Raw genomic sequence first — 42,071 nt, 5'->3', positions numbered from 1 at the left:
CCAGGGTTGACAGCAGTGCATCCGGCCTTTCTTTTATTATAACTTTTTTCACAAATTCCGGGGTAAGCGGCTCAATATAGGTTTTATCCGCAAATTCAGGATCAGTCATAATGGTGGCAGGATTGCTGTTTACAAGTATTACTTCATAGCCTTCGTCCTTTAATACCTTACAGCCCTGGGTACCCGAATAGTCAAACTCACAAGCCTGTCCAATTATTATGGGTCCCGAGCCTATTATTAAAATCTTTTTTAAGTCTTTCCTTTTAGGCATAAAATCTTCCTATTTAAAATTTTCAATTATATTAATAAATCTCTTAAAAATATAACGGGCATCATGGGGTCCGGGCCCGGCCTCCGGATGGTGCTGTACGCTGTAAGCAGAGAGATCATCGTACTCGATACCCTCCATGGTTTGATCATTTAAATTTATGTGAGTCACCCTGTAATTTATATCTCCAATCTGGTTTAAGCTTTCCATATCCAAAGAAAATCCATGATTCTGGGTGGTTATCTCAACTTCCCCGGTTAATAAATTCTTAACCGGATGATTGCCTCCGTGATGTCCAAATTTCAGCTTGTAGGTTTTAGCACCCAGAGCCAGGCCCAGCAGCTGGTGCCCCAGGCAGATACCAAAAATAGGGACCCTGGAAACCAGCTGCTTTATATTATTTATGGCATAACTTACAGCCGCCGGATCCCCGGGTCCATTGGACAACATTACTCCGTCCGGCTTATAGTCAAGAACCTGCTGAGGCGTGGTTCTGGCAGGTACTACCTGTATCCTGAAACCGGCATCTGCCAGACACCTGAGTATATTTAATTTGATTCCATAATCTATAGCCACCACTTTGTATCTGGCTCCCTTTTTCTCGGGGTTAAATACATAGGGCTGGCTGCAGCTGACATTGTCTACCAGGTCCCGTCCTATCATACCGGGATAACTGTCAAGCTTCTGTTTAAGCTGTTGCTGATGGTCAGTATTGGTAGATATTATACCCTTCATGGCTCCCTGCAGCCGTATATGTTTGGTGAGCTGACGGGTATCTATTTCCGATATTCCCACTATACTATTATTCTGCAGATAATCCTGCAGGCTTTTTTTGGCTCTCCAGTTGCTGTAGGTATCAATATATTCTCTTACTATAAATCCTTTTACCTGTACCTTGTTGGATTCTATATCCTTGTAATTTACTCCATAGTTGCCAATCTGGGGGTAAGTCATAGTTACTATCTGTTCACAGTAGGAAGGGTCAGTTAAAATTTCCTGGTAACCGGTCATGGATGTATTAAAAACCACTTCTCCCACAGCTTCACCGGGGCAGCCAAAACTCCTGCCTTCAAATACTTTTCCATCTTCCAGCATTAAAATTGCTTTTTTATTCAATTCCATCACTCTCTTTTATAACATAGCTTGCCGTTATTTATAGTATAAAGCACCTGTCCGGTAAGATTTTGTCCCATAAAGGGGCAATTGGAGCTTTTAGAAATAAATTCTGGCATTACTTTATTTTTAGATTTAATATCCAGGATTACTAAATTTGCAATCTGCTTTTCTTTTACTGTTGGGGGACTAATTTTCAATATTTGCGCGGGTCCCAGAGTAAAAAGTTTTAAAAGATCTACAAGGTTCATTTTTTCCTGTATGCACAGCTTGCTAAAGCTTGCCTTAAATGAGGTTTCCATACCGATAGCCCCAAAGGCCGCATCCCTTAGGGTGGTATTCTTTTCTTCCAGCAAATGGGGCGCATGATCGCTGGCTACGGCATCTATGGTGCCGTCTTTTATGCCCTCAATCAATGCTTTTTGGTCCTGTTCATCCCGGATAGGCGGTTTTACCTTTAAATTGGTATCCAGCTTATCCAGACAGCTGTGATTAAAATACAGGTGATGGGGAGTTACGTCACAGCTGATATTTATGCCATTTTTTTTGGCCTCCCTTATAAGCTGCACAGATTTAGCACTGCTTAAATGGGTAATGTGTATCCGGGCCCCGGTTTTTTCTGCCAGCATAATATCCCTGGCTATAATCAGCTCTTCGCCAAGTGGGCTTATGCCTTCCAGGCCGAATTTATTGGAATAGTATCCTTCATGAACCAGCCCCCCTTCTGAAAACTGGTTATCCTCTTCATGCAAAATAAGCAGGGAGTTTATCTGCCGGCTATAGCGCATTATTTCATACATGTTTCTGGAATCCTGAACACAATATCCATCATCGGAGAAAGCTACTGCTCCATGTTCTGCCAGCAGCCCCATTTCCGTAATCTGTTTTCCTTTTAAACCTTTAGTCATTGCAGCTACCGGAAGTAGGCTAAAATCATGGATTTTAGCCTTATCTTTTATATAATCTATAAGATAAGGGTTGTCTATGGGGGGCCTGGTGTTGGGCATACAGGCTATGGCGGTAAACCCGCCGGCAAGAGCTGCCTTTATGCCACTGGCAATATCCTCCTCCATTTCATCGCCTGGATCCCTTAAATGGACATGCATATCTATAAAGCCGGGACAAACTACTAATTGTTTTCCTTCTATGACCTCGGTATTATCCCTTTTTTCTATATGACCGGATATTTTTTCTATTTTTCCCCGGCTTATAAATAAATCGGATACCAAGTCCCTATCCAGATAAGGGTCTACAATCCTGGCCTGTTTTATGAGTATATTTTTTTTGTCTTCCAATTTAGTAGTTACCGCCTAACTTAAAATCAGATAAAGCAGCGCCATTCGTACTGCTACTCCGTGGGTTACCTGTTTCTGTATAAACACCTTGTTGGCCAACTGTTTATCTGTAGTTATTCTTTCCATTAATTCTTCACTTATTTCTATCCCCCTGTTTACCGGACCCGGGTGCATCACCATTGAATTCTTTTTCATGGCTGTCATTCTTTTTGAATTTAAGCTTAAAAAACGATTATATTCCCTGATAGAGGGATAAAATTTTCTGTCCTGCCTTTCCAGCTGCATCCTGAGCATGTACAGCACGTCCACCTTGTGGATAATATCATCAATACTGCCTGCCACCCTGGCTTTGGTAACCTTTATATCGCCGGGAAGAAACATGCTGGGGGCTACTACGGTGACCTCCATTCCCATTTTTTGAAACAAATCAACATTGGAACGGGCCACTCTGCTGTTTAAATAATCCCCCACTATGCCCACTTTTAATCCTTCAACCTGGCTAAACTTTTGCCTGATGGTATAAAGATCCAGCAGGGCCTGAGTGGGGTGCTGATTCTTTCCGTCCCCTGCATTGATTATGGGAAGATCTATCCGGTCAGATAAAAAATTTAAAACACCGCTGTGGCCGTGCCTTATGACCAGCAGGTTTACCTTCATGGCAATAATAGTGTTTATGGTATCGGTTATTGATTCTCCTTTTTTCAGGCTGCTGGTAGAAGAGGAAAAATTAATAGTATCGGCACTGAGCCTTTTTGCAGCGATTTCAAAAGAATTCTTGGTCCTGGTGCTGGGCTCAAAAAAAATATTGGCAACCGTCTTGCCCCTCAGGGCAGGCACCTTTTTAACTTTTCTTTCTAAAACTTCCACAAAGGAATCAGTATTATGCAGAATCTGTTCTACATCACCTGGCTCAAGGTCATCTATTCTTAATAAACTGCTTCCTGCTAACAACTAAATACTCCTCTATTTATTATCACATATGGTTACTTTATCTATACTGTCGGTCTCTTTTAGCCTGACTTCAATCAGCTCATTTATGGAAGTGGGAATGTTTTTTCCTACATAGTCGGCCCTGATAGGCAGTTCCCTGTGGCCTCTGTCTATTAAAACCACCAGCTGGACGGATCTGGGCCTTCCCAGATCAATAATTGCATCCATGGCTGCCCTGATAGTTCTACCGGTAAACAGAACATCATCAACTAAAATTATATCCTTATCCTTTATGTCAAAAGGTATGTCGGTAATGTTTACTTCCGGTTTTATGCTCTTACCTATATCATCCCGGTAAAATGTTATATCCAGTTTCCCCACCGGTATCTGTGACTGCTCAAAATTTTTTATGTTCTCTGCAATTCTGGCAGCCAAGGGTATTCCCCTTTTTTGTATACCTATAAACACCAGGTTGCCGCATCCCTTGTTTCTCTCAAGGATTTCATGTGAAATCCTTTTTAGCACTCTTTCTATATCCTGGGCTCCTAGTATTAATGCTTTTTCTCTCATAGGCTTAAATTGGGACATAAAAAAACCTTCCCACCCATGCAGCAAGAAGGCATAATATTTTTATTTATATATTTTTTATTCTTCACTTTTTCCCTTTTAGTCTCTCTGGACTATTTTAAAGGTTGATAAATAGCTTTTTATAATATATGAAATTTTATAACAAAATACAAGAAAAAATTTGGGATCATACTTTCCTGGTTATAAATTGTAAATCACTTAAAATAATAATTGAACTTTTAACTTTTAAATGACAACCCCTTAGCCTTTCTTGACAACCACGGACAAAATTATTAAAATTTTTGTTCGTATACAAAAATGTAACCGTGGCAATAAAGCAAAATTAAAACAGCCTAAAATATCATTAGATAGTAAAGGAGTCTAATAAGTGAAAAGCAGGAATAAAAAAATGAAGACATTAATTTTTAGCTTTTTAGCAATTTTTACTTTATCCATTATTTTATCCGTACCTTCAGTTGTTCTTGCCCAGGAGGAAGAAGCTGAAACAGAGACCCCTCAGGCAGAGGAAGTGGTACCAGAGGAGCTCAGCTTTGATATACAGTTTCCTGAATTGAGGGCGAAATCTGGCGGATCTTTTGAATTTAAGGCAGATCTTTCTTATTCGGGGCAAGAAGAAAGGACCTTTGATCTAAACTCTGAAGCACCTGAAGGATGGTATGTTTCCATACAGCCCTCATTTGAAAATACAGAGATATCTGCTATTAAGTTGGCCCCCAATGCAGCTTCCACAAGCTTAAAAGTAATAGCTACCCCTCTGGTTAAAATAGAGCCGGGCGAATATGCCATAACCATCATGGTTGAAGACGAAGATACAGGCTTAAGCGCTAATGCTGAGTTTACAGCCATTGTTACCGCTACTTATCAGCTAGACCTTTCTACCAAAACCGGAAGGCTCAGTACTGAAATTACCTCCGGTAAAGATAATAAATATATGCTGATGCTGGGAAACAGCGGTTCAGCCTCAATTGAAAATATCTCACTTACCACCACCGAGCCTGAAGGCTGGATGGTGGAATTTGATAATAAAGACATTGAAACCCTGGAAGCCGGTGAACAGGAAGAGATAGAGGTAACCATAAAACCGCCTGAGAAAACTATTGCCGGTGACTATATGGTTACTTTCAATGCCAATAGTGAAAACAGCACAGATTCTCTGGACCTCAGGGTAACTGTATTAACACCCACCGTGTGGGGCTGGGTCGGAATTGGCATCATTGTTATAGTTATAGTTGGTGTAGCCATAATATTTGCAAGGTTGGGAAGAAGATAGGATTATGGAAAAAATAATCATTGCAGAAAACCTTACTAAAAAATATGGCAGTACCATAGCAGTCAATAATCTAAACCTGACCATAAATAAAGGCGAGATTTATGGACTGCTGGGACCAAACGGTGCCGGTAAGTCTACCATTATTCTTATGCTACTGGGGTTAACAGAGCCTACCTCGGGAAGCATAAGTGTAGCCGGTTTTAATTCTACCAGGGAGCCTTTAAAAGTAAAAAGGATAACCGGGTATCTGCCGGAAAAAGTTGGGTTTTATGAGGATATGACCGCCAGAGATAACTTGACCTACACTGCAGAACTCAATAATATAAAGTACAGTGAGATCCCTGAAAAGACAGATCGTGTGCTGGAAACGGTAGGCCTTCTTAAAAATAAGAATCAGCCGGTAAAACAGTTTTCCAAAGGAATGAAACAAAGGCTGGGTATAGCCGATGTTTTAATAAAGGATCCCCAGCTGGTAATTTTTGATGAGCCTACAGAAGGTTTGGACGTAAAGGTTGCCAATAGTATACTGGAAACCATTATCAGGCTGAATCAGGAAAAGGGAATAACTTTCATGCTGTCATCTCACCAGTTAAACCTGGTTCAGAAAATATGCCACCGAGTGGGAGTGCTGTCCAAGGGAAATCTCATAGGTGAAGGCGAAATCGATAAACTGGGAAGAGATTTGTTTGGCGGCGGAAAATACAGGATAGAAATAGAAATCAATCCCTTTGACCAGGGCCTGATTGAAAAAATTAGAAACATGGACCAAGTAGTAGAAGTAAACCAGGAGGATGGCAAAATTCAGGTTATCTGTGATAAGGATTTGAGGTCTGAAATATCCAAAACCATCTCTGGCTCGGATTCATTTCTTACCAGCATGAATATAAAGAATTATGCTTTGGAAGAAATTTACCTAAAATATTTTAAAGAGGAGTAATATGAAAAGCATTCTTACTGTATATAGAAAAGAACTGACAGATTATTTCAGCAGTAAAAAATTTATAATACTGCTGGGGCTGGTATACGTTGCAGGATTGTCTTCTGTATATGTTGCCCTGCAAAATATCCGGGACGCAGCCAGCGGTGTAGATGCAAATATATTCTTAAAACTTTTTACCACCTCGGGAGACATACTCCCCTCATTTATAACTTTTATCAGCCTGTTTATACCCATAATAGGCATTGTTTTTGGTTTTGATGCTATAAACAGCGAAAGAAGAAGCGGTAATTTAAGCAGGCTTATGTCCCAGCCAATTTTCAGGGATAGCGTAATAAACGGAAAATTTTTAGCAGGAATTACCACCCTGGCCATAATCATGGGCAGCATAGTATTGCTGATAGCAGGAATAGGGCTTAGGACCATTGGCGTTCCCCCTTCATCCATGGAAATACTCCGGCTGTTTTTCTTTGTGTTTATATGTATATTCTATGGTACTTTCTGGATGGGACTGTCTATGCTGTTTTCAGTTATTATGGAAAAAACAGCCACCTCCATACTCACCTCTATTGCTATATGGCTGTTTCTGATAGTCTTTCTACCCATAATAGCCAATGCAGTGGCCAATGCAGTAGTTCCTCTGGATAATGCATCTACTGCTGACCAGGTAAAAAATTATATGATTGAGAGCAATATATCCAGGATATCTCCAGCCACCCTGTTTTCAGAAGCTATAACCACCCTGCTGATACCGGTAGGAGGACATATGTTTTTAAATGCTCAATCTCTGGTTTCTACTGATTTGAGCAGAATGCTGTTAAGTCCACTTTCTCTGGGGCAGAGTTTGGTTCAGGTTTGGCCACAGCTGATAGCGATTATATCCCTGGCAGTTATATGTTTCGCTCTATCTTATATAATATTTATGCGGCAGGAGATCAGGGCTACCTAATCCTGGGAAGTTAAAACTTCATCAACCATGCTGGCTCCCGCAGATATTTTGTCTATGCTGTGAACTGACCCGCCATTTTCAATTATGGCTTTTTCCAGTTGACCGTAGTCTATATCTTCGCCTTCGCAAGTTATCTTAACGTTTTCCACCTTCTGGTCCATCTCTTTTAGACTGATATCCACCCCCTCTATCCCCTTTATATCAGCCAATATATTGGCCAGATCTATTATACTGGGGGCATGGGGTTTTAACACATCTAGGACCACTCTTCTTATTTTTGACATATTGATACCTTCCTTAATGATATAAACTGCATTATTGCTTATTAAGGATAAGTCTATCCAGAACTGATTGCAATTCAGCGGGCAGACTGTCCTCTACCTTTATCCCGGTTTTTTTGATGGGGTGCACAAATTCTATTTTTATGGCATGCAGAAACTGCCTGGATAATCCAAGAGTCTGGGCAAGTCCTGCAGATTCCTTATTTCTATATGTATTATCCCCTATAACCGGATGGTCGATATAATTCATATGCACTCTAATCTGGTGAGTTCTGCCTGTTTTTAAATTTATGCTCAGCCAGCTGCACTGGTTGAATTGCTCCCTGATCTCAAATTCTGTGCTGGCCTGCCTTCCCCGGTCCGAACTAACTGCTATCTTTTTACGGTCTTTTGCAGACCGGGAAAGAGGCAGGCTTATCATTCCCTTCTTTTCGCTAAAATTGCCCCATACCAATGCCCAGTATATCTTTTTTACCTGCCTGGATTTAAACAAATCAGATAAAAGTTGATGGGTATGATTATCTTTTGCCACTACTACCAGGCCTGATGTATCCTTATCCAGCCGGTGCACAATCCCTGGACGATCCCCTTCCCCCCTATCCGACAGCTTCTGGCTATGATAGAGCAGGGCATTAACCAGGGTATGCCGGCTGTGGCCGGGCCCTGGATGGCATACCATTCCCGCAGGCTTGGATACCACCATCAGATATTTGTCCTCATACAGAATGTTTAAATTTAGGTTCTCCGGCTCCAGTTTAGGCGAATCATCCTTTACCAGATCCAGGACATAGATTCTGTCGCCTTCCTTGATTCTGTAACTTTTGGTTACTGATTGCTGATTGACCCTGACCTTGCCCTGTTCCATTAATATTGAAATCTGGCTTCGGGTTATCCGGTTAATATTTTCGGAAAGAAACCGGTCAATTCTTTTGCCCTGTTCCTGAGCGGTTACTACAAACTCCAGAGGTTTAGAGTTCACTGCTTAACTGCCCCATCTTTTTTAAAAAATTCCTTAAATAAAATTATAACCATAATAGCAAATCCTACTACCGCCGAGCTGTCCGCTATATTGAATATGGGCCAATAAACTATATATAAAAAATCAGTAACTTCGCCAATAAAATAACGGTCTACCAGATTGCCCAAAGCTCCCCCCATTATAAGGCCCAGGGCAATATTGAAAAAATAGGATTTAATCTTGAGTATAATCTTTATTACTATTATAAGAAGTATAGCTATTATGGAGATGATTATTAACACCTGGGTTCCATTGGGGAAAAGCCCAAAGGCGGCTCCCGTATTTTTTATATGGGTGATATAAAAAAAATTGGGTACCACTTCAATGGAACTGGAGGTGGGAAGGTTTATTTTTATCCAGTACTTGGTATACTGATCTGCGGCCAGTACAATAACTGCTACCAGAACAAAAACTGTGTTTAATAATTTATTATTATTGCTTATTTTCATACAATACTTCCCACCACTACTATAGCAATGGTCATACTGGATCCGTCAACTTCCGCCTCCCGGTTAAAGCACTCCTCTTTCTTACCAAAATTCAGTTTCTGGGTAAGTGTTTCTTTCTTTATATAATCATCATATTTTTTAATTATCTTTTTCTCTTCCGGTCCACAATCTATGTAAGTGTTTATGGTGTTTTCAATCTTAAAATCAGCTTCTTTTCTAAGGTTCTGGATCTGATGTACCAGTTCCCTGGCAAAACCCTCCTCAAGAAGTCCGGGTTCTATCTCTGAAGGAAGGCCGATGGTAAAGGTTCCGTCGCTCTCTATTCCCAGCCCCTCTTTGTTTACAATATCCACCAGAACCTCATCAGGTTCCAGATCTATGTGTTTTCCATCTACCATCATAGATATCTTCTTGCTGCTTTCTGATTTAAGGGCTACCATAGCCGGGTTCATCTCTTCCAGGCTTTGCTTTATTTTAGGTACCATGGCCCCGTATTTGGACCCCAAAAGCTTCAAGTTAGGTTTAATGTCATAACTTACCAGCTGCCCCCTGTCGTCCAGGATATTTACCTGTTTAACATTTAGCTCTTCTTTTATTATGGGCTCAAAATGACGTATGGCTTCAGTAACTTTTTTATCTACATCAAAATAGATTATAACCTCAGAAAGCGGCTGCCTGGTCTTTATATTCAGTTTGTTTCTTATGGTTCTACCCAGACCTACCACTTTTCTGGCTATCTCCATATTAAAACTTAATTGTTCATCTATGAGTTCCATATCATCTTCAGGATAATCCTGAAGATGAACACTGACCTTATCCTGGTCCATTCCCACTACCAGATTCTGATATATTTCTTCGCTTATAAATGGTACATAGGGTGCACACAGCAAGGCCACGGTAGTAAGGCATTCATAAAGGGTCTTATAGGCGCTGATTTTTTCTTTATCGGTGCCGCTTTTCCAGAATCTCCTCCTGCTTCTCCTTACATACCAGTTGGATAAATTGTCTACAAAATCCTGTATAAGCCTTCCGCTGTCAGTAACATTATAGTCATCCAACAATCTGTTTACCTCTTTTACAGTCTTATTTAATTCCGATATTATCCACCTATCAATCTCCTGCCTGTCTTCCACTTTAAGATGGTGTTTTGCCGGATCAAAATTATCTATATTGGCATAGATTACAAAGAACGAATAAGTGTTCCACAGGGTAAGGATAAACTTCCTGATTACTTCATCTACCGAACTGACTGAAAAATTTTTGGGCAGCCAGGGGGATACTGCCGTAAAAAAGTACCACCTGAGAGCATCTGCGCCCTGTTTGTTCAGTATTTTCCAGGGCTCCACTATATTGCCCCTGGACTTGCTCATTTTCTGTCCATTTTCATCATTTATCAGGCCCAGACACAATACATTCTTGTAACTTGATTGTTTAAACAGGAAAGTAGATATAGCCAGCATGGTATAAAACCAGCCTCTGGTTTGATCAATGGCCTCACATATAAAATCGGCAGGAAAACTTTCCTTAAACAACTCCTGGTTCTCAAAAGGATAATGAAACTGGGCAAAAGGCATTGAGCCCGAATCAAACCATACATCTATTACCTCGGTAACCCTGTGCATATGCTGCCCGCATTGAGGGCATTTGACTTTTACATTATCTACATAGGGCCGGTGGAGGTCCAGTTCATCAAATTCTTCCACTGCCATTTGTTTTAATTCCTGTATGCTGCCTATACATACCCGGTGACCATTTTCATCTTCCCATATGGGTAACGGGGTTCCCCAGTAACGTTCCCTGGTTAAGGCCCAGTCTATATTATTCTCCAGCCATTTACCGAATCTTCCATATTTTATATGTTCCGGGTACCAGTTAACTTTTTGGTTGGAGTCCAGCAGCTGCTGCTTTATTTTAGAAGTTCTTATGTACCAGCTTTTTTTAGCATAATAGATCAATCTGCTGTCACACCTCCAACAAAAAGGATAGGAGTGCTTGTGGTTTTCAAAGCTGAACAACAGATTTCTTTTCTTTAAATCATCAATTATGACCGGATTGGATTCCTCTATTCCCATTTTTGCAAACTGGTCTACCTCTGGCTTGAATTTCCCATCATAGTCAACCATCTGCACTACAGGAAGGTTGTTTTTTAACCCTACACTCATATCATCTTCACCAAAGGCAGGGGCTATATGTACAATCCCTGTACCCTCCCGGGTAGAGACAAAGTCGCCAGGCACCACCTTATAGGCCCGGGTGCTGTCCTCGGCATAATCATAAATGGGCTCATATTTTTTACCCACCAGTTCTTTACCGCTAAATTTACGGATAACCCTGTAGCTGTCTTCTTCCCCAAATACACTTTCCACCAGGTCCCCGGCCAGAACCAGGCACTGGTCCTCAAATTCAACCTCTGCATAAGTTGCTTTCGGGTTTATAGCGCAGCCTACATTGGACACCAGGGTCCAGGGGGTGGTAGTCCAAACCAGAAGATAACAATTCTTCTTTTCCTTCAGCTTAAACTTTACCACAATAGTTTTGTCAATAACCTCCTTGTATCCCAGGGCTATTTCATGTGAGGATAGAGCCGTACCGCATCGGGTACAATAAGGCACAATCTTGTGCCCCTGGTATAGAAGATCCTTGTCCCATACTGTTTTAAGTATCCACCATATAGTTTCAATATAATCATTGGTAAAAGTATAATAAGCATTATCCATATCAATCCAGAAGCCTATGCGCTCAGTCATTTTTTTCCATTCTTCTTCATAGCGCATTACGCTCTGTTTGCATAACCGGTTAAATTTCTCGATGCCTATTTCTTCAATTTCTTTCTTTGAATTTATATTTAATTTTTTTTCAATCTCCAGCTCAACCGGTAACCCGTGGGTATCCCAGCCTGCTTTTCTGGGGACATAATAGCCTTTCATGGTTTTATACCGGGGAAATATATCCTTAAACACCCTGGATAACACATGATGGACTCCCGGGGCACCATTTGCTGTAGGGGGACCTTCATAGAAGACAAATTTTTTATTATGTTTGTTCTTTTGAAGGCTCTTTTCAAAAACCCGGGCATCCTTCCAGAACTTCAGGATTCTTTCTTCCATCTCTACTAAATTTACTTTTGCCTCTACTCTCTTAAACATAAAACTAACTTTCTATAAGCTATTGCCAAAACTGCTTAATAGATTTTATATAATTAGGTTAATTTTGTGAAGTAATAATATGGCTTTCTTTAAGTAAACCTGCCAGAACTCTGGCTGATTTTACTGCTTTGGCCCGGTAATGGTTATTAAAATATATAAATATTTTTCCGGGTTTGGAAGCCATATGTTCAATCCTGGGTATCCATTCTGATAATTCCTTAAGGGTATAGGCATAATCATACCGCTGGTAAGCCTGTTCATGGTTCCACCAGTTTTTCCTGTTACGGCCATGGAACCTTATATAAGAAATATCGCCAACATTAATTTCTGTTGGCGGCAGTAATCCGGGCAAACCAGGCTCATCAACATTGCAAAAAGCAAGATTGCTTTTTGCCATCAAATTAAATACTTCTTCCCTTAACCATGAATTATGCCTGAACTCTATAACTGAGGGGTACTCGCCAAATTTTTCCCCTATTTCTTCTAAGTATTGGGCATTTTTTTTATTGAATTTAAAGGAATATGGAAATTGAAACAACAGACATCCCAGCATTGAGTTATCCTGCAAGGGCTTGAGTGATTGAAAAAACTGCTGTCGCTGCTGGTCGGTAAAATTTCTATGGTGAGTCATGGAACTATGGGCCTTAATGGAAAATAAAAAGCCGGGTTTTGCTTTTTTAACCATATTTAAAAATATGTAAGGATTGGGCAGGGAGTAATAAGTAAAATTTATCTCTACTGTATTAAAATCCCTTCCATAATAGAAAAGGTTTTCTTTACTATCCATGTCCTGTGGATAGTACTCCCCTATCCAATCCTTATATTTATACCCGGAGGTACCTAGAAAAATTTGTGCCATTAAAGGAAGGAAGATATTTCATTTAATATCTTATCTTTGGACATAGCACCAATAAGCTTCTTTGCGATTTTGCCATCTTTAAAAAACAGCAGGGTAGGAATACTGCTGATTCCATATTTTATTGCGGTGTCCCTGTTTTCATCCACATTTAACTTCCCTATCTTTAGAGCGTCTCCTTTTTCATCGGCTAATTTCTCCAGCTCGGGAGCGATCATCTTACAGGGCCCACACCATACTGCCCAAAAATCTACCAAAACCGGTAGATCCGAATTAACTACCTTGTCTTCAAAATCAGAATCAGTTAATTGTATCATCTCTGCCATTGATTTTCCTTTCTATTTATTGCCTTTACTATAGGTACTCTATCATTTCTATTTTTTCGGTATTTATAAATACCACTTCTCTTTTTTCCATACCTTCATTCAGCCTGTCATCAATAGGTACTACTTCTGCTTCGGTTACCGGAATAAACCTGTTTATGTGGCTGGTTATGTAATCACTAAGTCTTCCGCCAGGCATAGTATGGACATTCCCATTAACTATGTAGGATTCTGTTTTTATTTTTACTTTAACCTTTTCGGTTGAAGCTTTCACTATAGTTTCAGTAATCAATTTTTAATAATAATCAGATATTATCAAAGCGCTTTTTTTAAGTCAAATAGAATAAATTTTATAAAAATGATTTAATTATTGTTGTTTTTATACTATAATATGCCATAATAACTGATAATAACAGAAAGGAAGAATAGTGTATAAATGTATGGATTGCGGAAATACGGAAAAATTTATAGGTGTAGCCAGGGAAAAAGGCACAGCTGAATTTAACCGATCCGGAAATGGTTACCAGTGGTTATACAGGATTTCAGACTCAAACTGGAAATCAGATTGCCATATAAAATCCTGTTATTACTGCCACTCAAAAAATATAGTTAAAATTTAATTATTTCCTGAATTTTTCTGCAACCAGCTTGCTGGCCCGATACAGTGATTCAAAAGTTCCTGCATCAGTCCACCATCCTTTGAGTACAGTATAGCTCATCTTGCCCCGGCGGATATAGTGATTGTTTACATCAGTAATTTCAAATTCTCCCCGGTCCGAAGGCTTGAGGTTCTTTATTATGTCAAAAACCTTATTGTCATACATGTAAAGCCCGGTCACCGCATAATTACTTCTGGGATTTTTGGGTTTCTCCTCAATATTTAAAACTTTACCGTCTTTTACTTCCGCCACCCCGAACCTCTGGGGATCATGGACTTCTTTTAAAAATATGTGGGCCCCTTCTTCCCGGTTATTAAATTCTTTTATATATTTACCAATATTGTCCTGGATAATATTATCACCCAGCATAACAAAGATTTTATCTTTATCTACAAAGTTTTCAGCAAGTTTTAAAGCATCAGCTATGCCTCCCTCACCTTCCTGATAGGTATAACTTATATCTTTTAATCCAAATTCGCTCCCGTTGCCCAACAGCCTTAAGAAATCGCCGGCATAATTGCCTCCGGTAACTATCATTATATCTTTCAGCCCTGCATCCACCATGGTCTCCAGCGGATAGTAAATCATGGGCTTATCATAAACCGGCAGCAAATGCTTATTGGTAACCTTGGTACAAGGCCACAGCCTGGTCCCTAATCCTCCTGCTAAAATAACGCCTTTCATAATAATAACAATCACTCCCTGTAATTACATATTTATAAAATAGAAAACAAATATCAATACAGACAGGCAGACACAGTATATGGCAAAAACATTCAGGCTCCTGTTCTCTACCAGTCTTAACATAAATTTTATAGCAAAAAGCCCTGCTAAAAAAGAGAAAATAAATCCCAGCCCCAGATTCAAAGCCATGCCGGGTTCATTTCCGGAGATTACCTGGCGTATTTTTATTATTTGAAATAAAAAGGAACCAAATATAACCGGCACTGACAGCAGAAATGAAAACCGGACACTTTTTTTTCGGCTAAGCCCCAGATACCTTCCAAAAGATATGGTGGCTCCGGACCTGGAAACCCCGGGCATTATAGCCAGTGCCTGGCCTACTCCTATAATCAGCGATTTAGCCAGTGTTAATCTTTGCCCCGCTTGTTTATCACTGATAGTCTGGACTGCCATTTTCTGCAACCGGTATTTTCCCCATAGTTCACTGCTAAATAGCAGGGCAGCAGTTAACAGTAAAAAAAATGCTACCATTACCGGGCTGGAAAAAAGCATATCCGCATAATCCTCCAGAAAAAAGCCGGCAGCGGCAGCAGGTATGGAACCTAATATCAAAAACCACCCCAGTTTCAAGCTGGATTGGTCCTGGTTTTTTTTAAAAAGAGCTAGAACAAAAGATTTTATTATATTAACAATATCCCTGTAGAACACCAGAACCACTGCCACCAGAGTTCCAAAATGCACGGTAACCGTAAAATAAAGGGGCACATAATCCCAGCTGAACAGATAAGGTAGAATAACCAGATGGCCGGAACTGCTTATTGGAAAAAACTCGGTTAATCCCTGAATTATGCCTAAAATAATTGACTGTAATATATTCAACTTATATAATATCTTAAATCTTTTGTAATAAGCTTTGAAAATATTAACATAAAAATTTTAAAATATAAAAATATATGGAACATTATTTTTCAGAATTACCCTATCAGTTAGCCACTTTTTTTACCGCCATGATCCCGGTGGGCGAGTTGAGGGCGTCCATTCCCATAGCTCTGGGTACCTATAAGATGGGAATAATTGAAACTTATATTATATCAGTAATAGGTAACCTGGTTCCGGTGGTGTTAATACTGTGGATACTGGAGCCGGTTTCCAAATTCCTGATGTCAAGGTTTAAGGTATTCAACCGTTTTTTTACCTGGTTGTTTAACCGGACCAGAAAAAGATATTATAAAAGATTTGAAAAATACAGCGGCTTTGCTCTGGCCGGTTTTGTATGCATCCCCCTGCCTATAACCGGAGGCTGGACCGGGGCTCTAATAGCTTTTGTGTTTGGCATACCCCCCAGGAAAGCTTTACTGGATATAACTGTGGGGGTACTGCTGGCAGGGGTTATAGTAACAGTTATTTTTCAAACAGTGGGCTATGTAAGATTTATTACAGCCGGCTAAGTGCCGCTTATCATTACCTTGTCTATCAGCAGAGCCGGACTTCCCATAAAACCATTTAAAGGCATAAAACTTAAATTATCCCCAACTTCCTTTATGCTTTTTAAAAGGCTCAAAAAATCAGTAGCTATGGTTACTTCTTTTACCGGGTAAGAAAGGATTCCTTTTTCCACCCATATTCCCTTTGCCCCCACACTTATATCCCCGCTGACCGGGTTGGCTCCTGAATGAAGGCCTATTATGTCCAGGACATAAAACCCTTCATCCATACTGGATAAAATTTTTTCAAAGCTGGATTTTCCGGGTTTAATATAAAAATTATTTATCCCTACCGAAGGTACAGAGCGATAGGAGCTTCTGCTGGCATTCCCCGTAGATTTGGTGCCATCTTTTCGGGCGGTATAGGTATTATAGAGATATGTTTTTAGCACACCTTTTTCAAATACGGCAGTTTTTCCCTTGTATACCCCCTCTCCATCAAACGGCGAACTGGCCAGCCCGGAGGGCATTACTCCGTCATCATAAATATCAATATCTAATGAAAACAGTTTTTCAGAGAGCTTGCCCCTAAATAATGATTTCCTCTTTTGTATCGAATCCGCAGCCAAGGCCCCGGCAATAAGGCTTAAAAATTGTGCCCCCACCAGAGGATGCAGCAGAAGATCAGCCTTCCTGGATTTAATTTTTTTGCCGCCCAGCACTGAAACAGACTTCTGGGCTGCATTGCCGGCAATATTCTCAATATCTATTTCTCCCAGATGTTTTCCGTATCCAAAATAATCTCCAGTCGAGGTATCTTCTCCAGACCTGGAGATGGCATTTACATACAGGTAGCACCAGCTTTTTTTATAGCTGTCAAAAAAGCCATTGGAATTGATTAGGATAATCTCGGCTTCAGAATCCTGGTAAGAGCTATTGCTTATACCTATTATCCTTTTATCTCTGGCTTTAGTCGCATATTCCAGTTTCTTGGCAGCTAGGGCCTTATCATTCATAGTATAATTAAAAAAATTATTATCAAAAGACAGTTTCTGTTCTCCTTGTTTGGCCGGATACAGGTAATCATCACTTTGAGGTAAAGTATTAAACTCTTCTGAATTAGTTGCCTGGGCATTGGCTACAGCCCTGTCTATACAATCAAGAATCTGATGCTTCTCTAAAAACGAGGTATAGGCATAACCAACCGAACAATTATTTATAATTCTTATTCCGATACCGCTGGATTCCGAAAAAGAAAGTGACTCAATATCCTGCTGGTATACCTCTATCTGGTTTTCTTTTGAAGAGATGGCATACACTTCAAATTCGTCCACTCCTCTTTTAGAAATCTTATCCGCTGCATATTTTATTATATCTCTAAAGTTTTCTGGCATCAGGTCTCGGTACCCCCTACAGTCATATTACTAACCTTTATAGTGGGCTGGCCTACTTCATTGGCTAGAGACTGACCATTTTTACCACAAAATCCAGGGGCAAAAGCAAGATCGTTACCCACCATTTCAATCTTTTTTAATACCTGTGGCCCATTGCCAATAAGCGTAGCCCCTTTTATGGGATAAGCTATTTTACCATTTTCAACCATATAGCCTTCGCTGATACCGAATACAAAATCTCCGGTAGCAGGATCTACCTGGCCACCGGCAAATTCTTTGGCATATATCCCTCTGTTAACCGAACCCAATATATCCTTTGGATCACTTTTTCCATTGGCAATATAGGTATTGCTCATCCTTGGATAGGGCATGTACCGGTAAGACTGCCTTCTTCCGTTTCCGGTCTGGGACTGGTTTAATTTAACCGCACTTTTTAAATCATGCATATACTCCATCAGGCAGCCATCCTTTATAAGAACAGTTTCTGATGACCGGCAGCCCTCATCATCAAAACCATAATAACCCCAGTGGCCCTTGAGGGATGGATCGTCTATGGCAGTAACTACGTCAGAAGCAATCTTTTTACCTATTTTCCCCTTAAACACAGAGGCATCCTTTATTACGGCATCAGCTTCCAGTCCATGTCCGCAGGCTTCATGGAAAATTACACCACCAAAAGCCGGCCCTATTACTACCGGCATCTCTCCGGTAGGAGCACCTCTTGCTTCCAGCATCTTTACTGCAGTAGCGGCAGCTTCCAGGGCTACATCCTCTGGTTTTTTCTGTTCAAATATCTCGTAGCCAAGGGTTTTTGCATAAGATTTATGGCCGGTTCTTATTTCTTTTTTCCTCTTGGCAATTGCACTTACCGAAAGTATTACTTTCTGAAGAGTAAAATACGAGGATACCCCATTGGAGTTTGCTATATGGATTTCCTGTTCTGAATCTGAAATATAGGCACTTACCTGAGCTATATTCTGGCTATAGTCCCTGGTAACCTTATCCACCTTTAGCAGCAGGTTTTTCTTATAGTCATTATCCACAGCTGAAGGCATAACCAGCGACCTGTCTCCCAGGCTCTGGTTTGCATTTATTTCTATGGACCTAGCATTGGTCTCTGATTTTGATATCCGGGCTAAAGCCCTGGCTGCATCCAGCAAATCCTTCTTCTTAACAGAATCCACATAAGCATAGAATATGCTGTCATCCCGCCATAACCTTAATCCGCAGCCCAAATCAAAACCACTTACTGCATTTTCAATTTTACTGTCTTCAAGCTTTAAACTATTATTTCTATTTTTTTGTGTATATATTTCAGCAAAACTTCCACCGCCGCCTAACATCTCGGCTAAAACTCTGCTTAACAGTTCTTTATCAATCATACACTAAGATATTTCTTCTTCTGCTTTTTTAGCGGCCTGTTTTCCTTCCTTAACCACCTTATCCAGCCTGGAAGAAACATCCTTAGCAGTTTTTTTTGCCTTTTCCCTGCCTTTTTCTACAAAACCCTCACCCTTTTTCTTAAGGTCTGAAACTCGGGCACTTCCTTTATCTATAAAATCCCTGGTCCTGGTAACTGCTGTATCCATGCTTTTCTTGCTCTTATCCATTACTTCTTCGCTCTTATCCTTTATTTCTTTTCTTGTCTCCTTGCCTGACTTCGGAGCATAAAGCATGCCTATGATTGTTCCTATAAACAAACCGGTAAATAGTGATATTACTATTCCCATTGAACTATTCTGTCCCTGTTTGCTGTCACTCATCTTGCCTCCCTTTGCTAAACATTGATATTATTTCAAAAGATGAACCTACAAATTGTTTTAAGGGATTATTTCTTACCCTCTTAATTTCATTTAAAATTATATTTATTTCTGTAAACTGATTTTCCAGATCCTTCTTTATGGCCTGGGCAGATTCCATTTCTTCATTCAGTTTGAGGCTGCTGTCCTTTAGTTGTTCTGCCAGGGGCAAAACCTGTTTATCCAATTTTCTGGACAGCCCCTTATATTTTTTTATTAAGCTTATCAGTGGAATGGCCAGAATAATTGCACTGATAACTATTCCACCTATAAATATAAGGGTTATTAGCCCAACTGTTTCCAAACTGCTCATAATAAAAACCTGTTCTTTTCTCTTTATTTTAAATATCTTTTATTTAAAAAACAACCAAACTAATTTATAATGTAAAAAAATCATAGAATATTTAAAGGTGAGGTAGAATAAAGATGATCAAAAAAATAGGCATTAAGGTAATTTTAACCTTATTTTTATCACTGGCCATTATTCTGGCCGGAGCAATTTCCTGCTCCAGTCCCCAGGAGGAACAGATGCCTCCTGCACCAGAACAACAGCAGCAACCGGAGGAAGCTGAAGAAGAACAGCCGCCAGAAGAAGAAATTATAGAAGTAATAGAAGAACAGGTAGATTACGATGCTGTAAATGTTGCTGCCGAACTAAAGGGTTATGCACCTGGCTATCTTTGCCTGGATAAAGATAATTATATAAAAATAGAAATTACCAATAATTCAGATTTCACCTGGAAAAAAGACGGCCAGTATATGGTACGTATAGGCTACCATTATTATCACAAGCAAACCGACTCGGAAAGTTATGATAATCCTACCAGAACCCATCTGGAGCAGGATATAAAACCGGGAGAAACCGCAACTGTGGAAGTGTTGGTAAACAATATTACCCGGGAAGGCGACTATATCCTCAGGATAGACCCGGTGCTTGAAGGAAAATACTGGTTTTCCACCAAAGGGGTCGAAATGCTGGAAGGTGAAGTCTATTTTGGTCCTTGCTCCAATTAAACCGGCACAATCTGCAGTAAACCGGCTTCATTTATCAGTTTGCCGTTAATATTATAATGGTTTAACCGGGCACAGAAATCTATGTCCTTTTCCAGGCCTATGGCTTTCAGTGACTGTCCGCTGCTGGACTTCTCCAAGGCTAATTTTAGGCTGGATTCACTCAGGGCAACACTTAAGGCCAGCTTGGCAGAATCAGTAAAGTTGAAATTACCCCCGATAGTAAGCAGGTGTTTGACTGCCAGGCCGGCCACAAACACATCGTCATAGGCAATCCTTCCCTGCTGGCCGGAACAGATCAGAAGAATACTGCTGTTTTTTAACTTTGCCTCCCTGGCCATCTCCCCCAGACCATAATGAAGATTAAGTAATGACAGCGGAAGACAGGATATACAATTTTGGGCCAGATGCATGGAAACGGTGCCATTGGTAGTTTTAAGTATGGCTGTCCTGCCTCTCAAACTCTGGCCGGACAATTCCAGCGGGGAATTACCATAATCAAAACCCGGGGGCGCAAGACCCCCTTCTTCCCCGCATAATATATAATCCGGATTCTTTTTTTTAAGCCGGTAAGCCTGGTTTTTATCAGCTGCCACTATTACCCTGCTGCATCCTGCTTTCAACAGCACAACTATGGTAGAAGTGGCCCTTATTACGTCAATAACCCCACAAACCGACTGGCCAAGCTTAACTGTAAGCGTATCCTTGCTAATCCGGTTGGAATAAAGCACATCTACAATTATCATTTCCAGTCAAATTTCTTTCCAGTAAGCTTTTCATAAGCTGCAATATACCTCTGGGAAGTTTTTTTAATAACTTCAGCCGGCAACTGAGGAGGCGTAGAGTTTCTATCCCAGTCTGTAGAAAGCAGATAATCCCTTACATATTGCTTATCAAAGCTGTCCTGCTGCCGGCCTTCCTGATAATCATCCAGTGGCCAGAATCTTGAAGAATCAGGAGTAAGTACCTCATCCACTAAAATAGTCTGGTTATCCACCACCCCGAACTCAAACTTTGTATCGGCTATAATTATTCCTTTCTCTAATGCAAAATCTGCAGCCTTGGTGTAAAGCTCCAGGCTTTTTTGTTTTAGGTATTCTACCACTTTTGCCCCGAATATCTTCTTGGCCTTATTTATGGTAATGGAAACATCATGTCCGGAAACCTCTTTGGTGCTGGGGGTAAATATGGGTTCAGGCAGCTTACTGCAATTTTTAAGGTTCCGGGGCAGTTTCAAATCGCCAATGGCATTAGTCTGTTTGTATTCTTCCCATCCCGAACCGGTAATATAGCCCCTTACCACACATTCTATGGGATATATGTTAGCCCTCTCCACAATTACCGATCTGCTCTTGAGCATATCCTTGTTTTTCTTTAATTTTTTTGGAAACTTATCTATATCTGTTTCCAGCAGATGATTTTTTATAACATCCTTTAAATAATCAAACCAGAAAATGGAAATCTGGTTTAGAAGAATTCCTTTAAACGGAATCAGGGTGGGCAATATATAATCAAAAGCCGATATTCTATCCGTAGTTACTATCATTATATGGTTATTCAGGGAAAACATCTCTCTTACTTTTCCGCTTTTTATCTTTTCCAATCCTTCAATTTCCACCTCTCCAACTAATTTCATGGTTAGCCTCCTCCTATACTATGTTATGGTTTCATATTATTATAAATACTTAAATAAAAATTAATTAATTCCCTGGCTGTATCATAGGCAAGCTCTCTGCCCTGGGCTATCGCCTGCTCCAGGGTTAAGGGTTTGTTCACCGTAGAAAAATTTCCGCTGAACAGCCTGGCGTGATCAGGATCAACTTCTTTTCTGCTTACCAGAACCGAGCCGTTTATGGTGGCCACCGGAACTTTAAAATCATCTGCAGCTCTGGCTACCCCATAGGCACTTTTCCCGTAAAAAGTCTGCCGGTCCATGGCCCCTTCGCCGGTAATCACCAGATCTGAACCCTCAATAGCTTCTCTTAGGCCAATAGCTCCGGTTATGATATCGGTACCCGGTTTAAGGCTTGCCCCTAGAAATGCAGCCAGGCCGGCCCCCAGACCTCCTGCTGCCCCTGCACCCTTCATTCGGTCCACATCTATTTTTAAGTCTCTTTTTACCGCCGCCGCAAAATTTTGCAGCCCTTGATCCAATTCTTGTACCATCTTAGCATCTGCCCCTTTCTGGGGGCTGTAGACATAAGCTGCTCCATCCTTTCCGGTTAGAGGATTATCCACATCGCAGGCAACCTCTATTTTAACCTTGCCTATTTGTGGATGCAGGCCGCCCATATCTATTTTTTCTATGTTTTTTAATTGCTTTCCTCCCCATCCCAGTTCTTCGCCCTGGGGGGAGTAGAATTTTACCCCCATGGCCTGGGCCATACCCATACCTCCATCAGTAGTAGCACTGCCTCCTATACCTATGATTATCTTGCTGCATCCCCTCTCCAGAGCTTCCCTTATAAGCTGGCCGGTACCATAAGTAGTTGTCTCCATAGGGTTCAGGTGGTCTTTATCAATTAAAGCTATGCCGGAAGCAGCAGCCATCTCTATTACCGCAGTATGTTTATCAATAATACCGAACCTGGCCTGGATATCCTCCCCCAGGGGCCCCTTTACAGGAATGGTTATATACCTGCCCCGGCGGCTTTCCACCATGGTTTCCACTGTTCCTTCTCCTCCATCAGCCATGGGCTTTAGCACCACTTCTATCTCCCGGTCTGTGTCCAGTATGGCCGATTTAATAATATTACATATCTCCATTGCGGGAATATTGCCTTTGTATTTGTCACAAGCTACTACCACTTTCATTTCTTTTTAATACCCCCTGGTAAATATATATCCAAAGCCTTTCTTGCGCAGGTAACACTTACCGGCAGGTAGGTAAAAGCATCCCCGTCCAGCTGAACCTGCATATTATCCGGCTTATCCTTAAAGTTTTCTCCTATATCAATATTAACTGTATTGCTGGTCTGAATATAGACCACATCTTTGTAATTTATATGTTTCGAGGTAAAAATGCCAATGGTATTTTTTATAAAACTGTACTTATCAGGATTTTTAAAAATACATATATCCAACAGCCCGTCATCGGTAGATGCATGGGGGGTAATTTTGGCCAGGGGATTTCCGTAAGATTTGATGTTATTTATGATACAGTAATAACCGCTGTAAAACTTGTTTTCCTGTTCCACCTTTACTGAAACTTTAACCGGATTATGCAATAAAAAAGCCCTGATACCATACCAGATATAGGCGAATACTTTCAGCTTTTTCTTTACCATAAGGCTTATCTCCGATAATGCCTTTACATCAAATCCGTAGGAACACATCATCAAAAAATATTTTTTCTGGTTGAGTAAGCCCAGGTCAATGGTCCTCCGGTTTTTATCTTCAAAAATATTAATGGACCCCTTAATGGAAAGAGGGATGCCCTTCTCCCTGGCAAAGGCATTGGTGGTTCCGCAGGGAATAATACCCAGGGGTATCCGGGTATACGCAATAGCATTGATTACCTCGTTTATAAGGCCGTCACCGCCCAGGGCAGCTACTATATCTACAGAATTTCGATTGCTTTCCTCTTTAAGGAAATTGTTCAGCTTGGTGTATGCCTGCCCTATCTCTGTAGCCCTTATATGACCTATGGAAAATCCCCTGTTCTTTAAAACATTTACTGTCTTACGCAGGGTTTTGGCATTTACTCGCCCGGAAATAGTGTTATATACCAGCAAAATATTCATAATTTTAATTAACTACAGCATCCTTTAACGCAGTTGAACAAATACAATTTCTTTCAGTGACGGCCCGGGGTATAGATTTAAACAGAAGTTCCCTCAATTTATCATTATTTTGCTTGAACATATTTATAATTTCCTCACTGGATACCGGTTCAATCTCAGGGTAATCTTCAAGCCCTGCATCATAGTCGGTAATCAGGGATATATTGGCATAACAGATCTCCATTTCCCTGGCCAGGTAAGCCTCCGGGTATTGAGTCATATTAATTACTTCCCAGCCCTGGCTGGAAAACCATTTACTCTCGGCCTTGGTGCTGAACCTGGGGCCCTGGATAACTACCACCGTACCTCTGTCATGGAACTGCAGGCCCATCTTTTGAGCTGTTTCTGAAACTACCCTGCTCAACCGGGGGCAGTATGGTTTGGCCGCCGAAACATGGATGGTTTTGGGGCCATCGTAAAAAGTATCTATTCTGCCTTTTGTCCTGTCTACAAACTGGTCACAGATAACAAACTGTCCCGGTTTTATATGGGGCTGGAGACTGCCCACTGCGCAGGGGCCAAAGATCTGGGTTACTCCCAGCTTTTTCATAGCATATATGTTGGCCCGGTAATTTATCTTATGGGGCGGCAGATCATGCTTGCTTCCGTGCCTGGGAATAAAGGCAACCTTAATTCCCTCCACAGTTCCCACCACAACCTTATCCGAAGGACTCCCGTAGGGAGTTTCCACTTCTATTTTTTCTGCCTTATCTAAGAAAGAATAGAACCCCGAACCTCCAAAAACTCCTACCTGCGCTGTTTGCTTATCTTCCATATTCACCTTTCCCTGAAGTTAAATACTTGTTGTTCTCCAATAACCGGGTTAAAGATTTTTGAAGCCTGGCTCCAAAATGGCTTATAACTTCACTGGCTGCTATACTCCCTGCATCCCCGCTGGCTTCAAGGCTGTACCCTTTAATATAGCCATGTAAAAACCCTGCCGCATAAAGATCCCCCGCGCCTGTGGTGTCCACCAGTTTTGAAGGTGCCCTGCTTTCTACTGAAACAACTTTATCCCCGCTTACTATAACCGAGCCCTTCTCTGACCGGGTAAGAGCGCAGATTGCATCCAATTTTCTGCATTTTTCCACTGCTTCTTCAAAAGACCTGGTCTTAAAAAGGGCATTGATTTCATCTTCATTGGCAAAAAGAATATCTACCTGGTTAGAAACCAGATCCATAAATTCTTCCCGGTGGCTTAAAACACAGAAAGAATCTGAAAGGCTGAATGCGGTTTTACCGCCGCTGGCTACTGCAATCTCCATTCCCTTGTAGATTGCTTCTTTTGCCTCCGGCTTATCCCATAAATATCCTTCCATATAAATAATGGAGCTGTTCTCAATAACCTCCTCCTCGATATCTTCAGCGCACAATGAACCCGCGACCCCCAGACACGTATTCATGGTCCTCTGGGCATCTGGTGTAACCAGAACAATGCAATGGGCAGTAGGGGGACCGTCCTTGGCCTTCCTGGTATTATAGAATACCCCGATTTCCTTTAAGCTTTTCTCAAAGTCAAAGCCATAACTGTCTTCACTGACTTTTCCAATAAAGGCTGCTCTGTTGCCCATGCAGGCCAGTCCGGCAATAGTATTGGCGGCAGAACCTCCACAATCCTTGCCCAATATATTTATGGAATTGCATATTTTAGCAGACACAATTTCGTCAACCAGCTTCATGGACCCTTTTTCAAGCAAGTTCAGTTCCAGAAAGCTGTCATCAACATTAGCCACCACATCCACTATGGCGTTTCCTATTCCTGCTACATCAAATTTTTTCATCATATATACACCGCTTTTAGTTCATATAATAATATACCAAATATTGCCATAACTTAAAATTTTAAATATATTATTTATACAGCTTTTAAGGTGGGCTAAAACCCTATACAATTAAAACAAAGGCTAGAAAGGATTATATGCTACATACTCTACAAATAAAAACGTCCAGCAGAGTAGAATTAATCGATATAACCGAAGAAGTTCGAAAGCTGGTAGAAGAAGAAAATATACAAAATGGCCTGGCCTGCTTATTCGTCCCCCATACCACCGCCGGGGTAACCATAAACGAGGCAGCAGACCCGTCAGTTAACTCAGACATTATCCAGAAGATGAACAGCCTTATACCGGTCAATGATGGCTACCGCCATGGTGAGGGAAACTCGGACAGCCATATCAAATGCAGCCTGTTCGGCCCCCAGCTGAATATAATTATTGATAATTCCCAGCTGGTCCTGGGCACCTGGCAGGGGGTCTATTTCGCAGAATTTGACGGCCCCAGAAACCGGAAATTATATATCAAGCTGATGACAGGCTAAACCATGACTCTTTTTGATAAGCAACCTTCAGAAAAAGGCAATCAGGATATAAAGCCTCCTCTGGCCGAAAGAATGAGGCCGCTTACCCTGGATGGTTTTGCAGGACAGCAGCATCTGGTGGGAGAAGGCAAAGTAATTAAGCAGATGTTAAAGCAGGACAGTATCACCTCCATCATTTTCTGGGGTCCACCCGGTTCCGGTAAGACCACCCTGGCCAGGATCATGGCCAATACCACCCATTGCAAATTCATCTCTTTTTCTGCGGTAACCTCGGGAATAAAACAAATAAAACAGGTTATGGATCAGGCCCAGTATAACCGGGACCAGAAAGGACAGAAGACCATACTGTTTGTTGATGAGATACATCGTTTCAATAAGGCACAACAGGATGCATTCCTACCTTTTATTGAAAATGGCACCATCATTCTGGTAGGCGCAACTACTGAAAACCCATCTTTTGAAATCAATTCAGCCCTGCTTTCAAGATGCAAAGTTTTTGTACTTAAAAAACTGGAGCAGGAGGAAATCCTGTATCTTTTAAAAAAAGCCATAGATGATCCCGCTAATGGCTATGGGGAATATGATTTAAAGATAGAAGAGGATACCTTAAAGTTTATAAGTGATTTCGCTGATGGAGATATCAGAATAGCCTACAATATACTGGAAATGTCATTCAATTCCGCAAAAAAAGAGGGCTCTAAATTAGAGATAAGCCAAAAAATGGTAGAAAACGTTATGCAGTCCAAATCCCTTCTCTACGATAAACAGGGAGAAGAGCATTTTAACCTGATATCTGCAGTACACAAGAGTTTAAGGGGAAGCGATCCGGATGCCGCCACCTACTGGATAACCAGGATGCTGGAAAGCGGAGAGGATCCCTTATACATAATCAGACGACTGGTAAGGTTTGCGGCCGAAGATGTAGGCCTGGCGGACACCAATGCCCTGTCAGTTGCTCTATGGGCCAAACAGAGTTTTGAATTTATAGGCCCTCCAGAGGGGTACCTGGCCATAATTGAAGCTGCAGTATACCTGGCCCTTGCTCCCAAAAGCAATGCCGTCTATAAAGCTTACGGGTCTGCAAAAAAGGATGTTGACCGGTACCAGGCACTTCCGGTACCCCTGCATATAAGGAATGCTCCCACCAAACTTATGAAAGACTTTGGCTATGGCAAGGGTTATAAATATGCCCATGATTATGAACAGGGTATTGTTAACCAGGATCATCTCCCCCAGAAACTAACCGGGCGCAGGTATTACTACCCTACTGATAGGGGATTTGAAAAAATCCTGCAAAAAAGGGTGGAATATATTAGAAAAATAAAGAAAAAAGACTAGCCCTTAATCAGCTGCTCGGCAATCTGGATAGCATTTAAGGCCGCTCCCTTCCTAAGCTGGTCACCCACCGCCCACATATTAATGCCATTGGGCAGGGAGTTATCTTTTCTTAACCTGCCTATAAAAACCGAATCTTTCCCTGAGCTGTCCAGTACTGTGGGGTAAACCGCCTGTTTGAAGTCATCCTTTAAGGTTAAGCCAGGGGTATTCTCTATGGCCTGTCTGGCCTGAGCTAAATCAACCTTCTTTTCTGTTTCTAAATTAATGGATTCTGAGTGGGAGGTAAACACCGGAACCCTTACCGTGGTAGCAGTTACGTTAATAGCGTCATCATTAAAAATTTTTCGGGTTTCATCTACCATTTTCATTTCTTCCTTGGTATACCCATTATCCAAAAATACATCAATGTGGGGCAGGACATTAAATGCAATCTGTACTGGAAATACCTGGCATTTCACATCTTTTCTTTTTTCACAGATCAACTGCCTGGTCTGATCTTCCAGTTCTACTATAGCTTTAGCCCCCGCTCCTGAAACCGCCTGATAGGTGGATACTACAATCCTTACAATTCTGCTGATATCATATATGGGTTTTATGGCCACCGTCATGATTATGGTTGAACAATTGGGGTTGGCAATGATGCCTTTATGTTCAAATATCTTTTCTCTGTTTACTTCCGGAACAACCAAAGGTATGTCTTCTTCCATCCTGAAAGCACTGCTATTGTCCACAACTACCGCTCCGCTGCCGACCGCATGATGCGCAAATTGCCTGCTTATAGAGGCTCCGGCGGAAAACAGGGCTATATCAGTCTGTTTAAATGAGTCAGGTTTTAGTTTCTTAACCTCCAGCTGTTGCCCGCAGAACTCTATAGTTTTACCTGCAGACCTGACAGAAGCCAGGGGCAGAAGGTTTTTTACCGGAAATTTTCTTTCTTCCAGTATGTCTAAAAAAACTTTTCCTACTGCACCGGTAACCCCGACTATGGCCACATTATACTGCTTCACATCAACTCACCCCGCTCAAAAACTAATGCTTTGCCTTATTGGTCCAGCTCAAACCCCTCATGCAGGGCTCTCACTGCTTTCTTTATCTTATCTTTCCTTATAATACAGGATATCCTTATAGGAGAAGTGCTTATCATCTCAATATTTATAGACTCATCACCCAGGTATTGAAACATCTTGGAAGCAATACCGGCATGGGTCTGCATGCCTGCCCCCACTATAGATACCTTCCCTACCTCAGGGTCCACTGAAATATTTTTATATCCTATCTCTTTTAAAATCTTCTCCGCCGCATCCATATCCTCTTCAGTTACCGTAAAGGATATGGTGGCTATGTTTTTTTCACTAACATTCTGTACTATAAGATCTACATTAACATTTTGTTCGGCCAGCTGTCCAAACAGGTCAGCCGCCATTCCCGGCTTATCTTCCAGACCGTATACGGTAATCTTGACCTGGTTATTATCATAAGATACTCCGGTAATTATCGGTCTTTCCATTGTTTCATCTTTTAAGTCCATTACCCACGTCCCCTCAATATCATTAAAACTTGATCTTACATGCAAAACTACATCATGTTTTTTTGCAAATTCCACTGCCCTTAAATGCAACACCCTGGCCCCGGATGATGCCAGCTCCAGCATCTCATCATAGCCCAGGGAATGAATCTTTTTAGCTTCCGGGACTATATTCGGATCAGTAGTGTATACACCATCCACATCGGTATATATCTCGCAATAGTTGGCTTTAAGGGCTGCTGCTAAAGCCACAGCAGTAGTATCTGAGCCTCCCCTGCCCAGGGTAGTAATATCATTATCTGCCGAAATTCCCTGAAATCCGGCTACAATAACTGTTTTTCCTTCCTTTAGCTCTTTTAGTATACGGTTACAGTTAATGCTCAATATTTTTGCATTGGAATAAATGCTGTCGGTTAAAATCCCGGCCTGATTTCCGGTAAGAGATACACAATTATGCCCACTTTCGTGAATGGCCATTGATAGCAGAGCTATGGATACCTGTTCTCCGGTAGAGAGAAGCATATCCATCTCCCTTTTGGAAGGCTTGCCGGTTATCTGGCCGGCCAGTTCTATTAAATCATCGGTAGTCGAACCCATTGCCGAAACAGTTACTACTACATCTTTTCCCCATTCTTTGGCCTGAGCCGCCTTCCGGGCTACCCTCTTTATCTTAGCGGCATCGGCCACCGAGGTTCCTCCAAACTTCATTACTATTATATCTCTTTTTGTTCTCATCATTTTAATGGGATATCAATAATTTTATCCGTTTATTATCTATTTGTTTCTTCTATTCGTCAATGAATAATTAAAATTTACCCCGGTTGGTTATGGCCCTACCCAGGGTCAGCTCATCGGCATACTCAAGGTCTCCGCCTACCGGCAGTCCGCTGGCCAGCCTGGTTGTCTCTATATCCTTTGTACCCAGTAATTTTCTTATATACATGGCAGTGCTTTCACCTTCAACCGTAGGATTAAGGGCCAGTATTACTTCACGCACATCTCCCTGTTCAATTCTTTTTACCAGTGAAGGTATCTTTATCTGTTCCGGACCTACATCTTCAATAGGTGACAGAAGGCCTCCCAGCACATGGTAGAGCCCCCTGTATTCACCCGTAGACTCTATTATGGCCACATCACTGGGTGATTGAACCACGCAAATCTTGCTCCTGTCCCTGCCCTGGTCGCTGCAGATAAGGCAAATATCGCCCTGGCTCAAATTATGGCACTGCCTGCAAAAACCGACTTTATTCTTCATATCTACCAGCGCTTCTGCCAGCGTATCAATTTCTTTTTTAGGCCGGCTCAACAGATAAAAAACAATCCTCCGGGCTGACTTCGGCCCTATGGCCGGCAGCCTGCGGAATTCATTTATTAAATTCTCTACTGCTTCCAGATATAAAGGCATAACCTTATTTCCTTTCTAAAATAAGCCGGGTATATTCATACCCCCGGTCAGGGCGCCCATTTCTTCCTGCATCTTCTGTTTGGACTTGGACAGGGCATCGTTTATAGCCACTACCACCATATCCTCAACCATTTCCAGGTCATCTGCATCTACCATATCCTGGTTTATCTTTACTTCCAGTACTTCCTGTTCGCCATTTACCTTTACTTTTACTGCCCCGCCTCCGGAAGAAGCCTCAAACTCAGTTTTTTTAAGCTCTTCCTGAATTTCCTGCATCTTCTTTTGCATCTGCTTGGCCTGTTTCATCATATTTCCATAATTCATACCCAATGTTTTACTCCTTTATCTTAAATTTCTCTTTTAAATAATCATAGACCTCCGGCACCGGTCCGGCCTCTTTTACCGCCTCCTGCACTTGCTGGTCCTGCTCCTGTTCATACTCCTGCGGCCTGTCTTTGGGCAATGCCACAGCTTCCTGGTCTTGGCCGGTTACAAACTTCACCTTGTATTTTTTACCGGTGGCTTCCTTTACCGCCGCAGTAACTATATCAATATTTGGTTTTTTATTAAGCTGTTGCTGGTGCCATTCCTTGTTTTTGTCCAGATAAAAATACAGGGTATTTTTATCTACCTTACAGCCACTGGTTTCGGCAAACATGGCATAAACAGATATTTTGGCTCTTTTTACCAGATTGGAAATCTTTAGCCAGTTTGGGGATATTGCATCGTTGCTCTCTTCTCCCCCGGGTTCTGCCGCTGGTTTTTCAACCGGCTCTTCTACCGGTTTCTTTTCCGGCAGGCCTTTATAAGTAAGGGCTTTTACCATGTTAACTTTAAACAGGGTCTTGGCCAGGTGCCCGTATTGGGCCTGTTTTTGAAGCTGGGAAAAAACATCTATAAAATAACTTAAATTCTCCGGGTTAATCCGGTTTGCCTGGGACCTGTATCTTTCGCTAAAATCCCCGGTTATACCTTCTACCTGCCGGGGATATTCATAATTTTTATAGACAAACAGCAGGTAAAGATGTTCTAAAAATTCCTGCACAAAAGTGCCCAAATCCTGATTGCTGCTAAACAACCTGTGGGCAAACAGGATAGCCTGGCTTACATCCTTTTCCACTAAAATATCGGTAAACTCAAACAACAGCTCAAAATCTATTACCCCCAACAGGGTAGTAACATCATCAATAGTAATCCGGTCACTCCCGTAGGAAGCTAGTTGTTCCAGCATGCCGTCTGCATCTCTGAGGCTTCCATCTGCATATTTTGCAATTATATTCAAAGCTTGATCATCTATGGTTATACCTTCAGTTTCCGATATCCTCTTAAGTTTTTTTATAATTTCTTCTGCCGGTATGGGATAGAAATCAAACCTCTGGCATCTGGACATGATAGTAGGAAGAACCTTATGGGGCTCGGTGGTAGCCATTATAAATACCAGATGAGAAGGCGGCTCTTCCAGAACTTTAAGCAAAGCATTAAAAGCAGAAACCGAAAGCATGTGTACCTCATCTATTATATAGACCTTCTTCTTGAGTTTGCTGGGCAGATACTTTACTTTTTCCCTGAGTTCTCTGATATGCTCCACCCCATTATTGGAAGCGGCATCAATCTCTACCACATCAACATTGTTTCCTTCGGATATGCTGATGCAGCTTTTGCACTTATTGCAGGGTTGGGGTGTAGGCCCTTTTTCACAGTTTAAAGCCTTGGCCAGGATACGCGCAGTGGATGTTTTACCCGTCCCCCGGGGCCCGCAAAAGATATATGAATGGGACAGCCTGTCCTTTGAAATTGCGTTCTTTAAAGTCTTTACCGTATAATCCTGGCCTATTACCTGGTCAAAGTCCTGTGGCCTCCATTTTCTGTAAAATGAAATATAACCCATAATTCTCCTTAATATAGAGCCGTGCAGCGGAATTCGATTTACCGCAACAGGTGCCCCCTGTGCAGTTTGCTCCAGCCAGGTTTCCTCATGGCACCCGAAGCTTATTGCTTACCGCTGCTCCCTCTCGGACCTGACGGGGTTCGCAACTCTTCGCCGCATGAGACCCAGCCTTCATTGCCACTTGCACAAGGTCAAACCCTACTGCAGGAAACCTCAATACCGCCATTCAGCCTCACTGTAGCGGATTGTGAGTACAGGGCACCGCTAGCTCCCCGCCTAGCACGGCCTAATTGATTATATAAAATAAACGGGAAAAAATAAAATTACAAATATGTTTATGTCATCCATAAATTATTTAATTTATGGGGCTGTAAAACAGTTTACTTTTGATTTTAAAGTTGTAGAATCAAAATCTAAAACCATCAACATTTGCTATGGTAGAAACTAAACTTAAATTTAACCGTTTGCAGGTATCACTATCGGCAACCAGCCATCTGGTAACCGACCTGTATGCCAGTTTTATTGTAGGACTGATTCCGGTTCTGGCTGTAAAATTTGATCTGTCGCTGTTTTTGGTAAGCATACTTACTTCTACCAATTATATTGCCAACAGCTTTACTCAGCCGGTATTCGGGCTGCTTTCAGACCGGCATGGAACCAAGTATTTTATGGTAATGGGCCCTCTTCTGGCATCAGTATTCATAAGCCTTCTGGGAGTGCTTCCGTCCTACTGGCTTATTGTTGCCTTCCTTTTTTTCGGAAACCTGTCCATATCCGCATTCCATCCTCCCAGTGCTTCCATTGCCGGACACTTTGGTGGAGAAAGAAGGGGCCTGGGCAACTCCATTATAGCCTTTGGCGGTAATCTCGGTTATGCGGCCGGCTCCCTTTTTATTATTTTTATAGTAGAAAAACTTGGTTTATCTTTTACTCCCCTGGCCATGATCCCCGGCGTCATAATGTCCTTGATCCTTCTAAAGACTCTTCAATCTCCACACATAGAAATACCTGACCCCGGCCAGCCTACCATATTCTCCAGGATTAAAAACATAAAGAAAACCAAACTGGGCCTGATAATCATTATCTTTTTTACCTCTTATTCCAGGGACCTGATATGGATATCCCTGGTTACCTTTTTACCCCTGTATTTTACCCAGAGAAATATTACCCTTTTAAATGTAGGGTACCTGCTGCTTGCCTTTGGGGTAGTAGGAGCCATAGGGGGAATAATCACCGGATACTATTATGACCGGGGCTTAAAAGGCACCACCCTTATACAGGCAGGACTACTGTTTTGCCTTCCCCTACTGTTCCTGGTGTTCAGGACAGAAGGCCTTTTATCTATTATTCTCTATATTTTAGGAGGATTTTTTCTTGTATCCACCCTGCCGGTATGCATAAGGCTCTCCCAGGAAATACTTCCTTCCAACCTGGGCCTGGCTTCTTCGCTGGTAATTGGATTAAGTGGCGGAACAGCAGCTATAACCATGATATTTCTGGGTAGGGCAGCCGATATAATCGGGGTGGTAGCTACCATGAACATTGTACTGGCTGTACCATTGATAAGCATTATACTGTTGATGTTTTTCCCCCTGCTTAAGGCTAAATCCTAATTTATATCCTTTAAGGACAGGGATATTCTTTTCCTCTGCAGGTCTATGCCTATTACTTTGGCCTTAACCTTCTGATGCATGCTAACAACATCCTGGGGGTGTTTTATAAAATCTGAAGAAATCTGGGATATATGTATCAGGCCGTCAGTTTTTAGCCCGATATCTACAAAAGCACCAAAATTAGTAATATTGGTAATAATACCATTAACCACCATGCCTGTGCTTAAGTCTTCTATAGTTTTTAAATCCCGGTTAAACTCAAAATCATCTACCGTGTCCCGGGGATCCCTTCCTGGTTTAGCCAGCTCTGCTGCAATATCTTTTAAAGTAAGCATCCCTGCATTTTTATCTACGTACCTGGCCAGATCTATCTTCTGTTCAATATTTTTATCCCCTATCAAGTCTTCTATTTTTACTCCCAGATCCCCGGCTATTTTCTCTACCAGATAGTAGCTTTCCGGATGTACCCCGCTGCTGTCCAGAGGATTTATTCCCTGCCCGATTCTTAAAAAGCCTGCACATTGCTGAAATATCTTGTCTCCCAGCTTGGGAACCTGTTTGAGCTCTTTTCTGCTTTTAAAACGCCCATTTTTACTGCGGTAATTCACTATGTTTTCAGCAATCCTGGGACCCAGCCCTGATACATACATCAACAGGTGCCTGCTGGCTGTATTCAGGTTAACCCCCACCATGTTAACGCAGCTCTCGACCACCTGGTTAAGGCTCTCTTTTAGCCTTCCCTGATCTACATCATGCTGGTACTGACCTACCCCTATGGATTTGGGATCGATTTTTACAAGTTCCGATAACGGATCGGCCAGCCGCCTGCCAATGGAAACCGCGCCCCTTACCGTAACATCATGATCAGGAAATTCTTCCCTGGCCACTTCTGAAGCCGAATAAATGGATGCACCGTTTTCACTGACCACAAACACCCTTACCTTATCTGAAAGCTCTAAAGAATCTATAAACTGCCGGGTTTCCCTGCCGGCAGTGCCATTTCCAATAGCTATGGCTTCTATATTAAACCTGGACACCATATCTTTTATATCTTTTGCCGCTTCCTCTTCTTTTTTAATCGGGGCATGTGGATATATGGTGTGTTTATAGATTAAGTCTCCCTGCTCATCCAGACATACAACTTTACATCCGGTCCGGTACCCGGGATCAATAGCCAGTATCCTTTTAGATCCCAGTACGGGGGCCAGGAGCAGCTGCCTGAGGTTATTGGCAAAAACAGCAATGGCTTCGGTATCCGCAACCTGTTTAGCCTCTTTCCTTAACTCATTTTCCATGGAAGGAGAAAGCAGCCTGCGGTAACTATCCGTTACTGCCAGCTCTACCTGCCGGCTGGCCGGATTAGATGATTTTACAAATATTTCTTCTAGCCTTTTAATTCCTTCCTCGGCATCGGGAGATACCATAACCCTTAAATAGCCTTCTCTTTCGCCCCTAATGATAGCCAGGTAACGGTGCGAGCTTATTGTGGAAAGGGGTTCAGAATAATCAAAATAATCCTTGTATTTTAATGCATCTTCATAATCTTTTTGGGCAGATATTGACCTTACCGCGGCCCTCTTGGAAAACAGATCCCTTATTTGCTCCCTGGCTGCCCTGTCTTCATTTATCCATTCTGCTATTATATATCCTGCTCCCTCCAGGGCAGCATCGGTGCTTTCCACTTTTTCATTCAGGTATTTTTTAGCCTCACTCTCAGGGTCAAAGTCGGATTGGCCAAATATTTTTTTCGCCAGTGGCTCCAGCCCCTTTTCCCTGGCTACAGAGGCCTTGGTCTTTCTCTTGGGCTTAAAGGGAAGGTAGAGATCTTCCAATTCAGTTAGGCTGTCTGCACTTTCTATTTCCTTTTTAAGGGAAGGCTCAAGTTTGCCCTGGCTTTTTATCTCTTTGAGGATGGTTCCTTTTCTGCTGTCCAGCTCGGCCAGTTTCTTTGCCTCTTTCTCTATTCCCTGAATCAATGTCTCGTCAAGGTTTCCGGTAGCTTCTTTTCTGTATCTGGCTATAAAAGGTATGGTATTGCCGTCTTCCAGCAACTGTAAAGTGGATTCTACCCTGTTTTCAGAAATATCTAACTTTTCAGAGATGGTTTTTGAGTACTGCGTAGCCATTACCTCTATTATTTTTTTTAATGATTGTATATCCTATAATTATTCTGGCTACTATTCAACTATAAATCTACGGTGAGGACATCTGGGCCAGCACCCCAAGTATTCTTATTACGGCCGGACCAATAATTACGGTCATCAGGGCAGGGAAAAGACAGAAAATAAGGGGGAATACCAGTTTAACCGGAGCTTTGGCTCCAGCTTCTTCAGCTCTCTGCCTTCTTTTTGTTCTCATCTCATTTGCCTGGACTCTAAGCACCTTTCCCACCGATATTCCAAATGTTTCTGCCTGTATCATTAACACTATGAAGGTATTGAGGTCTTCTACTTCAGTCCTGCGGTTAAGGTTTCTGAAAGCATCCTTTCGGGAGAACCCCAGCTGGATTTCGTGAAGCATTTTATTTAATTCATCTCCCAGGCTGCCTTTGATATTGCCGGCAACCCTGGCCAGGGCATGGTCAAAACCCATTCCTGCTTCAACACTAATGGTTAACAGGTCCAGGGCATTGGGCAGTGTCTTTCTTATCTCAGTTTGCCGGCCAGAAATCTTGCTGCTCATATAAATATCGGGGAAAAAATAAGAGATGGGTATAAAGGCCAGAAGTATTATTTTTACTAACAAGCTGGTAGGAAAAAATATAAATATTATTATATCCAGAAAGAAAATCCCTACGGGGAACAGTAGTTTTATGGCCAGGTACATATCCACACTTATCCTTTCATATGCCCCGGCAAGTTCTAATTTTCTCCTGGTATTTTCTACTATATTGGAGGGACTGAGCCTCTTGGTTACCGCTGCAATTTTACCAAAGAAAGGTAAGACAACTCTTTCCATAAATGAAGGAATCTTTTTTTCCTCCCGGGAATAAGGCATCTGGTAATAATCAAGCTTATCCATCCTCTTCTTGTCTGTAGGCTTAACTATTTTAGGCATCCCTGAAAACAATATTATCAAAAATACGCTCAGAAAAACCGACCCCAGCATGATATAAAAATATATATTCTGCATTTAAATTACCCCTTTAATATTCAACCTTTATTACCTTTACTATCCATACGGTACCTATAATCATTAACAGCACCGATACGCCTATCATTACCAGCCCCAGAGGATTGGTTATCAGTAAACTTATATATTCCCGGTTAGTGATGGTAATGAATGCTCCCACCAGTATGGGCAATGCAATCAAGATGATAGCAGAAAGCTTTCCTTCAGCAGTAAGCGCTTTTATCTGGCGGAGCACTGCATCCCTTTCCCTGATAGTTTTGGAAATTGTTTCCAGAACCTCCACCAGGTTACCGCCAACTTCCCTCTGAATGTTTACCGCCATAACCACCCATTTCAAGTGTTCGGTTCCTATCCTGCTTAGCATATTACCCAGCGCTTCTTTTTCCGGAAGACCCATCCTTATTTCGCTTAGCACCTTTTTAAATTCAGAAGATATCGGTGGCGCTGTTTCATCTACCACCATGCTTAAAGACTGGTTAAAGCTATAGCCGGCTTTCAATGATCCGCTTATAAGCTGAAGGGTATCCGGAAGCTGCTGGTTAAACTTTTGCAGCCTCTTTTCACTTTTATAATTTAAAATCAAAAAGGGTAAAAATATAATAATGACTACTATTAAAATTGTAATAAGTATGTTCGAAGATAGAACGTATATACCCAGGGTGGCTATTACTACCGCAATAATATGCAGAGTTATAAATTCTGAAGCCCGTATACTCATACCTGCTCGTTCCAGCTTTAAGTCAAAGAACTCTATAAACCCCCGCTTGGAAGCAAGCCTTTGAACTAATTTAACCAGCCTGCCCCTGCCCAGCCTGCTTTCTCCTTCCATATCCTCATCAATTGTACTTTTGGCCTTGGGCTTGTATCCATAGAATTCAGTTCTCTTATCCAGAAGTTTTCCGGAAGGCAAAACCAGAACCGCCAGAATATATAAAAACAGGGATGCACCCAGAAAAATAGCTGCATATATAATTAACTTCACCCACCAAATCTTAAAAAAAGATAGAAAAGCAGAAGGCCTCTCTACTATTACCTCGGTAGGCGGCGGAGCATAATAAGGGTTGCTGTATTCTGTATGGGCAACCCCTTCCAGATTTGATTGCCCTACCCTTACCTCTACTTCAATCTGTTCTGTATTAGGCCATAGGCTGGTATAGGAAATTTTATACTGGTTTCTAATTTTTCTAGAAATTTCCCTGTACAGTCCCTCCAATTCCGAAGAACCTGCAGCTACCAATAATTCCCCCCGGGTAGCACTGGAAATGCTTCTTAGGTCTTCCGGATTAAAATCATAAGATTCTAAAACCACAGAATAGACCACTGCTCCTGACTGCTTAACCTCTTCTATGGCCTGGCCTGCTCCCAGTTTACTCACTGTATCGGTTCCATCGGACAATACAATTATATACCTGTACCTTAGGTCTTCTCTCCGGTTAAATTGATTTGAAGCTATAATTATTCCGTCAAAAAGTGATGTTTCCCCCTCTGCTGCCATAGATTCTAAATTCTGCCTTAAAATCAACCTCCTGGAAGTAAAATCAGAATACACTTTTACATCATCGGCAAAACCCACTATGGAGAATTCATCTATGGGCCTCATCTCATCCATAAATACTGAAGCAGCATTCTTAGCATCTTCAATTGGTTCGCCCTCCATACTCCCGCTGGTATCTACTACCAGAACCACTCCAATAGGTTCTTCAATCTGGGCTACCCTGGTAACCGATAAGCCTTCAACATCCTGGCCGTTTTCTAAAACCTTAAAATTTTTCTCATCCAGATCAAGAGCTCCCAGTTCAGAACCGGTGGGGAAATTTAGAAAAGCATCAATTTCAGGAAATTGGTCAATATCTATTTTTTGTATATTTATTTCCTGGCTTTCCTGAGCATAGACAGCACTGGAAGTGCCAAACATGAATAAAAAGATAAAAAAGATAAAAAAGTATTTAAATACCTTCATTTTTAAATCTCTTTTTCGAATATTTGCGGATCCAGGTCTACCCCTATATCGTGAAGCCTCTCTAAAAATTTAGGCCTGAGGCCGGTAGATTTAATATAGCCCTTAAACTTGCCGCTCTGGTCCATACCCATGGAAAAATCAAATAAAAATAAATCCTGTAGGGTAATTATATCCCCCTCCATGCCCTGAACTTCAGTAATCTTTACAAACTTCCTGGTACCGTCTTTTAGACGGTTAAGATGGACTATAAGGTTGATAGCTGAAGATACCTGCTCCCTTATGGCTCTTATGGGCAGATCTACACCAGCCATCAGCACCATAGTTTCAATCCTGGAAAGCACGTCCCTGGTTGAATTGGCATGTACGGTAGAAATACTGCCGTCATGCCCGGTATTCATAGCCTGGAGCATGTCCAGGGCTTCTCCTCCCCTGACCTCGCCCACTATAATCCGGTCGGGTCTCATACGGAGAGAGTTTCTTACCAGGTCCCTTATGGTTACTTCTCCCTCCCCCTCTATATTGGGCGGCCTCGATTCCAGCCTGACCACATGAGGCTGGTGCAGTTGAAGCTCTGCTGAATCTTCTATGGTTACTATTCTTTCATCATCAGGGATAAAAGAAGATAAAACATTTAACGTGGTGGTCTTTCCGGTACCGGTACCCCCGGAAGAAATAATATTTAACCTTCCCCTGACACAGGCTTCCAGAAAGGTTGCCACTTTTTCTGTACAGGTTCCCATTTCCACTAAATTTTCCATAGTAAAGGGGTCAGCAGCAAACTTTCTTATGGTTAAAAAGGGCCCGTTTAAGGCCAGGGGGTGTATTATTACATTAACCCTGGAACCGTCAGGCAGTCTGGCATCCACATACGGTGAAGACTCGTCTACTCGCCTGCCAATTTTGGAAACAATTTTATCTATTATCCTGAGCAAATGGGCCTGGTCCAGAAAGGATTTGGTAGTCCTGTAAATTTTTCCATATTTTTCAATGTATATCTTATCCGGCCCGTTTACCATTATTTCTGTAATCTCCCCGTCTTTTAAAAACTCTTCTACCGGACCATAGCCGGTTACATCATCAATCAATGCTTCAACTACTTTCTGCCTTTCATCCGATGTCAGGGGAGTTGTATTTTCATTTAAAAAACTCTGGGCCTCTCTTCTTACTTTTAGCCTCAGCTCGGTATCATTGATATTCTTTTTAAATATCTGATCCGATAATTTTTCAATCAGCCTTAAATGTATATCCTGCTTTACCTCATCTATAAGCTTGCTTCTGGCCGAGGCATGCTCTTCATTTTTTACCTCAAGATCATTTTCAAAACTCTGTACTCTTTTTATTCTTTCCTGTAAACCCATAAATCATTCCTTTTTTAAGAAAATATCAATTCTCTCTGTTCCAGCTTGGAAGTAAGCAGCAGCTTGGCCAAACGGTTTATGCTTTTGCTTACTGCAGACCGGGGGGAATCAATTACTACCGGTATGCCCTTATTTACAGTCACCGGAACTATCCGGTGGCTGGGAACAGCAACATCAATCTTTCTTCCTATGGTTTTTTCTATCTCGTCTAAAGTAATACCCACCTTGCTGCCTGCCCGGTTAAGAACTATAAATATTTTGCCCCGGGGGAACTTAAGCTTATCCAGCACCTGAAGAGATATTTTTAAATTTTTTATGCTGGGTACATCCATGCTGGCCACCAGGCAAAGGTAGTCAGTTTCATCTATTACCGACAATATGGTATCTGAAAACATTGATGGTGCATCTATAACCAGATACGGAGATACTTCAGCCAGCATCTTTAAAATTTTTAAAGTATCCCCAGTACTTATTGATTCATCCTGGGATGGGTCAATAGGGGCAGGAAGTATTTTAATCCCGGACTCATGGGGGGTTAAAAAACTGTTCAGCATTTCCTTGTCCAGGCTGTCCATTGCCGATACCACATCATAAACAGTATGCCGGGGATAAAGGTTCAGCAGCAGTGCTATGTCCCCAAACTGATAGTTGATGTCAAAAACTGTAACATCCTTTTTGGTCTGGTTATGTAATGCTATGGCCAGATTGGTGGCTATAAAGGATTTGCCCGAACCTCCCTTGGGGCTGTATACCATGATCTTTTTGTGGCCTTCTTTTGTAAAATCTTTTGTTTTTGCCTCCTGGCTGTTCCTGGCCAGTGATGCGCTGGCAAACAGGTTCTCTGCCCTCTTTATGGATTCCTTAAGTTCATCATAGGTAAAGGGAAATTCGAGGACATCATGAATATTTAATTTTATGGCTTTTCTTAAAAGCTCGGCAGAGGTATCCTTTGCCAGCAATATAACTTTTACTGTATTAAGGGCGGAACTGTAGGTCTGCAAAATTTCTCCAATATCTTCAAGCTGTATGGCAGGGCCCACAAACACTAATATGGGAGAGCTTTCCTGGAGTAATATTTCCAGATCGTTTACACTTCTGCTTCTATGAATTATATTCAGGTCCGATATATTATCTAAAAGCTTTTCAATTTTTTTTATATTCAGTTCTTCTTTATCTATTATTGCTACCGGGATCTTATTCATAATTATCCTGCACCTAATCTAAAATATTTTTAAATGTACTTCCTGGAGTCTCTTCTTCTTCTATGCCATCGACAGGAAGTAATGCCAGCCATACCAGGCCCATTTCTTCCGTAAATACCAGTTTCTCTGAATCCTGGGGGCTGAGAGCCAGGGTAAT

At 41.6% G+C, this 42,071-nt stretch carries 42 protein-coding genes and 1 other RNA gene; 8 read left to right on the top strand and 35 right to left on the bottom strand.

Features of this window, described 5'->3' with window-relative positions; translation table 11 throughout:
* The 5 genes from K9H14_05960 to pyrR form a co-directional block, all read right to left on the bottom strand.
* Positions 1-271: hypothetical protein (locus K9H14_05960; protein ID MCG9479739.1), on the bottom strand; the 271-nt coding region annotated here is incomplete at its 3' end.
* Positions 272-280: 9 nt separating this feature from the next.
* Positions 281-1,390 carry a glutamine-hydrolyzing carbamoyl-phosphate synthase small subunit gene (gene carA, locus K9H14_05955; GenBank protein MCG9479738.1) on the bottom strand — a complete coding sequence of 370 codons (1,110 nt, stop codon included), beginning with the start codon at positions 1,388-1,390 and terminating at the stop codon, positions 281-283.
* Positions 1,390-2,676 carry a dihydroorotase gene (locus K9H14_05950; GenBank protein ID MCG9479737.1) on the bottom strand — a complete coding sequence of 429 codons (1,287 nt, stop codon included), beginning with the start codon at positions 2,674-2,676 and terminating at the stop codon, positions 1,390-1,392. Before K9H14_05950 ends, carA begins: the two co-directional genes overlap by 1 nt.
* 15 nt (positions 2,677-2,691) lie before the next feature.
* Positions 2,692-3,627, bottom strand: a complete 936-nt coding sequence (locus tag K9H14_05945) for an aspartate carbamoyltransferase catalytic subunit (protein MCG9479736.1) — start codon at positions 3,625-3,627, stop codon at positions 2,692-2,694.
* 12 nt (positions 3,628-3,639) lie between these two features.
* Positions 3,640-4,176 carry a bifunctional pyr operon transcriptional regulator/uracil phosphoribosyltransferase PyrR gene (gene pyrR, locus K9H14_05940; protein MCG9479735.1) on the bottom strand — a complete coding sequence of 179 codons (537 nt, stop codon included), beginning with the start codon at positions 4,174-4,176 and terminating at the stop codon, positions 3,640-3,642.
* 406 nt (positions 4,177-4,582) lie between these two features.
* Between pyrR and K9H14_05935 the strand changes: the two genes are divergently transcribed.
* From K9H14_05935 to K9H14_05925, 3 genes are read left to right on the top strand one after another with little or no spacing between them, the layout of a single operon-like run.
* Positions 4,583-5,464 carry a hypothetical protein gene (locus K9H14_05935; GenBank protein MCG9479734.1) on the top strand — a complete coding sequence of 294 codons (882 nt, stop codon included), beginning with the start codon at positions 4,583-4,585 and terminating at the stop codon, positions 5,462-5,464.
* A 4-nt stretch (positions 5,465-5,468) separates the two neighbouring features.
* Positions 5,469-6,401: an ABC transporter ATP-binding protein gene (locus tag K9H14_05930; protein ID MCG9479733.1), complete on the top strand. Its 933-nt coding sequence runs from the start codon at positions 5,469-5,471 to the stop codon at positions 6,399-6,401.
* Position 6,402: 1 nt separating this feature from the next.
* Positions 6,403-7,350, top strand: a complete 948-nt coding sequence (locus K9H14_05925) for an ABC transporter permease (GenBank protein ID MCG9479732.1) — start codon at positions 6,403-6,405, stop codon at positions 7,348-7,350.
* Here K9H14_05925 and K9H14_05920 read toward each other — a convergent pair.
* The 9 genes from K9H14_05920 to K9H14_05880 form a co-directional block, all read right to left on the bottom strand.
* Complete coding sequence (locus K9H14_05920; protein MCG9479731.1) at positions 7,347-7,634, bottom strand: DUF211 domain-containing protein; 288 nt, start codon at positions 7,632-7,634, stop codon at positions 7,347-7,349. The two genes, K9H14_05925 and K9H14_05920, sit on opposite strands and share 4 nt — an antisense overlap.
* Before the next feature lie 31 nt (positions 7,635-7,665).
* Positions 7,666-8,610, bottom strand: a complete 945-nt coding sequence (locus K9H14_05915; protein MCG9479730.1) for an RluA family pseudouridine synthase — start codon at positions 8,608-8,610, stop codon at positions 7,666-7,668.
* On the bottom strand, positions 8,607-9,098 hold the full coding sequence (lspA, locus tag K9H14_05910) for a signal peptidase II (GenBank protein ID MCG9479729.1): 492 nt from the start codon (positions 9,096-9,098) through the stop codon (positions 8,607-8,609). Before lspA ends, K9H14_05915 begins: the two co-directional genes overlap by 4 nt.
* Positions 9,095-12,244 (bottom strand): isoleucine--tRNA ligase, encoded by a 3,150-nt coding sequence (gene ileS / locus K9H14_05905; GenBank protein ID MCG9479728.1) that lies wholly within the window; start codon positions 12,242-12,244, stop codon positions 9,095-9,097. The genes lspA and ileS overlap by 4 nt, the downstream gene beginning before the upstream one ends.
* Before the next feature lie 58 nt (positions 12,245-12,302).
* Complete coding sequence (locus K9H14_05900) at positions 12,303-13,031, bottom strand: DUF72 domain-containing protein (protein MCG9479727.1); 729 nt, start codon at positions 13,029-13,031, stop codon at positions 12,303-12,305.
* A 71-nt stretch (positions 13,032-13,102) separates the two neighbouring features.
* Positions 13,103-13,426 carry a thioredoxin gene (gene trxA / locus K9H14_05895; protein ID MCG9479726.1) on the bottom strand — a complete coding sequence of 108 codons (324 nt, stop codon included), beginning with the start codon at positions 13,424-13,426 and terminating at the stop codon, positions 13,103-13,105.
* A gap of 28 nt (positions 13,427-13,454) precedes the next feature.
* The gene (locus K9H14_05890; protein MCG9479725.1) at positions 13,455-13,715 is read right to left on the bottom strand and encodes a hypothetical protein; all 261 of its coding nucleotides are present in this window, start codon (positions 13,713-13,715) and stop codon (positions 13,455-13,457) included.
* A gap of 328 nt (positions 13,716-14,043) precedes the next feature.
* Complete coding sequence (locus tag K9H14_05885) at positions 14,044-14,766, bottom strand: NTP transferase domain-containing protein (protein MCG9479724.1); 723 nt, start codon at positions 14,764-14,766, stop codon at positions 14,044-14,046.
* Between the two features lie 24 nt (positions 14,767-14,790).
* Positions 14,791-15,645: an undecaprenyl-diphosphate phosphatase gene (locus K9H14_05880; GenBank protein MCG9479723.1), complete on the bottom strand. Its 855-nt coding sequence runs from the start codon at positions 15,643-15,645 to the stop codon at positions 14,791-14,793.
* Positions 15,646-15,719: 74 nt separating this feature from the next.
* On the opposite strand from K9H14_05880, the gene K9H14_05875 reads away from it, so the two are divergent.
* Positions 15,720-16,214 (top strand): small multi-drug export protein, encoded by a 495-nt coding sequence (locus K9H14_05875; GenBank protein MCG9479722.1) that lies wholly within the window; start codon positions 15,720-15,722, stop codon positions 16,212-16,214.
* Here K9H14_05875 and K9H14_05870 read toward each other — a convergent pair.
* From K9H14_05870 to K9H14_05855, 4 genes are read right to left on the bottom strand one after another with little or no spacing between them, the layout of a single operon-like run.
* A complete protein-coding gene (locus tag K9H14_05870; GenBank protein MCG9479721.1) occupies positions 16,211-17,584 on the bottom strand; it encodes a TldD/PmbA family protein in 1,374 nt (457 codons plus the stop codon). The two genes, K9H14_05875 and K9H14_05870, sit on opposite strands and share 4 nt — an antisense overlap.
* Positions 17,584-18,966, bottom strand: coding sequence for a TldD/PmbA family protein (locus K9H14_05865; protein MCG9479720.1), 1,383 nt, complete (start codon positions 18,964-18,966; stop codon positions 17,584-17,586). The genes K9H14_05870 and K9H14_05865 overlap by 1 nt, the downstream gene beginning before the upstream one ends.
* A gap of 3 nt (positions 18,967-18,969) precedes the next feature.
* Entirely contained in the window at positions 18,970-19,347 is a 378-nt protein-coding gene (locus K9H14_05860) for a YtxH domain-containing protein (GenBank protein MCG9479719.1), read from the bottom strand.
* Positions 19,340-19,696 (bottom strand): hypothetical protein, encoded by a 357-nt coding sequence (locus K9H14_05855; protein MCG9479718.1) that lies wholly within the window; start codon positions 19,694-19,696, stop codon positions 19,340-19,342. The genes K9H14_05860 and K9H14_05855 overlap by 8 nt, the downstream gene beginning before the upstream one ends.
* A 113-nt stretch (positions 19,697-19,809) precedes the next feature.
* On the opposite strand from K9H14_05855, the gene K9H14_05850 reads away from it, so the two are divergent.
* Positions 19,810-20,397 (top strand): hypothetical protein, encoded by a 588-nt coding sequence (locus tag K9H14_05850; protein MCG9479717.1) that lies wholly within the window; start codon positions 19,810-19,812, stop codon positions 20,395-20,397.
* On the opposite strand, the gene K9H14_05845 is transcribed toward K9H14_05850, so the two are convergent.
* From K9H14_05845 to K9H14_05820, 6 genes are read right to left on the bottom strand one after another with little or no spacing between them, the layout of a single operon-like run.
* The gene (locus tag K9H14_05845) at positions 20,394-21,140 is read right to left on the bottom strand and encodes a 2-phosphosulfolactate phosphatase (GenBank protein MCG9479716.1); all 747 of its coding nucleotides are present in this window, start codon (positions 21,138-21,140) and stop codon (positions 20,394-20,396) included. The genes K9H14_05850 and K9H14_05845 overlap by 4 nt on opposite strands.
* Positions 21,137-22,030, bottom strand: a complete 894-nt coding sequence (locus tag K9H14_05840; GenBank protein MCG9479715.1) for a phosphoribosylaminoimidazolesuccinocarboxamide synthase — start codon at positions 22,028-22,030, stop codon at positions 21,137-21,139. The genes K9H14_05845 and K9H14_05840 overlap by 4 nt, the downstream gene beginning before the upstream one ends.
* A gap of 23 nt (positions 22,031-22,053) precedes the next feature.
* The gene (locus K9H14_05835) at positions 22,054-23,208 is read right to left on the bottom strand and encodes a glycerate kinase (protein MCG9479714.1); all 1,155 of its coding nucleotides are present in this window, start codon (positions 23,206-23,208) and stop codon (positions 22,054-22,056) included.
* A complete protein-coding gene (locus tag K9H14_05830; GenBank protein MCG9479713.1) occupies positions 23,205-24,137 on the bottom strand; it encodes a diacylglycerol kinase family lipid kinase in 933 nt (310 codons plus the stop codon). The genes K9H14_05835 and K9H14_05830 overlap by 4 nt, the downstream gene beginning before the upstream one ends.
* A 4-nt stretch (positions 24,138-24,141) precedes the next feature.
* Positions 24,142-24,951 (bottom strand): S-methyl-5'-thioadenosine phosphorylase, encoded by an 810-nt coding sequence (locus K9H14_05825; GenBank protein MCG9479712.1) that lies wholly within the window; start codon positions 24,949-24,951, stop codon positions 24,142-24,144.
* On the bottom strand, positions 24,941-25,957 hold the full coding sequence (locus tag K9H14_05820; protein ID MCG9479711.1) for an adenosine kinase: 1,017 nt from the start codon (positions 25,955-25,957) through the stop codon (positions 24,941-24,943). The genes K9H14_05825 and K9H14_05820 overlap by 11 nt, the downstream gene beginning before the upstream one ends.
* Positions 25,958-26,094: 137 nt before the next feature.
* On the opposite strand from K9H14_05820, the gene K9H14_05815 reads away from it, so the two are divergent.
* Together K9H14_05815 and K9H14_05810 are read left to right on the top strand one after the other, a co-directional pair.
* Positions 26,095-26,493, top strand: coding sequence for a secondary thiamine-phosphate synthase enzyme YjbQ (locus K9H14_05815; protein ID MCG9479710.1), 399 nt, complete (start codon positions 26,095-26,097; stop codon positions 26,491-26,493).
* A 3-nt stretch (positions 26,494-26,496) separates the two neighbouring features.
* Entirely contained in the window at positions 26,497-27,831 is a 1,335-nt protein-coding gene (locus K9H14_05810; protein MCG9479709.1) for a replication-associated recombination protein A, read from the top strand.
* On the opposite strand, the gene K9H14_05805 is transcribed toward K9H14_05810, so the two are convergent.
* From K9H14_05805 to ffs, 6 genes are all read right to left on the bottom strand, one after another.
* Positions 27,828-28,838: an aspartate-semialdehyde dehydrogenase gene (locus K9H14_05805; protein ID MCG9479708.1), complete on the bottom strand. Its 1,011-nt coding sequence runs from the start codon at positions 28,836-28,838 to the stop codon at positions 27,828-27,830. The genes K9H14_05810 and K9H14_05805 overlap by 4 nt on opposite strands.
* A 35-nt stretch (positions 28,839-28,873) precedes the next feature.
* Entirely contained in the window at positions 28,874-30,064 is a 1,191-nt protein-coding gene (locus tag K9H14_05800) for an aspartate kinase (GenBank protein MCG9479707.1), read from the bottom strand.
* Positions 30,065-30,161: 97 nt separating this feature from the next.
* Positions 30,162-30,761 carry a recombination mediator RecR gene (recR, locus tag K9H14_05795; protein ID MCG9479706.1) on the bottom strand — a complete coding sequence of 200 codons (600 nt, stop codon included), beginning with the start codon at positions 30,759-30,761 and terminating at the stop codon, positions 30,162-30,164.
* 15 nt (positions 30,762-30,776) lie between these two features.
* Positions 30,777-31,085: a YbaB/EbfC family nucleoid-associated protein gene (locus K9H14_05790; GenBank protein MCG9479705.1), complete on the bottom strand. Its 309-nt coding sequence runs from the start codon at positions 31,083-31,085 to the stop codon at positions 30,777-30,779.
* Positions 31,086-31,095: 10 nt separating this feature from the next.
* Positions 31,096-32,649, bottom strand: coding sequence for a DNA polymerase III subunit gamma/tau (gene dnaX / locus K9H14_05785; GenBank protein MCG9479704.1), 1,554 nt, complete (start codon positions 32,647-32,649; stop codon positions 31,096-31,098).
* 19 nt (positions 32,650-32,668) lie between these two features.
* An RNA gene (ffs, locus tag K9H14_05780) (signal recognition particle sRNA large type) lies at positions 32,669-32,934 on the bottom strand.
* Between the two features lie 149 nt (positions 32,935-33,083).
* Here ffs and K9H14_05775 point away from each other — a divergent pair.
* The gene (locus tag K9H14_05775; GenBank protein MCG9479703.1) at positions 33,084-34,262 is read left to right on the top strand and encodes an MFS transporter; all 1,179 of its coding nucleotides are present in this window, start codon (positions 33,084-33,086) and stop codon (positions 34,260-34,262) included.
* Here the strand turns inward: K9H14_05775 and K9H14_05770 are convergent.
* The 5 genes from K9H14_05770 to K9H14_05750 form a co-directional block, all read right to left on the bottom strand.
* Positions 34,259-36,388: an RNA-binding transcriptional accessory protein gene (locus K9H14_05770; protein ID MCG9479702.1), complete on the bottom strand. Its 2,130-nt coding sequence runs from the start codon at positions 36,386-36,388 to the stop codon at positions 34,259-34,261. The genes K9H14_05775 and K9H14_05770 overlap by 4 nt on opposite strands.
* Before the next feature lie 67 nt (positions 36,389-36,455).
* A complete protein-coding gene (locus K9H14_05765; protein ID MCG9479701.1) occupies positions 36,456-37,394 on the bottom strand; it encodes a type II secretion system F family protein in 939 nt (312 codons plus the stop codon).
* Between the two features lie 13 nt (positions 37,395-37,407).
* Complete coding sequence (locus K9H14_05760) at positions 37,408-39,354, bottom strand: type II secretion system F family protein (GenBank protein ID MCG9479700.1); 1,947 nt, start codon at positions 39,352-39,354, stop codon at positions 37,408-37,410.
* A gap of 2 nt (positions 39,355-39,356) precedes the next feature.
* On the bottom strand, positions 39,357-40,712 hold the full coding sequence (locus tag K9H14_05755; protein ID MCG9479699.1) for a CpaF family protein: 1,356 nt from the start codon (positions 40,710-40,712) through the stop codon (positions 39,357-39,359).
* A 14-nt stretch (positions 40,713-40,726) separates the two neighbouring features.
* Positions 40,727-41,914: a P-loop NTPase gene (locus tag K9H14_05750; protein MCG9479698.1), complete on the bottom strand. Its 1,188-nt coding sequence runs from the start codon at positions 41,912-41,914 to the stop codon at positions 40,727-40,729.
* Positions 41,915-42,071 lie beyond the last annotated feature (157 nt).

This window comes from Actinomycetes bacterium, from assembly GCA_022396035.1.
Classification (GTDB): Bacteria; Actinomycetota; Humimicrobiia; order Humimicrobiales; family Humimicrobiaceae; genus Halolacustris.
Note: the sequence above shows the minus strand (reverse complement) of the source record. Positions and strands in the feature narration are given on the sequence as shown.

What these genes read in the sequence shown, in the direction of transcription:
- carA (MCG9479738.1), bottom strand. Translation starts at nt 1,390, where the DNA reads ATGGAATTGAATAAAAAAGCAATTTTAATGCTGGAAGATGGAAAAGTA.
- pyrR (MCG9479735.1), bottom strand. Translation starts at nt 4,176, where the DNA reads ATGAGAGAAAAAGCATTAATACTAGGAGCCCAGGATATAGAAAGAGTG.
- K9H14_05935 (MCG9479734.1), top strand. Translation starts at nt 4,583, where the DNA reads ATGAAGACATTAATTTTTAGCTTTTTAGCAATTTTTACTTTATCCATT.
- K9H14_05930 (MCG9479733.1), top strand. Translation starts at nt 5,469, where the DNA reads ATGGAAAAAATAATCATTGCAGAAAACCTTACTAAAAAATATGGCAGT.
- K9H14_05925 (MCG9479732.1), top strand. Translation starts at nt 6,403, where the DNA reads ATGAAAAGCATTCTTACTGTATATAGAAAAGAACTGACAGATTATTTC.
- K9H14_05920 (MCG9479731.1), bottom strand. Translation starts at nt 7,634, where the DNA reads ATGTCAAAAATAAGAAGAGTGGTCCTAGATGTGTTAAAACCCCATGCC.
- lspA (MCG9479729.1), bottom strand. Translation starts at nt 9,098, where the DNA reads ATGAAAATAAGCAATAATAATAAATTATTAAACACAGTTTTTGTTCTG.
- ileS (MCG9479728.1), bottom strand. Translation starts at nt 12,244, where the DNA reads ATGTTTAAGAGAGTAGAGGCAAAAGTAAATTTAGTAGAGATGGAAGAA.
- K9H14_05900 (MCG9479727.1), bottom strand. Translation starts at nt 13,031, where the DNA reads ATGGATAGTAAAGAAAACCTTTTCTATTATGGAAGGGATTTTAATACA.
- trxA (MCG9479726.1), bottom strand. Translation starts at nt 13,426, where the DNA reads ATGGCAGAGATGATACAATTAACTGATTCTGATTTTGAAGACAAGGTA.
- K9H14_05885 (MCG9479724.1), bottom strand. Translation starts at nt 14,766, where the DNA reads ATGAAAGGCGTTATTTTAGCAGGAGGATTAGGGACCAGGCTGTGGCCT.
- K9H14_05875 (MCG9479722.1), top strand. Translation starts at nt 15,720, where the DNA reads ATGGAACATTATTTTTCAGAATTACCCTATCAGTTAGCCACTTTTTTT.
- K9H14_05870 (MCG9479721.1), bottom strand. Translation starts at nt 17,584, where the DNA reads ATGCCAGAAAACTTTAGAGATATAATAAAATATGCAGCGGATAAGATT.
- K9H14_05865 (MCG9479720.1), bottom strand. Translation starts at nt 18,966, where the DNA reads ATGATTGATAAAGAACTGTTAAGCAGAGTTTTAGCCGAGATGTTAGGC.
- K9H14_05860 (MCG9479719.1), bottom strand. Translation starts at nt 19,347, where the DNA reads ATGAGTGACAGCAAACAGGGACAGAATAGTTCAATGGGAATAGTAATA.
- K9H14_05855 (MCG9479718.1), bottom strand. Translation starts at nt 19,696, where the DNA reads ATGAGCAGTTTGGAAACAGTTGGGCTAATAACCCTTATATTTATAGGT.
- K9H14_05850 (MCG9479717.1), top strand. Translation starts at nt 19,810, where the DNA reads ATGATCAAAAAAATAGGCATTAAGGTAATTTTAACCTTATTTTTATCA.
- K9H14_05845 (MCG9479716.1), bottom strand. Translation starts at nt 21,140, where the DNA reads ATGATAATTGTAGATGTGCTTTATTCCAACCGGATTAGCAAGGATACG.
- K9H14_05840 (MCG9479715.1), bottom strand. Translation starts at nt 22,030, where the DNA reads ATGAAATTAGTTGGAGAGGTGGAAATTGAAGGATTGGAAAAGATAAAA.
- K9H14_05835 (MCG9479714.1), bottom strand. Translation starts at nt 23,208, where the DNA reads ATGAAAGTGGTAGTAGCTTGTGACAAATACAAAGGCAATATTCCCGCA.
- K9H14_05830 (MCG9479713.1), bottom strand. Translation starts at nt 24,137, where the DNA reads ATGAATATTTTGCTGGTATATAACACTATTTCCGGGCGAGTAAATGCC.
- K9H14_05825 (MCG9479712.1), bottom strand. Translation starts at nt 24,951, where the DNA reads ATGGAAGATAAGCAAACAGCGCAGGTAGGAGTTTTTGGAGGTTCGGGG.
- K9H14_05820 (MCG9479711.1), bottom strand. Translation starts at nt 25,957, where the DNA reads ATGAAAAAATTTGATGTAGCAGGAATAGGAAACGCCATAGTGGATGTG.
- K9H14_05815 (MCG9479710.1), top strand. Translation starts at nt 26,095, where the DNA reads ATGCTACATACTCTACAAATAAAAACGTCCAGCAGAGTAGAATTAATC.
- K9H14_05810 (MCG9479709.1), top strand. Translation starts at nt 26,497, where the DNA reads ATGACTCTTTTTGATAAGCAACCTTCAGAAAAAGGCAATCAGGATATA.
- K9H14_05800 (MCG9479707.1), bottom strand. Translation starts at nt 30,064, where the DNA reads ATGAAGTTTGGAGGAACCTCGGTGGCCGATGCCGCTAAGATAAAGAGG.
- recR (MCG9479706.1), bottom strand. Translation starts at nt 30,761, where the DNA reads ATGCCTTTATATCTGGAAGCAGTAGAGAATTTAATAAATGAATTCCGC.
- K9H14_05790 (MCG9479705.1), bottom strand. Translation starts at nt 31,085, where the DNA reads ATGAATTATGGAAATATGATGAAACAGGCCAAGCAGATGCAAAAGAAG.
- dnaX (MCG9479704.1), bottom strand. Translation starts at nt 32,649, where the DNA reads ATGGGTTATATTTCATTTTACAGAAAATGGAGGCCACAGGACTTTGAC.
- K9H14_05775 (MCG9479703.1), top strand. Translation starts at nt 33,084, where the DNA reads ATGGTAGAAACTAAACTTAAATTTAACCGTTTGCAGGTATCACTATCG.
- K9H14_05770 (MCG9479702.1), bottom strand. Translation starts at nt 36,388, where the DNA reads ATGGCTACGCAGTACTCAAAAACCATCTCTGAAAAGTTAGATATTTCT.
- K9H14_05765 (MCG9479701.1), bottom strand. Translation starts at nt 37,394, where the DNA reads ATGCAGAATATATATTTTTATATCATGCTGGGGTCGGTTTTTCTGAGC.
- K9H14_05760 (MCG9479700.1), bottom strand. Translation starts at nt 39,354, where the DNA reads ATGAAGGTATTTAAATACTTTTTTATCTTTTTTATCTTTTTATTCATG.
- K9H14_05755 (MCG9479699.1), bottom strand. Translation starts at nt 40,712, where the DNA reads ATGGGTTTACAGGAAAGAATAAAAAGAGTACAGAGTTTTGAAAATGAT.
- K9H14_05750 (MCG9479698.1), bottom strand. Translation starts at nt 41,914, where the DNA reads ATGAATAAGATCCCGGTAGCAATAATAGATAAAGAAGAACTGAATATA.